Source organism: Vibrio phycocola (assembly GCF_054404255.1).
Genome location: NZ_JBTAMQ010000015.1, coordinates 1 through 57671, shown reverse-complemented (window position 1 = coordinate 57671; position 57671 = coordinate 1). Strand labels below are relative to the sequence as shown.

The following is a 57671-nucleotide window of genomic DNA, read 5'->3' as shown; positions in this document are numbered from 1 at the left end:
AGTGGCTGAAGTTCAACAAAGTATTTCCTCAATCGATGACATCGATCCACTTTGGGTAATAGAGAAACGCGCGATAGAAAATGCCATCGATGTGTGTCATGGCAATATTCCCAAAGCAGCCTCTCAACTTGAAGTCAGCCCTTCTACTCTTTATCGTAAGATCCAATCATGGAATCGTTAGAGAATCAGTTTATGGCCTTAATAAACAAAGATACGCTCGACCAGCTCGCTAATGATATTGGTGAGGAAAGTGTGCCAATGTTGTTGGATATTTTTCTCGGTGAAATAGGGGATTATATCAACACACTGTCTTCAGTCGGCTCCCCCGATGTGATAGTGCAATTGGGTGAGATTAGTCATGCTTTAAAAAGCAGCGCCGCCAGTTTTGGCGCTGATAAGTTATGTAGATTCGCGAATGAAATAGACAGTATGGTGAAGATAAACAAGTCAATTGAGAGTGAAGTACAGCCATTTATCGAATTGCTAAAACAAACTCATACCGCATATTCTACGTTGCGCCAAGAGTCGTAAACTCGCTATTGTCGCGATAATTATCTCTTGCGAGATATCAGTAGCAATTTCGTAAAAACGCATTTCACGAGACTTGAATTATTAATGTTTAGGAGTAGCATTCTTCGATAGATGGGAAATGGTTTTTTTCAAAAGGGCTGTTCTCCTGATAAAATTAGTAGTTAAATAATATTTCGTACATCACCTAGCTCTTGCTAGTGTGGTGCCATAACTCCGAGCTGATGAGGCTAAGTTCACTATGTGTGAATACGCTGAATTAGCCAGTGGTCTATAGACCCAAGGGGAAGAACAGAAATGCTCTTGCCTCCCGTGCTTGGAAAGGTGTTACGTGGCTGAACAATTTAAAGATAACTTACAGCGTAAGTTTCATTACTTACGCCTGTCGGTGACGGATGTATGCAATTTTAAGTGTACATATTGTCTTCCCGATGGCTATCGCTCCAACGGTGAGCGAAATTCCTCATTTCTTTCTCTTGATGAGATCGGTCGAGTTGCCAGTGCCTTTGCGCAGTGTGGCACTTCGAAAGTTCGTCTCACAGGTGGAGAGCCTTCCTTACGTCGAGATTTTAACGACATCATAGCGTCGATATCAGACGTGCCTCAGATCTCGAAACTCGCGATGACCACCAATGGGTACCGCTTAGCTACACATGCGGAGCAATGGCGGCGGTCGGGTCTTACCCAACTTAATATCAGTGTCGATAGCTTGAACTCAAAAATGTTCCACCAAATCACTGGTGAAAACCGGTTTGAGCAGGTTTTGCAAGGCATCGATGTCTCTTTGGCCGCAGGTTACGACCAAGTCAAAATTAATGTGGTATTAATGAAAGAGCATAATGCTGCAGAGCTGCCAGCGTTTCTTGATTGGATTAAAGATAGACCACTACAAGTGCGCTTTATTGAGTTAATGCAAACCGGCAGTATGGATAAATTTTTCCAAGAGCAGCATCTTTCGGGTATGACGATTATGGAATATTTGCTTCAGCGAGGCTGGCAAGAGAAAGGTCGCGGTGTTACTGATGGACCTGCTCGAGTCTTTTCTCATTCTGATTATGTTGGAGAGATAGGGTTAATCATGCCTTATAGTAAAGATTTCTGTCAGACCTGTAATCGTTTAAGAGTCTCTGCTAAAGGCAAACTTCATTTATGTTTATTCGGTGAATCTGGTGTCGAATTACGTGATTTGCTAGCTCGCGATGATCAGCAATCGGAGCTCATTGAAAGAATAGCATTATCCCTACAAAATAAAGAAGCGACTCACTTTCTTCATGAAGGTAATACTGGAATGACACCACATTTAGCATCTATTGGTGGTTAAGTAAGCGGTATTTTCGGTTAAATTTTAGTCCACAAGGATTAGGCCTTTCACTGTCCTTGTATTTTTATGCTACATACTAATAAGAAGTACAAAAATGAACGAACTAACTCATGTTAACTCATCTGGCGAAGCAAACATGGTTGATGTGTCAGCCAAAGATGAAAGTGTCCGAGTCGCTCGAGCGCAAGCGATTGTCGAAGTTTCACAGCAAACGTTAGACTTGATTATTTCAGGCCAACATCACAAAGGCGATGTTTTCGCTACTGCGAGGATTGCAGGAATTCAAGCAGCGAAAAAAACATGGGACTTGATTCCGTTATGTCACCCTCTACTCTTATCCAAAGCAGAAGTGCAACTTGAAGTCGACGAATCGCTCTGTCAGATTCGTATTGAGTCTTTGTGTAAATTAAGTGGGAAAACAGGGGTAGAGATGGAAGCACTCACTGCTGCCTCTGTTGCTGCGCTGACGGTATACGACATGTGCAAAGCGATTCAAAAAGACATCGTAATAAAAGATGTGCGTTTATTGGAAAAGCGTGGTGGTAAATCTGGTGATTTTAAGGTGGAATTATGATTAAAGTCGTTTTCTTTGCTCAAACGCGCGAACTCGTGGGAGTTGGTGAGCTTTCCCTTGATGCGAACTTTTCAAACGTTGAATCACTTCGCCAGCATCTAGCAGAACAGTCAGATAAATGGCAACTTGCCCTTGAGTCAGACCAATTACTTGTTGCTATCAATCAGGAAATCGCCAACTTTGACAGCCAAGTTAATGATGGCGATGAGGTTGCTTTCTTCCCTCCTGTCACTGGAGGTTAAGATGGCGATTACAATTCGTGTTGAGGAGCAAGACTTCTCATTAGCTACTGAATATGAACGAGTGACAGCTTCGACAGACGTTGGCGCTGTTGTTACGTTCGTTGGTAAAGTTCGAGATATGAATCTTGGCGATGGTGTTACTGGCTTAAAACTAGAGCATTATCCTGGTATGACGGAACGAGTTTTAACTCAACTAGCCGAAGAGGCCCAAGCTCGTTGGCAGTTGATGGATATTACTGTCATTCATCGTATTGGTGATTTAGATATTGGTGACCAGATAGTATTAGTGATTGTCACCAGTTTGCACCGTGGTGAAGCATTTGACGCGTGCCATTTTCTGATGGATTTACTCAAAACCAAAGCACCATTTTGGAAAAAAGAACGCACTTTAGATGATGAACGTTGGCTGGAAGCTCGAGATATTGATCACCAAGCAGCTTCAGAATGGCAGTTAAAGAAGTCGTAATTCACACAAATTTATCGTTGATAGTCTACAACAATGAGAGAAATAGATTTAATCCATTGCTCAATTGAGTAAAAATAGTCCACACTGAGTATGTTGGCTTCATTCATTGAAGAAGAGGTATAAAGTATGGAATCGCAAAAAGTTAAAGACTATATGACCAAACAGCCGGTTACATTCACGCCTGATATGTCGCTCGCGACGGCGTTAGAAAAAGTAATTGGCTCAGAGCAATTTGGTGGTCCGGTTATTGATGATTGTAAGCAAGTTATTGGCTTTTTGTCAGAACAGGATTTGATTGATAAATTGGTGAAGGTTAGTTACTACTGTCAGGATAGTTATGTCGTCGGTGATTGCATGTCGACTGAAGTACTATCAGTTGACTCAAATATGCCCATTATTGAACTTGCCTCGCGGATGACAATTGGAAAGCCAAAGGTTTATCCGGTTATTGATGATGGGAAATTGGTTGGACTTATTACTCGTAGGGCTGCGTTAGTTGCTATCGACAACAGCTTAAAAAATTGCTTCAAACATCCAGTTTAAAAGTAGAGCCACATTTGTGGCTCTAGCTTTTTTTAGTCGTTGATTACGCTGCGTTATCAGAGGTTGTGAGTAACTTTGGTAATGGGATATAGAGACTTTCAGTGAGGTCGCTCAGCATTTGGTCATACACATTTGCCACTGTAAGAGATATATCTGCGGTTATTTGATACATTTCTTCTGCATCGAATTCTGTGCTTAAGTCATCGTTAATATCACTTAGAAATTTGATTGCATTTGCACATGTAGGCGATGAAATCATTAATGAGTTGATGAGTGCAAGTTGATTTAACTTACGGCAAATGCTCTCAGAATAGTGGATTAATCGTAAGCGTCCTTCGGAACTATTCATATCCTCAATACACACTCTTAGTTGAGTTAATGCATCCATGGTATCGATGACTTGCTGCCAATTCATATGATACTCATCACTTAAATCGATGCGATTAACATCAACCAACCATGAAAGTACCACTTCATCCATGAGAAACATACAATGGCGGATAGACTTACCGTGAATAATTTGATTATTTGAAACGGAACGTTGGTCCCAGTCTTTGATTAGTGTATTCAATTTTAGCTGTAAAACACGATACATTGGTTTACTGTCAACGTTCGCAGTAGCAATGAGTTGTGCTGTTTTTTCTTGCATCGACTCTTGCAATTGACTTACTTCAGCATTCCGTTCTTCACCAAACATTAAAGTATGATGAGTGGCTCGGCGGTGCTGACGGCAAAGGAATAAAGTTTGACGAAGTCCAATGAGTAACTCATATTTCCGTTGCAGAGTAGAATTGCGTTGTTTTGCTTGATAGAGCATAAGCCCTAATATAGCTAACGATATTAAAATCGAAATGGTAACAAACATACATCACGCCTCCCTCACAAGAATTTATATTAAGTTTAGCATGAATGATGCCATGATTAATATCTAATTAAATCAGTATAATAACCATTAATTATCTATTGCTTTGCACCAACCTAGTTCGTTGTTGGTCAAGGGTGTGATCATGGTTCAATAAATAAAACCCCTGATTGATATCAATCAGGGGTATATGGTTTTACTACAAATAATATGTGTCTACATGACTCTCATACCTGGTTGGGCACCATCATGAGGTTCTAAAATCCATAGCTCATCTCCACCTGGACCTGCTGCGAGAATCATCCCTTCAGACATACCAAATTTCATTTTACGCGGCTTGAGGTTAGCCACCATCACGGTGTATTTTCCGACTAATTCTTCAGGTGAATAAGCCGCTTTAATACCAGAGAACACTTGGCGAGTCTCTCCTCCAATATCTAACTGGAACTTAAGTAGCTTGTTGGCTTTAGGCACTGACTCGCACGAAATAATTTTAGCGATACGCATATCGACTTTTGCAAAATCGTCAAATTCAATTTCTTCGGCAATTGGATCTTTACTCAGCTCGGTTTCGTCTTGAGTTGCACTTTGCGCAGCCGCAACTTCTTGAGCTGCAACTTCTTTTGATGCTTCGATCATCGCGTCGATATGTTTGCTATCGATACGATTAAACAGCGCTTTGAATTTGGTGATTTGATGAGACGTCAGCGGTGTGTCTAATGCCTCCCACGTTAGCTCTTGATTTAAAAATGCTTCAGTGCGCTCGGTCAAAGTAGGCATCACTGGCTTGAGGTAAGTCATTAACACTCGGAATAGGTTTAAGCCAACAGAACATACATCTTGTAGCTCTTTGTCTTTGCCTTCCTGTTTTGCGATGACCCATGGGGCTTTTTCGTCAATATACTGGTTTGCTTTATCAGCCAGCGCCGTGATTTCACGAATAGCGCGAGAAAATTCTCGGTTTTCGTAGCATTCAGCAATTCGCTCTCCTGCATCGACAAACTCTTTATACAGTTCTGGGTCTGCGAAGTCTGCTGACAGTTGACCATCAAAACGTTTGCTAATGAAACCTGCATTACGTGATGCAAGATTTACAATTTTGTTCACAACGTCAGAGTTTACTCGTTGAGTAAAATCATCGAGATTTAAATCGAGGTCGTCAATCCGGTTATTCAGTTTTGCCGCGTAGTAGTAACGTAGGCATTCAGGGTCTAGATGCTCTAAGTAGGTGCTAGCCTTGATGAATGTCCCTTTAGATTTAGACATTTTAGCGCCATTGACAGTGACATACCCATGAACAAATACGTTGTTTGGTTTTCTAAAACCAGAGCCTTCTAGCATCGCAGGCCAAAATAGACTGTGGAAATAGACGATATCCTTACCGATAAAGTGATAGAGCTCGGCACTGCTGTCTTTTTTCCAATACTCATCGAAACTAAGATCAGGGCGTTTATCACATAGGTTTTTGAATGAGCCCATGTATCCAATCGGAGCATCTAACCATACATAGAAAAACTTATTCTCTTCCCCAGGAATTTCGAAACCAAAATAAGGTGCGTCACGAGAAATATCCCACTGCTGTAAGCCAGACTCAAACCACTCTTGCATCTTATTTGCTGTTTCTGTCTGTAATGAACCAGAGCGTGTCCACTCTTTTAGCATGCTTTCAAACTGAGGAAGATCGAAGAAGAAGTGCTCTGAATCTTTCATGATTGGTGTTGCACCCGATACCGCTGACTTTGGATTGATCAAATCGGTTGGGCTATAGGTTTCACCACATGCGTCACAGTTATCACCATACTGATCTTCAGACTTACATTTTGGGCAAGTACCTTTAACGAAACGGTCCGGTAAGAACATCTCTTTTTCTGGGTCGAAGAGTTGAGAAATCGTACGACTTGAAATAAAACCATTGGCTTTGAGCTGAGTATAGATGTGTGCAGAGAGTTCTCGGTTTTCATCACTGTGAGTGCTGTGATAGTTATCAAAACTAATATCAAAGCCTGCAAAATCTTTTTGGTGCTCTTCACTTACTGAAGCAATCATCTCTTCTGGAGTTATACCCATCTGCTGTGCTTTCAGCATTATCGGTGTACCGTGAGCATCATCGGCGCAGATGAAATTGATTGTGTTGCCTCGCAGGCGTTGATAACGCACCCAAATGTCTGCTTGGATATGCTCGAGCATATGACCTAGATGGATTGAACCGTTCGCGTATGGAAGGGCACAAGTGACCAAAATTTTTCTTGGTTGAGTTGCCATACTTTAATTTTCGCTTTGTTTGATGGGTATAAAATGAGAGGGTTAATAGTACCTGATGCAGCTGATTACGCCAAGTCACACAAGCGGTAAAGCTATATTAATTGAAGGCTTTTTCCATAGGTCTAGCAGTGGTAGCATGTAGTCAATGGAGGACGACTATGTCTACGAATACTATACTTGAACAGGCTCGTTCAATTCTGAGCCAATACCAGCACCCTTTACTGATCTCCGACTGGAGCAAAGATCCAAACATTATTATTTTGCAGCAGGGAAAAATTGTCATTGCACTGCCGTTTTCGAGTCACACATTAAGATTGGATCTTGAGCAATGGCTTATAGAACAATCGGTGTCACAAGCATTGGGTTGTGATGTGTCAGTGGTTCAAAAAATTAAGTCATTAAAATCTCACAACCCTAAAAAAATAAACGGGGTTAAGAATATTATTGCGATTACCTCTGCAAAAGGAGGGGTCGGAAAATCAACGACCGCTGCTAACTGTGCTCTTGCACTGGCTAATAGTGGAGCTAAAGTCGGTATTTTGGATGCGGATGTTTATGGTCCATCGTTGCCCTTGATGTTTGGTACTCGTGGGCGTGAACTAGAAGTTCGTGATGGAAAATGGATGCAACCAATAACGGCTCATGGCATTGCAACACACTCCATCGGCTATGTGGTCAGTCAAGATGATGCCGCAATATGGCGTGGTCCAATGGCATCTAAGGCATTGGGTCAATTGTTAAATGAGACTGAGTGGCCAGATCTTGACTATTTGGTGATCGATATGCCACCGGGTACGGGTGATATCCAAATTACGTTATCGCAAGAAATTCCAGTTACCGGTGCGGTGGTGGTTACCACTCCTCAAGATATGGCACTTGCAGACGCTCAAAAAGGTATCGCAATGTTTAATCAGGTTGGCGTCCCTGTGGTCGGTATTGTTGAAAATATGAGTTATCACATTTGTAGTCATTGTGGGAAACACGACGATATTTTCGGTACGGGAGGAGCAGCTAAGGTGGCGGAGCGTCATTCCATTCCTTTATTGGGGCAAATGCCACTCCACCGTCAATTACGTGAAGATATTGATTCTGGCACGCCAACCATGATAGCTCGTCCTGAAAGTGAGTTTGCTGGGTACTATGTCGCGATGTCGGAGCAAATTTCTTCTAGGATGTACTGGTCTGGAAGTGTGGATGCGGAATTAATTATGACTATGGCTGTCTGATAGTTGAACACATGTTCCAAATGATAAGATATTAACTAGTTAATTTTTCGTTTGGGCATGTTGAATAACCAGAATTCAGTCTAGTGACGACTGTTGATACGAGACACTTAATATAGCTATAAGGGTATTTCTTTATGACAGTACGCCAAGTTTTCGTCAGATTTTCGATTGTATCAGTAATATTAATAGCGGCTTTATCATTGTTTTCTCAAGCCTGGCTGTGGCTCTATATAGTCGTAATACCTGTTGTTTTAATTGGCTTTTATGACATGTGTCAACATCGACAATCTATTCGTCGGTTATACCCAGTCTTTGGGCGATTTAGATATTTGTTAGAATCAATTAGACCAGAGATACAACAATATTTTGTTGAGAATGAAACGAGTGGAATGCCTATTCCAAGGGAATTCCGTTCGTTAGTATATCAACGCTCAAAAGGTGCAAGAGATACACGCCCTTTTGGTACCATATTTGATGTAAATCGCGCTGGATATGAGTGGGTTAATCACTCTATGCAACCCAAACACCTTTCTGATCTCGATCCTCGAGTTAAATTTGGCGGCCCAGACTGTCACCAACCTTATATGGCTTCTCCACTCAATATATCAGCAATGAGTTATGGAGCATTAAGCAAAAATGCAATTATGGCATTGAACCGCGGCGCGAAAATTGGTGGTTTTTCTCATAATACCGGAGAGGGAAGTATCAGCCCTTATCACCTAGAGCACGGTGGGGATATTGTTTGGCAAATCGGTACTGGTTACTTTGGTTGTCGAAATGATGAAGGTGGTTTTAATCCTGATACATTTGCAATAAATGCAAAAAAAGAAGTGGTTAAAATGATTGAGATAAAACTTTCTCAAGGCGCGAAGCCCGGCCATGGTGGAATCTTGCCTGCCGCTAAATTAACTCAAGAGATAGCAACGATCCGCCATGTCCCAATGGGAGAAGATGTTGTTTCACCTCCTTCACACAGCGCTTTTTCTACTCCAACAGAGTTATTATACTTTGTTAAGCAATTGCGAGATTTATCGGGTGGTAAACCTGTTGGCTTTAAACTCTGTATTGGCCGACAGGATGAGTTTCTAGCGATATGTAAGGCGATGATCGAGACAGGTATTTTACCCGATTTTATCACCGTTGATGGTGGTGAAGGCGGAACAGGTGCTGCGCCAACCGAAATGACCAACTCTGTCGGAGCACCCATTAGAGATGGATTGATTTTTGTCAATAATGCCTTGATTGGTTTTGGGTTAAGACAACAGATACGTGTTATCGCCTCTGGAAAAATGTTTTCTGCTTTTCATATTCTCAGGGCGATTGCATTAGGTGCTGATACTGTGAACTCTGCTCGCGGTATGATGATGTCTTTGGGGTGTATTCAAGCTCGTACTTGTAATACCGATAACTGCCCAACAGGGATTGCAACTCAGAACCCTTCTCGAAACAAAGCCATTGTCGTGACTGACAAAGCACAGCGAGTAGCTAACTTCCAACGAGAAACCATTAAAAACTTAGTTGAATTGGTTGGAGCGGCAGGCCTCAATGGCATTCATGAACTCAAACCTCAGCATATAAATCGCCGAGTGCAAGGAACCGACGTAAAAAACTATGCTCAACTTTATCCAACAGTGGCAGAAAAATCCTTGTTAGACGAAACAACCATTCCCGAAAGTTGGCGCTATGATATGCAAGAAGCTAATGCTGCATCTTGGTAATCGACAACTGATGTAAAAAAATGACAAAGAGGGCGATTGAGCCCTTTTTGTCATTTTCATATTGGTTAACTGATAGAAAAAGATGGTAACCAGCAACTTGAAACTTTTTTAGCCAGTAACAGTGATAATAGTATGGATTTATGACTATGGTTGACTGGTATCTGTGTAAGCAACTCTTTATAATTCCGCGGCGACAAACATTTAACTTTTGGCTTTGAATTAGGATTGCTTACATGCCTGAAAATCATCAATGTGTCATTATCGGTATCGCTGGGGCGTCAGCTTCTGGAAAGAGCTTGATTGCTAGCACTATTTACAGAGAATTGCTGGCAAAAGTTGGTGATACTCATATCGGAGTGATCACTGAAGATTGCTATTATAAAGATCAAACGCATCTTAGTATGGATCAACGCATTAAAACAAACTATGACCATCCTAGCGCGCTCGATCATAATTTGTTGTGTGAGCATTTAGAACAGTTAATAAATGGGGAAGCAGTAGAGGTACCGGAATACAGCTATTCGGAACATACTCGGACTCAGAATACGAATACAATGACACCAAAACGCGTGATTATCTTAGAAGGTATTTTGCTACTTACTGACCCAAGGCTAAGAAAGTTAATGCATGCCTCAATTTTTATGGATACACCACTCGATATTTGTTTATTGCGACGTCTTGAGCGTGATGTACAAGAGCGAGGAAGAACGATGGAGTCGGTATTATCTCAATATACTGAAACCGTTCGTCCGATGTTCCTTCAATTTATTGAACCATCGAAGCAACATGCTGACATTATCGTCCCTCGTGGCGGTAAAAATCGAATAGCGATTGATGTTTTGAAGGCTCATATTTCTAAATTATTGAAATCTTAACGGTAAAACCACAAATATCCAGTAAATTTTGGGTAAATTAATGGCACGATAATGTGCCATTTTTTGATCTGGGAAATGTATTATGAAGAAGCTACGTATTGGTGTTGTCTTTGTTTTGGTGATCCTAATTACTGCGCTAGTGGCTGTGATATTTTTTATCAACCCCAATCAATTTAAACCACTCATTGTAGAGCAAACCAAAAAAGCGACAGGGCTTGATCTCGTTATCGACGGTGACATTCATTGGCAGTTATTTCCTGCATTGGGCTTCGGCATTGGTCAAACAGCAATGCGAAACCCTGAAGGTTTTGAGGAAACCAATCTATTTCAAGTTAACGCTATTGATGTATCAATAGAACTTATCCCTCTGTTTAAGAAGCAATTGATGGTCGGTCAAGTGGTATTGAAGGGGGCTGATATTCAAATTGAAACCCTATCCGATGGCCGCACAAATCTAGACAGTTTTACGGCGAGTAACAGTGTAAGTGGCGTAACTTCTGATCCAAGTAACGATGGTAATGAAAATTCTACCTCTATATCGGTGAGTCGAGCTGATGATTCCCTAGAAGTCGAAGATACATGGCATATCAGTGTTGCAGGTGTTTCAATTAAAGATTCTAATTTAGTGCTTAATGATCGTAAAACGGGTGTGCAGAGTCTTTTGCAAGTTGCAGATATTAGTGTGACAGAATTCTCTCCTGGAGAATGGAGCCAAATTACATTTGATGTTGCGGGTAAGAGCAACGATAAGACATTTATCACCAATGGTAGTGCGAAATTTACATTATCTCCTGATTTTCAGGAATATGCGTTACGCAGTATTGAGGTAAATGGATCGTTTGATGATGGCTCTAATACCATATCAAAAGTAGACGTTGTACTGGATCAATTTCAATTTGGGGAGCCTACTCAATTGCAGATAGATGTGGAAGGTGTCGTATCTGATCTGGCGTTGTCTTTGGTCGGACAATCGAGCTTAGTTATTGATAAAGCGCTAACGTCTGTCACTGCTTCTCAATTAGACCTGAGTATGCAGATAGAAAGTGAAACACTTCCTCAATCACCATTGAATATTGTTCTTGATTCAAATGTTGTGTTTGATCTGAATAACAGCGAATTAAAGGCGATAATCGACGAGTTGTCTGCAAATGATATTGAGCTTCAAGGAGCAACCGTTGCCACTTTTTCAGATGTAACCCAAATTCGTTTTGAACTGCATGGGTCAGATATTGATATCGACCAATTCCTTGATATCGAAGAGACCAAGCCATCTCAAAGTTCTTCTGATTCTGAAGACAAACCGACTGTATCAACAAGCAATTCGAGCACTGTGGAAGTTGAACCTGATTTATCAGCTCTTAAACATTTAGATGTTGCTGGTATTGTGACCATTGATGAGCTAAAGACGAACAATGTTGAACTGACGGAAACGAAAACCAAGTTTTCAATTAAACGAGGACTGGTCAAGCTAGAAGCATTTGAAGCCAATTTGTATCAAGGTAGCATAAGTGCCAAAGGTCAACTTGATGGTAGGAAAAGTCCTGCAACATATCAGATTAATAACACCCTTACTGGCGTTCAAATCGAGCCGTTGTTGCAGGCTGTTGCAGAGACGGACATCGTCGAGGGTACCGGAAATTTAGTGACTACCATTAATGGTAAAGGTTTAACATCAACCCAGATCAAGAAAAATTTAGCGGGAACGGTAGAGGTAAAGTTTACCGATGGAGCGGTAAAAGGCTTCAATATTGCGCAACAGATTCGCAATGTAAATGCCAAATTGAACGGCGAGAGCGATGGCTTTGATATATCGGCAAAAGAAACAGATTTCAGTGCACTAACAGCAACATTGAAGCTAGCGAATGGAGAGCTTTCTACCAATAATCTAGCAATGCAGTCTCCTTTATTACGAATACATGGCAAAGGTTCAACGAATTATATAAATGAAAAAATAAAGTTTTGGTTGGATACAGCAGTGGTAGGCTCACTTGAAGGTCAAGGCGGAGCGAGTGTTGATGATCTAAAAGATATTACTATCCCAGTTGAAATAAAGGGCAGTTGGAGTAAGCCAGATCTAGATATTCCACTTGATGAAATCCTGAAGCAGCGTGCTAGGAAGAAGATTACCAAAGAAAAGACAAAGCTCGATGAAAAAATTGATGAGGAAGTCGATAGGCTTCAAGAAAAAATCAACAGTAAAATTAAAGATGAGCAGACAAAAGATACGATGAATAAATTGCTGAAAAAAATCCTCTAATCGATCAACCTTTTACTAAAAAAAGGTGAAGAAATAGGGACACTGTTGGTCTGCTGTTACTTAGTGGTTTAGTGCAGTAATACAGTGCCCTTAATCAGCGAGAAAATGATTTACCAATCAATACCCTTGCGAGCTTTAATACCATTCTCAAAGGCGTGTTTTACATTACGTACTTCCGATACCGTATCGGCTAATTCGATTAAATTACGATGAGCACCACGCCCGGTGATAATCACAGATTGCATAGCAGGGCGGTTTGAAATTGCTTCGATAACCTCATCTAACTCGATATACCCGTAATTGGTCATATAGGTCAGTTCGTCAAATAGAACAACATCGATAGAGTCATCTTTCAACATTGCTTTACATTTCTGCCAAACAACTTGTGCTGCGTCGGTATCGGCTTGTTTATCTTGAGTTTCCCAAGTAAAACCGGTGGCCATGACTTCAAACTCGACCCCTAGCTTTTCTAACAGATTCTTCTCGCCGTTATCCCACGTGCCTTTGATAAATTGAGCGACAGCACATTTTTGTCCATGACCATGGGCGCGAGTGATCATGCCAAATCCTGATGTTGATTTGCCTTTGCCATTTCCAGTGATGATTAAAAGAAGGCCTTTTTCATCTTGAGCGGCGGCAATTCTAGCATCAACGTTTTCCTTTACTTTCTGTTGACGCTCTTTATGGCGGTTCTGTGCGTTGTCGTTTGCCATCTTATGTTCCTTTATTGGTGTTTCGCCTCGTAATTTTTATCTTAACCTATCTGTTTTAGAACAAAAACCGTTGAATTCACGCGGGATTTAAGTGATGGTCGTAGTGTGACATGAGCTTTACACGTTAAGGATTTATTATGATGGAACAACTTTTAGCTTACGCCGAGAAAACATGGGGCGTCGATCTTCACCAAGTTAACCAACTTAGTGCTGAGCAACTCTTAGAATTGACAGAGGTTTTCTCTGTTGATCAAAAAACTTGTTTATACGCTTTATTACCATTGGCTGCGAATTATGCTCTAGTGCCTCTTTCTAACTATCACGTCGGTTCAATTGTTGTTGGTTTGTCAGGAAATGCATACTTTGGCGCCAATATGGAGTTTGGAGACCAAAGCTTGAGTCAAACCGTTCATGCTGAACAGGCGGCAATTAATCATGCTTGGTTATGTGGTGAAGAAGGTATTAGCGATATTTATGTCAACCAAAGTCCGTGTGGTCATTGTCGTCAGTTTATGAATGAGCTTTCTACATCGGAGCAGCTCACTATTCATGTGCAAGGGCGTGAGTCTGTCTCGTTAGCTCAACTTCTACCTGATGCGTTCGGCCCAAATGATTTGGGGGTCGCGAATCGATTGATGTCTATACAGACGAGAGTGTCCTCCAGTGAGTCTTCACATTCTTTCGACGAATTGGCATGGAAACGAGTTTATTCGCCATACACTGAAAGTCCTTCGATGTGCTTGATTACATTGGAAGATGGTAAGAGAATTATTGGGTGTTATGCGGAAAATGCAGCCTTTAATCCCAGTTTATCGCCGTTGCAATCTGCGTTGATTATGCTTCGGTTAGCTTTGCGCGACTTTGACAGTATCGTCGATGTCGAGCTAATTGAATCGAAGCAATCACAAGTACTGCAGTATGACGCTACGCTCTCCTTACTAAAGAGCATCGCGCCAAAGGTAGAGTTAAGGTATACCAACCTATCGAATTAAATCCATCCTAAGAGGTTCCACCATAAATAATCGAGTGGCATCAAGATCAACAGTGTAATTACTGCCAACGGTAATGACACCTTAATTAACGAAGATAGCTTCTCCTGTGATAACTGCATTGCGACAATGAGAGGAGCAACTTGATAGGGGAAGATGACCGTCGAAAATCCGATTACTTGCGTCATCAGTACCGCTTCGAGCGAAAAGCCTGTTGAATGCGCAAAGTCGGCTGCCATTGGTGAGAGTACAGTTGGGACGCCAGGAATGGTGGTGATAAGTCCAGTCAGTGTTGAGATAGAACACAAAGACATAAAGTTATAGAAAGTAGAGTCATGGGAGTTTGATAACGCTGAGCTGAATATCTGTCCAACAGAGGTTCCAATTCCCGATAAATTGACCAGAGCACCGAGCCCTAGCGCAGCAGCTACAAAGATAACAGTACCGAAATCAACGGATCGATTAAATGCTTTTGGTTCGACAACACCATACTTAGGAAGAAGCAGGAAAATTGCGGTAACAATGCCGACCCATGCAGGATTAACTCCATGAATGGAATCAGTGATCCAAAATAACAGCGTCATCGTGAGAATGAATAGAACCTTATTCTGTTTCTTTAAATCAAAATGATCATTACGCGCTTGGCTGGACGTTTTGTCATTTATATCAATTTGAGCGGGAAAGATTTTCACGACCACTAAAACTAAAACCGCAGATTTTACGATACCGAGGATAGGGAAGTGCAGAGCAAGGTATTCTAAGTATCCAAATGAAATACCAAACAAATTCTCACTCGCTCCGGTTAAAATCATGTTCGGAATGTTGGATGGAAGAATGGCAAAACTGGGCATGTTGCACGCTAGAGCTAGAGTGACAGCGATGCCAATACGACCAGAACTGCCTTTCGCAAAACCTAGTTGCTCAGCTAACGCCATACCTATTGGAATCAGTACAACAGAGCGACCAACAGATGAAGGCATAACAAAGCCAAGTAGCATTGCTGTCACGACTAGACCAGAGATTAATTTAACGTAACTTGTCGTTAAATAAGGGGCAATAATTAGGGCGAGACGTTTCCCAATTCCAGTGGTTGATATTGCTTCGCCAATAATAAAGCCTGAAATAATCAACCAGACTGCGGAAGATGAAAAGCCAGAAAAAAGAACGTTTGGTTCGATTAAATTAAAAACCGCAACTAAGGCAAAAAAGATTAACCCTGTAAGAAAGGGAGGGATAACGCTCAAACTCCAAAATACTAGTGTAATCAGAATGATTGCTGCGCTGTAAGAGAAGTTATTTGGTTGACCAGCAATCGGTCTCATCGCCAAGTATCCAGCAATAATGACGGCAATGAATACGATAATTGAGCGTATATTGAGGCTGTTTTTCATGTGAGTTCTCTATGTAAATAGCGATATTGTAGGCTTGTGTTTGTTTCGGTTGCCGCTTATATTAGCAGTTCGTGATTGTCGTAATAAGGTGGAAATGTGACAATGGGTATTCCTAATGCGTCATACTTGCCGGCAAGCCATGTCGCTTACACGATTGATCCAAAGCGGCCAGTTTTAACTCAGCGAAGAACCATGAATCCGGAAGAGGCGATAGCACCTCACCGTCATCCTCGTGGACAGTTGTTATGGTCGTCGAAAGGTTTACTCCGAGTGACAACTAACAACGCCGTTTGGGTCGTTCCTTCTTCACACGCAGTGTGGATCCCAGGTAATGCCTTTCATCAGGTTACCTGCCAAACTCAAGCGCAAATACGCAACTTGTACTTTGATCCATCATGCCCGATTCGACATTATGACAGTGAAGTTGTGATGCTGGCTATGAGCCCTTTGCTGCGCGAGATTATTGTCCGCATGACTCGTGAAGATTTACCAGATGAGCCATTTATGCAGCGCTTAGGGTTGGTCGCGTTGGATGAACTTGAGTCTCTTGAACCGTTTTTTCTTCATTTACCGAGTGGTCAAGATCCAAGGTTGCTTCAGGTGATCAATCAGCTCATCCTTCATCCGAAGGAGTCAGTAACGTTGGATATATTGAGTAGAGAGTCAGGGGCAAGCACCCGCACGATTGAACGTCTGTTTAAATCAGAGACTGGATACACTTTCCGACAATGGCGCAGTCGATTTCGTTTAATGAATTCACTTGAAGCGATAAATAAAGGTGAAAATACCAAGACAGTTGCTTATGAACTTGGGTATAAAAGTGTGAGCAGTTTTATCGCTGAATTTAAAAAGCTATATGGGGCAGCGCCCCAGGAATATGCGAGTCAATTCCTGAATCGCTAAGTAGCGGAGTATATTCAGACACTATTGTACTTTTTAAAATCGTACACTCTACTGTACGAGGTATGACTCAAACTCTTTGACTGGCATTGGCTTGCTGTATAAAAACCCCTGATACGATAGACAGCCATGAGTGCCTAAAAAGGTTTTCTGTTGGTCGTTTTCTACCCCTTCTGCAATGACATCGATACCAAGAGAATTGGCCATCAGTATGGTTGTTTTAACGATCGACTGATCATTAATATCAAGTTCAAGCTCTGAAATGAACGAGCGATCTATTTTTAACTCATTGACAGGTAGTCGTTTTAAGTACTGTAATGATGAATACCCTGTGCCGAAATCATCTAGGGAAAATTGAATCCCTAATGCTTTTAATGAATGCATGTGTGATTTTGTTAGATCCAAATCGTCAACAAGCATGGTTTCAGTTAATTCGAGTTTTAGCATTCCAAGACTAATTTCATACTTACTGATCAATTTTGCGACTTTTAGGATGAAATCGGGTTGACGAAACTGACGGTAGCTGACGTTGACAGATATCGTCAAATGTTTGGTCTGTTGACTTATTTCCCATTGTTTTAATTGCAGGCATGCTTGTTCTAAAACCCAGTCACCTATTGGAATAATTAATCCTGTTTCTTCAGACAACGGAATGAAATCATCAGGGTTAATGATGCCATCGGTTGGGTGGTTCCAACGAATAAGAGCTTCTACTCCGGTAGTATTATTGTTGTTATCGACTTGAGGTTGATAATAAAGTTCAAATTGTTTATTTCTAACGGCTTTGTGGAGTTTCTTTTCCAGTGTAAGGCGCTCGGATATCGTTTCTTGCATTAGCGGTTTGTAGAAAAACACGGTGTTTTTCCCTGATTTTTTAGCTTGATACATTGCGATATCTGCTTGCTTCATTAGCTCTGAGCTTGATATGGATGCGTTGTTAAAAAGAGAGATACCCCCACTGGCACTACTAATGAATTGGTGTTTGTTTACCTGGTAAGGATGAGATAGAGCTTGAATGACTTTATGCGCGACAATCTCAGCTTCAGCAGCAGCTTCTAGCTCGTTATTGTCGAGATCAGATAAAATTAGAACAAATTCATCGCCACCAATGCGCGCTAAAGTATCGCTAGCACGAATACAATCTTGGATGCGTTTAGCCGCTTGCTGAAGCACGGCATCACCAAATTCGTGGCCATGTGAATCGTTAATGTTTTTAAAATTGTCTATATCGATAAATATAACCGCATTATAGGCGGTATCTCGGTTGCTCAAAGCTAACGCGTGATTCAGGCGATCAAAGAGTAAACGGCGATTTGGCAAAGAGGTTAACGAGTCATAATAAGCCAGTGAGCTTATTTTTTCTTCGTTCTCTTTACGTTCAGTTATATCCTGAATGAATCCTGTCATTTTTTCAGGGGTGCCGTCACTGGCATAAATCATCTTCCCACGACACTCAATCCAACGGACTGCATTATCACTGGGGCGTACGATTTGATAGTCGATTCTATGTTCCTGACCACAATTAAAGCTGTTTCTTAGTGAATCCATCAGAGAGTGATGAGAGTCATCTACCATTATGTTGCAAAGAAGCTCGATACCCGGAGTTGTATCTGGGTCTAGGCCAAGTAACTCGTACATCTTAGGGGACCAAGTTGTGACTTGATTTGGGTAGGAAACAGACCAACGACCAATTTTTGCATAATGCATGGCCTGAATGAGGCTTTCTTCACTTTCCGCTAATTGAAGGAGTGTTTTTTTACCCGCTTTGATCTCTTGCATAAGGCGAATCGTATTTGCAGAAAGGGTTTGGTAGGCCGTCAAAATAACATTTATGGTTTCTTGAGCCTTTTCATTCATTTGAGCGTTCGCCCACAATGTGGCTTCATCAATTGACTGGCCAGATTTAACCGCTTGAGTCATAAATGCGAGGTGACGATCACTTTCCAAAATGTGAGTGACGAGCCAACTTGTTAAGTAAGACAATAATTCTTCTAGCCACTGCTCTTCTGGCTTTTGATCTTCATTCTTTATTAATTTTTTTATATGTTGAGTAAACTGACTGTGACTTTCTCTATGTTGTTCTGCATAGTCACAGTTAGACAATATGCTTAGCCAGTAGGTCTCTTCGCTGTCAAAGTGATACTCTGCATAATCAATTAATTCGTGAAGTACTTCAGCCAGTTTAATATCTGAATCGTGTTGAGATATATAATTGGCCAGTTGATTTAATAGAGAAATTAATTGCTTATGCTGCTGATCAATTTCTTCAACACCAGTGCTAAAACTATCATTCCAAGGGAATATGTCGACATGGTGCTGGTTCATTTTATAACGAGTCCTTTTGTTTAAAAATGTCATGTGCAATCTAGAGTCATACACTCACGGAAATTGGTTTAATCCGAATCAATCAAAACACCCCAAATGCCTTGCTACTTTAACGACTCTTTCGATGGGTTGATCAACTTATAGCTTAGCTTGATCATCATCTTTTGTCATTATTTGTACCGTGCTTAGTGAGAGGGTAACATTGTCTTTAATGAGAATATCAAACAATAACTTGAGATAAGTGAATTGGGCGTATATTTAAGAGGTTTACAAAATGAAGAATAACGATAAAACCAAGATTCTCGTCGTTTGTATGGGCAATATTTGTCGCTCTCCAACCGGAGAGGCGGTATTGCGGGCAAAAGCTTTAGAGCTAGGCATTGATGTTGAAGTGGATTCCGCAGGTACTATTGGTTATCACCAAGGAAACCCGCCGGATAACCGAGCAAGAGCCGCAGGAGAGCGAAGAGGGTATACGTTTTCTGGTATCAGTGCTCGACAAGTATGTATCGAAGATTTTGCTAAATTTGACCTAATTCTAGCCGCCGATAAGGATAATTTATCTGACTTGTTACAACAGTGTCCTTCTCAATATCAAAGCAAGGTCTCGCTGTTATTAAGCCATGGTGATTCTCGCTACGAAGAAGTACCTGATCCTTATTATGGGGGTGAGAATGGCTTTGAGTTGGTGCTGGATTTAATCGAAGATGCGGCGCTATCGATACTTAATAAGGTTAAGTATCTCGATAATAAATAAGAGAGCAAGAGCTCTCTTATTTATTGCCATTGAATACGTATAGTCTACTTAGAACGTACGGCTGTACTGTAGACCCATCAAGATGGCATCAGCGTGAGTTGTTCCAGAAAGTGATGTAGAGTAAGGTCCGCCAAGCGCTGTTGATTCTTCAACTTCAACGTCTTTGCCTAAAAGGTAAGTAAATCCAAAATCTACCGTTGCTTTTTGACTCAGTTGATAACCGACACCTGCAGAAAACCATTGGCGATCAGAGTCGGGCACAGAGATTGAGGTCACTTTATCTTGTGCACTTTCGTCATACATGTAACCCGCACGCAGTGTCCAGGTGTCATTTAGGAAATAGGTACCGCCAATAGAATAATGGAATGCATCTTTCCATTTATATTCTTTTTCTTCGATACTCGCATTTTCAAAGGTGATTTTGTCAAATGACGACCAACCAATAAATTGAATGCTGTAGTGCACAGCAAATGGGCTGTTTTCAAGTTTATGGAAACCTGAAAATTCGGCCATGTCTGGAAGTGGTAACGTCACCGATTGTGACCCATCTTTTGCTTTTAGTTCAGGGCTGTAATGGTAAGAGAACCCAAAGCGATTATCGGCATCAAGCTCATAGACAGTTCCCACATTGAACCCAACGGCCCATCCAGATGCGGAATCAATATTAAGAGTTTCAGCGCCACCAAAGCCGGGAAGCCCAACGTCTGAGCTCAAGTTACGCTTTAGTGTGCCTTCACCGTAGATAAAGTCGATACCGCCGCCAATACTCCATTGTGGAGACAGTCGGTAAGCTGAAACAACCCCAATATTTAAGCTTGAAATTTCGGTATTTCCACCATATTCAGCCGCAACATAATCACTGTCAAAATTGGTTTTGGTACCAAAATTACTGTAGATCGTCGCGCCTAAAGATAATTTATCATCGATAGGTACAATTAGATGTAAGTTCGGTGCAATAGAAGTATCACCTGCGTTATCATAATTTGCATCATATTCTGTACCAAGAGCGTTGGTATAAGTTGCATCTGATACTTCAATCATTGAGGTGATGCTTTCAAACCCACCAGAAAACGCTATTGAATCAAACAATGTCATTGCGGCAGCATTACGCGCTATAACTGATGCATTGTCTGCGATAACAGCATCACCTGCAAATGCTCGGCCTAAACCAGTAGCTGATTGAGCGTTAAGTTGGAAACCCGCTGCGAACACCTGTTGGGTTGAGAGTGTGAGCGCTACTGCTATCACTGACTTTTGAAACAATCTCGTTTTATTCATTGGTTACTTCCTATGATGAATATGATGGTTGCGGATCTTGGCACCAACAATTAACGTGGCGCGTGATAGTAGTCCTAAGTATAAGTAAGACAAATCCGACCATTGGTAGTTTTGACGATAAAAGTTGAGAACTGGCGGCTAATTGGCATGAAAATGGAGAATTTTTGTTATTATTAGAGTTTTTACTCAGCTGGATGAGCGGGAAACTCTCTATTGTTTGGAGGGATTTTTTCAGCTCGGTGATAATTGATAATAAAAAGGCTTAGTTAACGTAATAATTAGACGTAAATCAACATAAAATTGATCTAATTCAAAATTTAAATTCAGAAAGTCATTATATTAGTTCAGGTCATCTGGTCGGTTCTTGGACTGACACGTTGAGCAAGATGACACTTCCTTTTGAAGGCTGACTTTACTTTCTCCTAATCGGGAAACTGATTATTTCAATTGGCGCAAGTTAATTGCTTTATACATTCCAACCACACAGTTATGTGTGGTTTTTTTTTGTTCATTTTATCTCAATGTTTTATTTAGTCATAGAATAACCTGACTTCCAGAGCTAACGCTTCGCTTTATTTTTAACCACCTTGTAAGCATTATTAAACGTGAACTGATACTGTATTGTTATTGGTTTTGATCATGTTAGGATAAAACTAACGAATGCGATATCTCGTGTAGACATGCAGTTGTTACAACATCAATAGTCATTATAACAAAGGGTTAATCGATGGATGCATTAGAATTACTGTTAACACGTCGCTCTGTTGCGAAGTTATCAGCGCCAGCACCAGAAGGTCGTGCATTAGAAAAAATCATTGAGGCGGGACTGAGAGCCCCTGATCATGGGAATTTAACACCATGGCGCTTCGTGATCGCACAAGGAGATGGCTTACAGAAGTTATCTGATATTTATGTATCTGCAGCACAACAAAATGGTAGCAATGATGAGATAGTTGAAAAACTCAGAAATGCCCCATTTCGTGCTCCAATGGTCATTACCGTGATTGCAAAGGTAACGGAGCACCCTAAAGTTCCAGCTTTTGAACAACATTTATCGGCGGGCTGTGCGGTTCAAGCAATGCAAATGGCGGCCGTTGCGCAAAACTTTCAAGGGGTTTGGCGTTCAGGTTCATGGATGTTTGATCCGAAAGTTAAGCAGGCTTTTTCTCTTGAGGGAGATGATGAAATTGTCGGGTTTCTTTATTTGGGAACCGCGACAATTGAACCGATGAAAGCTCCTCAGCGAGATTTTTCTAAATACGTTGAGTTTCTATAGTTCTCAGTATCAAGCCAAGCGCACCTTTGCTATGAAATAGCCTGCTATTGGTTGGCTAGTTGACGGCTTGGCTTTCATCGATGCTGTAAGAAATCACAAAATCGATAAATAAACGTACTTTATCAGGAAGGTGCTCTTTGTGATTATAGAGCATGTAAATATCACGCGGGTTTGCACTCCAATCCGTTAACACTCGGGTCAAACTGCCATTTTCAATCTGCTCTTTTATCATAGCATTTGGCATTAATGTGATGCCTAACCCCTCAGAGCAGGCTCTTCTAACCACATTCAAAGTGTTCGCTTGAAACTTTCCCTTTTCATTATTGATCACATACTCACCGTCTCGATTGGTCAGTTGCCATTTGAGTAGTGGGTACCCTTTTAATAAAGAGTGTTGGGTTAATTCCTCGGCATGGGTTGGAGCTGGATGTTTTTGAAGATACTCTGGACTTGCAACGAGAATGTCTTCTACCTCATTGATTTTTCGGGCTATTAATGAAGAATCACGTTGAGGGCCAACACGGAAAATGACATCCCATTCAGTTGGATCAAGTTGATCAGAAACATGACTCGTTGTGAGCTCTAAATTGATGTCTGGGAACTGCTTCATAAACGCAATAAACATCGGCATCAACATTCGTTTGGTCAAATTCGCTGGTGAAGATATTCTAATTTGGCCTTTAGCACCTCGGCATTCGTCACTTATCTCATCAGCAGTACAGGCTAGCTTTTGAAGTAATGGTGAGCATTCTTTAAAAAAGCGCTCACCCGCTTCAGTAAGAGAGAGTTTTCTAGCGTGACGATTGAGTAAGCGTAAATCCAAAGAATCTTCTAAAGCTTGAATTCGTCGGGTTATGGTGGCGACTGGAATCAATGTTTTTCTTGATGTTGCTGTATAGCTTCCATTTTCGACAACTAAGCGAAATAGGTTTAAATCATCTAATTTCATAATACCCGACATATGGTTAATCGTATCTTTTGTTAAATCTATACGTTATTTAGTTAAAAATTCTTGAGGCACATCAACATCTTTAGCAAAATTCGTAACTTTTGAAAACTAATCTTGCGCTCATGGTGTCTTAATAACTCTATTGGGATCAATTTTTTGCCATCTCTTTTTGTTGTAGAAATGAGAATTAAGGTCTACTTTAAAAAGGTGTGATAAGAATGATATCAATAACGGGAGCTATTTTTATGAGTATGGTTTGTTTAGCAGAGTTTACACACCGTTATAACGATACTTTGATTCGCATTTTTTCTTAGAGTAGGGCTGTGAGTATGTCTGGTAAGCAATTTTCTGCTCGCGAGGAGCTAGATATAAAAAGTAAGCTTCAAGGTAAGTCTATCCTACTTGTCGATGATGATCCTATTTTTAGAAGCGTTATGCGCAGTTGTTTAGAATCGTACGGTTGCCTCGTTGATGAAGTAGAAAATGGATTAGAAGGATTAGTTCGATTAGATCAACATAGTGTAGATTTGGTGATGTGTGACCTTTCTATGCCCATCTTGACGGGAATTGAATTTGTTGAAGAAGTGAGTCATTCACGCACAGACCTACCCATAATCGTTGTTTCCGGTACCGATGCGATGTCTGATGTCGCACAAGCTTTGAAATATGGAATTAAAGAGTTTATTGCAAAGCCAGTTCGAGATTATGGCCACGTTGTATCAACGGTATCTAATGTTCTCGACGATGCGACTAGGCAAGGTGTTGAACGTGATTTAGCTAGTCAATGGGAGCGACAAGATCCCGAAGATGCTCCTGAAGAAAAAGAACTGCATTTCCATTTAGATTATTTACAGAACAATCCGCCAGCCGCACGTGACTTATTACAAGCATTGATGCCTGATAACGATAATATTCATGGCGATTGGCGCTTTAGTTATCGTTTACTGCAAACAGCAGATGTGATGCCCCTTGTTTTTGATTGTGCTTGGCTTTCTGAAGGTCAGTTTACGTTTTATATTGTTGATTCAGGTTCTCACCAAACAGAAGGGGTGAGTATTAGCTTATTGGTTCGAGCTCTGTTTCATGACTATATTCGCACATTAAAAACAGGATTCGCTGATCTTAAAGATCTTGCACAGCTTATTGAGCATGGAATTCAATGTTCCAGCGAAGAGGGTTCGGTCTCCGCTATGCTAGGTGTTGTCGATACCGTTAGCGGGTCAATGTCTATCTTGCCTGCTGGTCTTAATGGTCAATGGCACGGTGAAAACAACGACTTAAATGTTTCCGGAGGAGTGAACCTTGGCGATAACTGTATGCGCAACTTTGTGACTAAAAATTTGCCCATCGGGCAGAAAAGTAAAGTCATTGTTACAAATACGGGTGTTTGTTCATTTACTTTAGATATAATGAAACAGATCACAACTTGAGTGATTTATAGAGATTTAGTTATAAAAAAGCGATATAAAGCCTTCCTTAGTATTAAGTGAGAATCACTCACATTCATGTTATCACTAAGGAGAAATGTGTTATGTCAGAGAAGGAGTTCAAGGAACCTTTTAATATTTTCTATTTTTTGGGTTTATTGTTGGTTCTATTACTTCCTACCTTGCCGGCAACGTTAACTTGGTTAAGAGTTGCAAATGGCTTTGCCCCTTTCTAGTTTCTTTGTTTTATATTGCTTGCAATCAGAGCGTTTGACCTCATAAATATTCTCTGCTTGTTGCTAACCAATGAGAAAATCACTAGCATTAGTACGAAGTGTGCCCATTCTTCAGAGTGGGCATTGTTTTTTGCCGTGAAAATATTTTTCGCAGAGGCCCAAGCTTACTAATTGACCATAGATCAGTTTAATAAGCTATTAAATATAAGTTACTAACGTTATGACTACAGATACAATTTCATTGATAAAATCAAGCATCAAAAGCATTCCTGACTATCCGCAAAAAGGGATTGTATTTCGTGATATCACCAGCTTAATGGAAGATGCTACGGCGTATCGTGCCACAATTTTTCATTTGCTCGAGAAATACCAAGATATGGGATTTACCAAAGTGGTTGGTACTGAAGCTCGAGGCTTTTTATTCGGAGCGCCGTTAGCATTAGAGCTTGGTATTGGGTTCGTTCCTGTACGTAAACCAGGAAAGTTACCTCGAGAGACCATTGCTCAATCTTATGAGTTGGAATACGGAACAGATACGCTTGAAATTCACCTTGATGCGATTCAACCTGGCGATAAAGTCTTAGTGGTTGATGACCTTTTGGCAACCGGCGGTACGATTGAAGCGACAGCCTCACTCATTCGTCAACTCGGTGGTATTGTGGAACATGCCGCGTTTGTGATAAACCTACCAGAGATTGGTGGTGATAAACGCCTTGAAGCGCTTGGATTAAATGTCTATAGCGTGTGTGAATTTGACGGTCACTAGTGTTTCGCAGGCTTTAGCTTTCGAAAATATGAGCCTTCGAGCATCTTAGTGTTTGTAAAACCTAAGGTTCAGCAAGGCGACATGTTGATAAATGGACATTCGGTAAACTGAATACGGAATTTTAAATGAGTTATCTAGCTTTAGCACGGAAGTGGCGTCCTACTCAGTTTAGCGAAGTGGTAGGTCAAGCCCATGTATTAACCGCATTGGAAAATGCGCTGGCGCAAAATCGTTTGCACCATGCGTATCTTTTCAGTGGTACGCGCGGTGTTGGTAAAACCACAATTGGGCGTCTATTTGCAAAAGGTTTAAATTGTGAAACAGGGGTAACATCGACACCTTGTGGGCAATGTACTTCTTGTCAAGAAATCGATCAGGGTCGGTTTGTTGATTTATTAGAGATCGATGCAGCATCGAGAACGAAAGTAGAAGACACTCGCGAATTACTTGATAACGTTCAATATAAGCCTGCGCGCGGTCGATACAAAGTTTACCTGATCGATGAAGTTCACATGCTTTCTCGTCATAGTTTTAATGCGCTTTTGAAAACGTTGGAAGAACCGCCCGAGTATGTGAAGTTTTTGCTGGCGACGACCGATCCACAAAAGCTACCTGTAACTATATTATCTCGCTGTCTTCAGTTTCATCTAAAGCCGATTAGTATCGAAGGCATTGAACAGCAATTGCGTCATGTTTTAGAGCAAGAAAATGTGAGTTTTGAAGCGAGAGCTTTAGGACTCATCGCTCATGCTGCAGATGGAAGTATGCGCGACGCGCTAAGTTTATCGGATCAAGCTATCGCACTTGGAAACAATCAAGTTGTTACCGATAGCGTATCAACAATGCTCGGCACACTAGATAGCGACCAAGCGTTGCATTTGATTCAGGCCATAAGTAGTAAGCAAGCTCAAACCGTTATCGAATGTATTAATAGCCTAGCGATGAACGGTGTCGAATGGGATGTTTTACTGCAAACACTTGCTAGCCAATTACATCGGATAGCCATGTATCAAATGTTACCTGCTACATTGGATAAATCTCAACCAGATGCAGAAAAAATAGAACTGTTGAGTAAGGCGTTATCTGCTGAAGATGTGCAGCTATTTTACCAGATTGCGATTAAGGGACGAGAATCTCTTCCATTGTCACCGACACCCCGTATTGGTGTAGAAATGACACTATTACGAATGGTGGCATTTCGTCCTCAACAGGTTTCAGCATTCAGTCAATTGAATACCGATTCACAACCTATCCCACAACCGGTGATTCAGCCCGTTGTCAAGGAAACGGTTGAAGCTGTAGCTTCCTCATCGGTACCTTCTGGGCTAAAACAGGCTAAAGAAGCCGTTCAACAGCGTGCCCAGCCACAGGTGCCTGTTGAGCCAATTCAGCAAGCTTCACCGCAAAGTAATTCTCAAGATGACTCTTATAATGAGCTTGCTCAAGAATATGCATCGATGGCAGAAAGTTACGAGATAGAATCAACACAAACTCCACCATCCGATGTCTCACTTCAGCCTCTTAAGGCAGAGCCTGAGCCGAAGTCATCTGTACCGTCCCCAGTTGTTGGGTTACGTCATCAATTGCGCTCTCAGCGTAAAGAGCTTGAACGTGGCAGCGGTAAAAGTGGAAAAAAGTCTGAAGCGGCATCTAGCCAGTCGGAATCTGTATTTGAGCGGTTAGCTCAACGTGCCGACGGTACAGTGGTGTCGCAGGACAGTGAAGAAGGTCAAAGTAAAAAAACAGTCGAGAATGAGCCGTATCAGTGGCGTCCAAGTGTTGATGTAGCGGAAACCGTTGAGCGAAAAATGGTAACTCCGACGAAAGTAAAACAAGCGTTGGAGCATGAGAAAACACCAGAAATGGTCGAAAAGCTCAGTGCTGAAGTGATTGCGCAAGATGAATGGGCCGCGCTGATCAAGCAGCTTACTATTGGCAAACTGGTGGAGCAACTGGCGCTCAACTCGGCGTCTCAATGGCATCAAGACCAGTTGTTGTTGACCTTACGTCCGAATCAGGAGCATTTGAGAAATGATCGTGCGATCGCAGAACTTTGCAAGGCTATATCAAATACGCTAGACCGTGCGATTGATATTGAAATTTCAATCGGTGATGAAGGTTTGACGCCGCTCGAGCGACGTGAGCAGATTTATCAAGGTAAACTTAAGACAGCGATAAAAATTTTAGAAACGGATGCAAATGTACGTTTCTTGCAACAAAGGTTTTCAGCGGAGTTAGATATCGAAAGTGTTCGCCCGCTCTAATTGTTCATGGGGCTTGAATTTTCAACTTTTTGGCCCCAACGTAATATGAAATAGATAAACACAGAGAGATAAATATGTTTGGTAATGGTAAAGGCGGAATGGGCAACTTGATGAAACAAGCCCAGCAAATGCAAGATCGTATGCAAAAGGTTCAAGAAGAAATTGCTCAAATGGAAGTTACTGGAGAATCAGGTGCAGGCCTTGTGAAGATTACGATTACTGGCAATCACAGTGTTCGCCGTGTCGATATTGATGAAAGCTTAATGGCTGATGATAAAGAGATGTTGGAAGATTTAGTTGCCGCTGCTTTTAATGATGCTGCGCGCCGTGCTGAAGAAGCCCAAAAAGAAAAGATGGCGTCAGTAACAGGTGGAATGCAGCTTCCACCTGGTATGAAAATGCCATTTTAATTGAGAACTTTTGATGCGTACCAGTCAATTACTGGAACAATTAATGGAAGCCTTACGTTGTTTGCCTGGCGTAGGCCCTAAGTCAGCCCAACGTATGGCTTTTCAATTGTTGCAGCGAGATAGAAAAGGCGGTTTGTTACTTGCCGATGCGCTGCAAAAAGCGATGACCGAAGTTGGGCATTGCGAAGAATGCAGAACGTTTACAGAAGACGAGACGTGCCATATATGTCGTAGCCCAAAACGCCAAGAAAATGGGTTGTTGTGTGTCGTGGAAAGTCCAGCAGATATTGCGGCACTCGAAGCGACAGGACAATACTCGGGGCGTTATTTTGTATTAATGGGACACTTATCGCCTTTGGATGGTATTGGGCCCAGCGATATTGGGTTAGATATTTTGGATTATCGCCTTCAAGCCGGCAATATCAATGAAGTGATTCTAGCGACAAACCCTACCGTTGAAGGCGAGGCAACAGCGCATTATATTGCTGAGTTGTGTCGTGAGCATGGTGTTCCAGCAAGTCGTATTGCTCATGGTGTACCTGTTGGCGGTGAATTAGAGTTTGTTGATGGCACGACGTTGTCACATTCTTTAATTGGTCGTCAAAAACTGAACTATTGAGTTAACGTTTCGAGCTCGATGAGGTTAGATAGTGCCTCATCGTTCGTTTCTCCACATACACTTGAGCACGCTTTAAATGCCAAGCACACCTTCGGTCGTTCAGGCCTGCCAAACAGTTTACACAGATTATCTTCATTAAGTTGAACGCAACGTTCACCAGTAGCTTTCCCTTCGAGCATTCCAGGAATCGGTGACGAGATACTTGGTGCAATACAGCAGGCTCCGCATCCTAATCGACAATCCATTTCTTATACCTTTGTAACGTGAATTTTAAATACGCGAGATGGTAGCAAATTTCGGGTTCATAATCTTGGTTTACCAGTGTACGAGATGCTAATTAGACAGTTGCCCTAAATACGATAATACAAGTAACTTTCCAAGGTAAAACTTGAACTTTATTAGGCAGAGGGGTATAAATCTTTTCCCTTATCAATCGATCACAAGCGGCGTGCAATGACGACTCCATTTTGGCAACAAAAGACCTTAAATCAAATGAGTGAGGCAGAGTGGGAGTCACTGTGTGATGGGTGTGGTAAGTGTTGTCTACACAAGCTCATGGATGAAGATTCCGATGAAGTGTATTACACCAATGTCGCCTGCAGTTGGTTAATCAGCGATACATGTTCATGTAAGGATTACCCCAATCGTTTTTCCTCGGGCGAGGAATGCCTTAAATTAACACGTGACAATGTGGATGAGTTTCATTGGTTACCGAATACCTGTGCGTATCGTTTATTGGCGGAAGAAAAACCATTACCGCAGTGGCATCCTCTAGTTACCGGTGATAAGTCGGCAATGCACGCAGCTAAAGAAAGTGTTAGAAATACTGTGGTGTATGAAATTGATGTGGTGGATTGGGAAGATCACATTATCAATCATCCAAATCGTCGATAATTCATTAAACAAGAGCTAATGTGACAACTAACGCTTGACTATAACTAAGGTCGGGGTATTATACCCGTGCTCTGCGACTCGGAGTTATTAATGAAGCATAAAGTAAAGTAAAACCTCAGTATTCCTTCGTCATTGTTGTTATTCTCAGTTTTTCCCTTAGCTTAATCGTCACATTCATAATTAAAAGTCACCAGCGCTCGTGTCATTAGCTTACTGCTGATAATACGATAACTCTATGAATTTTAAATATTAAGGGACTCAAATGTCTAACAAATCTACTGGTTTAGTAAAATGGTTTAACGAAGAGAAAGGTTTTGGTTTCATCACTCAAGACGGTGGCGGTGCTGATCTTTTCGTTCACTTCCGTGCTATCGCTTCTGAAGGTTTCAAAACTCTTTCTGAAGGCCAAAAAGTGTCTTTCGAAGTAGAGCAAGGCCCTAAAGGTCTTCAAGCGGCTAACGTAGTAGCGCTATAATTTCGATGCTGGTGCAATGCTAAATTGCACCAGCTTCATTTCTAATTGCCTTATCTAACACGACCTCAGTTAAAAAAGCCATACTGCACCATTCTGCTCGTATCACCTTTCTGTTCGTATATCAAAGCCCTTTAGAATTATCGCTCCATTACTTACGGTATTTTCTACCGAATTATTTAATAAACGTTACTACGATTTTTTTTGTGAAAAATAGAATCAAAACGTTTGTTTTCTTTTGATCTCGTGATCTATGATCAACTTATAGGAGGACGACGATGGCTAAGTCCAACGGTCGTAAACGTTTTTGGTATCACCAATCACGTTCCAAACTTTAGTTACCAATTCAATAACCTATTGAATGTCGAATATTCAGTAGCCTCGTAGAATACTTCTAATTCTTATGTCTATGTTCTAGCTAAATTATTTTTGTAACAAATGGAAAATATCGAAAGGTAAATCTATACTCAAGATATAATAGATAAAAGAGTAATTTGCAGTGTGCGTAACTAATTATAAATTGACTAGGTTCAAGCTAAGCAGGGGATTATCCATGCTATTAGCTATTGCGCCTTGTTATACGATAGCTGGGATAACCGAAGACCTAACTGTTTCTGGATTTGGCAATATTACCGCTGGCTATCTGGATACAGACCAGGCTAATTTCAAAGGATATTCCGATGAAGTTAACCTTGAGCCAGATAGTTTAATTGGTCTTCAACTTGCCTACGAAATTACTCCTTCTCTTAGTGCGACTGTTCAAGCGATATTGCATGCTGATAACGACGAGAATGATTCGATTATTAACTGGGCATATGCCACTTGGCAACCTGCGGACAATTTATTGATTAAAGCGGGTCGTCAGCGTACACCGTTCTTTGCATTAAGTGATGTGGTTGATGTTGGGTATGCATACCCTTGGATTACCGCACCGACTCAAGTATACAGTTCATGGTTATTTCCAACCTTTGATGGCGTTGATTTAGCTTGGGGGTATTCGACTGGAGAAGTAGATACTACCTTTGAAGGCTATGTTGGACGGTACAAAGGAGAAGTAGAACTGAGTGATTATAATACCGAATACGATATAGATATTTTCGGTGGGCTAATTGCCAAGGTTAATTGGAATTCTTTTCAAGTTCGCGGTTCCTTTCATAGAGGCAGGGTCGATATCGGTTTAACGGAATTGAATGCGTTAAAAGATACACTGCAATTTTATGGGTTTACTGATAGTGCCAATTTTTTATCTCGCGATGGCTGGGTTCAAGCAAAGCAACTATCGGTGAGTTACGATAATCTTGACTATTTTGCTCAAGCCGAATGGATGCTGATCGACTCAGACATGCCTATCGTTCCACAACTTGAAAGCTATTACGTAATGGGTGGATACAACTTCTATCCATTTTCCGTTCATCTAACGTACGCTGAAAGTAGGGTTGACTATCCAACGTTTCCTAACGAGATCCCATCAAATTATACTTTTCTATATAAGCCCTGGAATGAAATACTCGATCGCTTAAGTGACGACTCACTGCGGTCATGGACATTAGGTACGCGATGGGATGTGTTACCCAAAGTCGCTCTCAAAGCTGAGCTGACTTTACTCGATGGTGATAGTGATGCGAATTCATTCTTCGATTCAATTGAAGAGGGTTTCGATCGCGATGCCAGCTTATATAAATTAAGCGTGGAGTGGGTATTCTAATGATGAATTTATTAAATGTAATAACTCGCAGCGCTCTTTTTACTTTCTTTTTATTGAGTGTGTGTCACGCATCGGTTGCCCAAAGTAATGATGTAATGGTCGTTGTAAACTCAACATCTGCGCTCGATTCACTGTCTCGTAGTGAAATTCGCCAAGTGTTTATGGGGGGAACGTTAAGTCGTAAGTATATTCCCGTTGGCCTATCGGTAGGAGATAGAACTCGCATTCAATTTAACACTAAGGTGATAGGTTTAACGGAAAGTCGTATTCAATCTTATTGGGCACAGTTGCTGTTCTCTGGTCGAAGCAAGCCACCTAGGGTGTTCTCTGAAATAGATGATGTACTCAACTATGTGGCGAGTGTCGATAATGCCGTGGGGTACGTGCCTGCTGGGACTGTTATCCCAAGTAATTTAATCGTGGTTTATCAGCGTTAGGCGTAAAGAAAGGGCATGTGCTCTTTCTTGGTCAGTGGAGCCTTAGTGTTACGTTCATTTAAAACATTATTTACTGGAGTACGAGGTAAATTCCTTTTGATTAGTACATTATCGATTGTGATATGTGCTATGGCGGTTTTCTTCGTTTCTTTAGAAGAGCATGAACAAATTTATCTCGATTCGGTTGAAGACAATATTGAAGCATTGTCGGCAAATGTGGCTGACGACCTTTTGTTATATCTTGTTGATCAGCCGGATAGTTTCGAACTCAAGAATCAACTTCTGATCTTTGAAAGGTACGATCACATTATCTCTGCCACTATATACGATGAAGAGTGGCAAGTTATCGAGAGGTATATTAGTCCGAAGCTCAATCCGGTGTTATTGAAAGAATACATGTCCTCTAAAGAAACCACACCTAAAGAACTTTCAATCGGGGTTAGTCGAATTGAAGATCACCTAGTTGCGGTATATCCGATCGGTGATGCGGTTGACCCGATAGGTTTTTTACAAGTTGTGCATGATTTTAAAACCCCCATCGTTAAAAGTCGTGATGCCCTCTTTGTCACTACAATGCCCTTGGTGATTCTTGTCTTACTGATTTCCCTTTCACTTACTTGGTATTTGTTTCAGCACTTATTTTCTCCTCTAATTGATTTATCAGAATTTACACGGTTAATCGGGCGTACTCGCGATTACACTTTACGTTTTAAAACGAAAGGTAACGACGAAGTCTCTAATTTAAGCAGAGATGTCAATTCGATGCTTGAAACGATTAACAAGGAAAATAAGTTAAACAAAGAGCAGAATGCCATCCTACGTACACAGCAAGACTCTATGTATCAGCTTGCTAATTTTGATCAACTTACCGACCTACCAAATCGCCGCAATATTATTGAATTTTTAGATCTTCATCTGGAAACCGCCAAAGTTCAAGGCAATGAAGTTGCAATTTTGTATTTTGACGTCGATAGCTTTAAAGCGGTAAATGATAGGTTGGGCCATGAAACAGGCGATAAACTGCTGATAAAAATTAGTGAAGAAGTAAAGTCTTGCATGAGGCCAAATGATATCTTAGCTCGATTAGCGGGGGATGAATTTTTAGTTGTCTTAATTGATGAGATTGATGTCAGTTTGGCTGGAACAATCGCGGATCGTATTATTGAACAATTCAAAGCGCCAGTAAAGGTCGGGAAATGGGAGATCCATACTGGTGTTAGTATTGGTATTTCGTTGGGTAGCCAAGCAAATTATAACGTGGATTCATTGATATCAAATGCAGACATCGCAATGTATGTGTCAAAGAACCAGGGACGAGGACTGTCTACTGTTTTTGACCCTAAAATGTTACATGAGAATAGTCGTAAGCTCCAGATCGTAAATCTAATTCCACAAGCACTTGAAAATGAAGAGTTTAGCTTACGTTATCAGCCGAAGGTTTCCAGTGCAGGGAATATAAATTCGGTGGAAGCGCTTATTCGTTGGGAAAGTCCGGATCTTGGTTTCATATCTCCAGGCGAATTTATACCGATTGCCGAAAGTGGTGGGCGTATTGGGGATATTACTCACTGGGTTATATCTAATGTTGCTCAAGATTTGAATCAGATATTGGAAATTTGTGGTGCTGACACGGTTGTGTCATTGAACATTTCCTCGAAAGACTTGTTGATACCAAATTTAGAGCAGCACATTCTGTCTTCGTTACAACTAAATGGGCAAAGTATTCGGTCACTACAATTTGAGATAACAGAATCAAGTTTTCTTGAAGAGTTTGATATTGCCAATGACTTCTTTTCACGAATACGCTCATTAGGTGGTTCGATTGCGTTGGATGACTTTGGTACGGGGTATTCATCGTTGAGTTACCTGACACGTATCGAAATTGATACGTTAAAGATTGACCGGCAATTTGTCTTTAATGCGTTGAATAGTGAAAAAGACGCAATGGTACTGAATTCTATTATCGAGTTGTCGAATAAAATGGACTTGTTCAGTTGTTGCGAAGGTATTGAAACAGCAGAGCATGCGATTTATTTGATCGATCTAGGGTGCAATAGCTTACAGGGATATTATTTTGCTCATCCGGTCACTATTGATCAGTTAGATCATGCGGTATCAGCGGCCAAGATGAATTATCGAGATTTGTATCCTATAGAATCTCATATACACAGTGTAAGTTAACGAAAGTAAAGCCAAGTGATTCAACTTGGCTTTATTTTTAATAATGGGTGTCGTTACGTAATTATCTAGGCAAGTGCAAGTAAGATGGTTCCAATTGTTGCTGCACCTGAGAGGTATTGACCAGCTGAATACGAATCATCTTTTTCTTCTTCCAGCTTTTTCGGATGCTCCATACCTAGTGCACCATAAGTAAAGGATTCAACTTTATCACCGACAGTTTTATCTTTTGCGTTCGTTTTGACTTCATTACTTTCAATGTCTTGAAGCGCGGAAAGTAGCGCCTTTCCTTCTTCGGATAAAGTAACTTTGTTTGCTTCTACCTTGGTTACAGATTCTAATAGCGTTGCCTTATCTGGTGTCTCTGGAGAGACCTTCGGCTTTAATATCGAAGGTGTATTCGCTATTGTATTATCTGCTTTTGCTACATCCATAACATACTCCCACCAGTTTCCTCATGACTATATCGGCGTGTAAAGCAAAATATTGAGCACTAATTCATCATTATGTTCTGGGGTGCTCATTTTATCGCCTACTAGTTGTTAGCATAGCAAGTATTACGCCAACCTGATCGAGTTACGCAGATGGTGAGACTTTTTGGTAGATTCGAATCATAAAGTGGGCGTCGCATTCAAATATTGATTGCCGCTCTAGGTTACGTTTTACGTTTTCTGACGCTTTCCAAGCGAAAGGGGTCATCTGGAGTAAGTTACAAGCTTCTTCGCCAGATAAAGACATTGTGTATTGTAATGCTTGCTCAGTAATTAAAGAGAAATTAGGAATGCATTCAGGAGTCTCATCATGCAGTCTTACATCTTTATAGATTCGAGACTTGAGTTGAAATAGGTGATGTGCTGCAGGCGTCACTGTGATGATTAGCCCTTTTTCTTTCACTACGCGTGTCAATTCATCCTCGTTACACGGAGCGTAAATGCGAACTACTGCATCAAGGCTGTTATCCGTAAATGGGAGTCGTTGACTTGATGCAACACAAAAGTGGCTATCAGGGTAGGACTTAGCTGCATAGCGAATGGCTATTTTTGATATATCAAGGCCATAAACGGAGTTTTGATTGCTTGTTCCAGTTAATTGGCGACGAAAGTAATCGGTGTAATAGCCTTCTCCACACCCGATATCGAGAAGAGAAGACACCTGATTATCTAGCAATAAAATACCAATGGCCTCACGAAGAGGGTGATAGTGCTCAGTGGCAAGAAATTGCCGACGTGCTTGCATCATCTCCTTGTTATCACCGGGATCTTTAGAACGTTTATGTTGCACCGGCATAAGATTCACGTACCCTTCCTTTGCGATATCAAATTGGTGGTGCTGTTCACAGCGATAACTGCCACTATTTTGTTTTAATGTGGTTTGACATAGCGGGCACTGGTAAAGCATAAATCACTCATTTATCAAAGGTTAAGGATAGCCAAAAGAAAAGGGTGAACTCGTCACCCTACGTAATAGTAACCTTATAACGAGTGATAGCCAATATGAGTCGTCAAGGTATGCTTTTCTTTCGGTTGAAGTGTTATTCCAGACGAAAGGCAAGGAGCATGGATGGTTGACTCAACACAAAGCATGGTGAGATAGGCATCGTCCTGCATGTCTCCCATAGAGTGAGAGCCTGCTGCCCAAGGGTTCCATAGCACTGCTGAGTTATGGCCACTGTTCTCGACCAACGTTTGACGTTTCAATACCGGATCAGTCACCGTGATTTTGTCTTCTGGTTGGGTGTAAACTCGGTCAATAGTGTCAGTCAATTGAAGCACGTCACCACCTTGGCAAATTTTGCTGTCAAGTAACTTATCGATATACTCAGCGCCCATCCCAGTGGTTGTAACTTGCTCGATATCACCGACGTTTAAATAAGAGTGTAGTGCGCCCGAGAAGGTCCAGGCTTTGGCATCGGTATTGATTATTTCAAGTTGTACATCCAAAGTATCGGAAATCGCAACATGGAGTAAGAGTGAAAACTCATACGGCCAGATAGCACGAGTCTCATCATTTGCGGATAACCCTAGAGTGACAACCACTCCTTCGTCGCTTTCTCGATGTTCGACCAATGACCACTCTTGAATCCGAGCGAAGCCATGTGCTGGGTTTGCGATACGACCAAACCATGGCCAGCAGAGTGGTATACCACCACGAATTGCGGTCTTACCGTCTAACTTAGACTCTTGACTCATCCAAATGAGATCGTCTTGACCATTTGGTGCAAAAGAGACGACATGTCCACCAAATAAAGAGATAGCGGCAGTGGCTTTCTCATGCAAGACTCGAATCAGCTTTAATTGCTGGTATTCTACAATTGAAATGTTATTTGATAGTGCCGTTAAGGCTGGAAGAGTTGAAAGATCCATAACATCAATTCCTTTTTGTTTTCTGCGAACAACAGGCACACGGAATGTAAGTAATTTTTAATGAGAAGTGTGGATGATCACAGAGTGAGTGTAGTGAATTTATGCAAATAAAAAGGCGACCAAAGGTCGCCTTTATAAACAAGTATTGCTAAACGCTACTCTTATTTAGAGATGTGTGCGATTAGGTCAAGAACTTTGTTTGAGTAACCGATTTCGTTGTCGTACCAAGATACAACTTTAACGAATTTTTCGTTAAGAGCGATACCAGCAGCAGCATCGAATACAGAAGTACAAGTTTCACCGATGAAATCTTGAGAAACAACAGCGTCTTCAGTGTAACCAAGAACACCAGCCATTTCGCCTTCAGAAGCTTCTTTCATTGCTGCACAGATAGCTTCGTAAGAAGCACCTTCTTTAAGGTTAACAGTAAGGTCAACAACAGAAACGTTAGCAGTTGGTACACGGAAAGCCATACCAGTTAGAAGACCGTTTACTTCAGGAAGTACAACGCCTACAGCTTTAGCAGCACCTGTTGAAGATGGGATGATGTTCTGAGAAGCACCACGACCACCGCGCCAATCTTTAGCAGATGGACCGTCAACAGTTTTTTGAGTTGCTGTAGTAGCGTGAACTGTAGTCATAAGACCAGACTCGATACCGAACTTGTCGTTAAGTACTTTAGCGATAGGCGCTAGACAGTTAGTAGTACAAGAAGCGTTAGAAACGATATCTTGACCAGCGTAAGTGTCGAAGTTTACACCGTTAACGAACATTGGAGTTGCGTCTTTAGATGGACCAGTAAGAACTACTTTCTTCGCACCAGCAGTGATGTGCTGACGTGCAGTTTCGTCAGTTAGGAAGATACCAGTTGCTTCAGCTACAACGTCAACACCGATTTCATCCCATTTAAGGTCTGTAGGGTTACGTTCAGCAGTAACACGTACAACGTTACCGTTTACTACTAGGTTACCGTCTTTTACTTCAACAGTACCGTTAAAACGACCGTGAGTTGAGTCGTACTTAAGCATGTATGCCATGTATTCTACGTCGATAAGGTCATTAATACCTACAACGTCGATGTCATTGCGCTCTACAGAAGCACGGAATACGAAACGACCGATACGGCCAAAACCGTTGATACCTACTTTAATAGTCATTATTAGTTGCTCCACAACTTAATTTATGATGAAAGATAAACTGGTAGTAAAATTACAGAAACCAGTAACAATTCGCAACCGATAATCGGACTTAACTTGTTTAATGTCAAAAAAAAACTTAGCTTTTTTTTGCTATCGGGTGCGAGAGATTATATTTTTTACTTGCTGTTAAACCGTTCTTAGTTAGTTATGAGTACATAATCAACATTTCATTAGTACTGTTAAACATATCAATGAATATTGTTAAGTCTAGGAAGTATGTGCTACAACATGTGATCAGTGCAAGTATTTCAGTTAAAAATTACAGTTTATTGATACAACCATAAGGATAAATCGGTAGTGGATGATGTGTTTAATCAGGTGAAAAAGTCGGACGAATATTGGCGTCAACACCTTACTGAGGAAGAGTTCGACGTTTGTCGATTGCGTGGGACTGAAGCGCCATTTAGCGGAAAACTTCTCCATAATAAAAGTACTGGATTATATCATTGTACCTGTTGTTCAACAGAGTTATTTCGCTCAGAGAATAAATATGATTCAGGGTGTGGTTGGCCTAGTTTTGATCAGCCAATAACTGATTCTTCAGTACGTTATATCGTTGATAATAGCCATGGAATGGTGCGTAAGGAAATACGCTGTGCATCTTGCGATAGTCATTTGGGCCATGTGTTCGATGATGGCCCTGACACCACTGGTATGCGGTATTGCGTTAACTCGGTGTCATTAATTTTCAAAAATGATGATACAAATTGATCAAATGTTGTGCTTTGTTGTTAAATAGCGTGAGCGTTGTCTAACTATAGATCTATTCAATATAATCGGGAATGATATCAGAACGATATTTTCCTTGGTTGATCGCGCTTGTTACATCTGATGCGATGTCGTCGAGTTGGTCTAGTTTGTTATCGTCAAAATTGTAGAGTAAATCTAATTGATCCTGTTCAACGATGGGCACGCCAAACTCTTTTGCAACCATGGCCCATACGTACGATAACTCTTTACGTTCTATTAGCTGATTGATACTCGCGAGTGATTGTAGAATTTCGGTATTCAACTCCTTTGGGCCAGTCGTGAGTTCGAGAGCACGATTCAGTAATTTAACGGTTTTGTGGGGGTCTATATCAATATAGAAAGTCGCAAGCGCATACTGTAGTCGCGCTGTCTGTAGGCTGGGAGATCTCTCCATTTGAAGAAATTCTCTACGTGCTTCCTTATCGTTATTTTGACTCCAAAGAAAATAGAGAGCTTCTGGTGTTTGGAATTGGTGGAGCTCATTCGTTAATTTGTCGAGGTTTTTGCTCGCATTAACTAATGCCTCAAAACGCCGTTGTTTTAGAAGTGGTTTATCGATAGGTTGAAGTTGGGCTGCAACTTCTAAACAAACGCGGTACTGCTGGGTTAATTGATATTCTTTGATTTTGTTAATGTCACTAGGATCGCGTAACACGGCTCTGCGATGCCAAATCAAATCGGTTCGGGTGATTCGACACTGACCATCATTAATGTTGAGTTCGTCACAGCGAAGCTCAGGAGTGGCTGCACACAACTGCTTGGTATCACGTTTATTTTCAAAACACCCTGATAAGAGAACGGATAATATGACAATTAGGCAGAGTTTAAGTTGTGCATTAATCATAGGCTTGTGATCTATCACTCCGATTTATTTTTCTCAACTTGACGCAGGAAATATAGCGGCTATGTTGGTAAAAAACTTAAGAGAAATTTGTTATGAATGTTCAACAATTGGTCGATACAATCACTCCTGAAGCATTTCAACGCATTGTCTATGCCGTTGAAACAGGTAAATGGCCTGAAGGCAACGTTTTGTCACCGGAGCAAAGAGAATCTTGTATTCAAGCAATGATGCTTTACCAATCTAAGCATAATAAACAACCTGAACATATGACAGTTGCCGCGGGCGGAGAATTGCACATTAAGTCCAAAAATGAGTTCAAACAGTCATTTTCTCGTTCAGAGGATGACATCTTGCGTGTCAATCCTAACGATTCCGAATAAGCTTTACCAAACAAAGGTAACAGGTGAACCAGGCCAGGATGTGAGGTTTTAGTATTACAATGACATTTCACCACGTAACACAAGTTGCATTTGTCGCTTCACTTCTTCATAGCCGAGCTCTTTACTTAATAAGTAATGCAGTTTGGCTAACGCCGCTTCTGGGGTCATGTCGTAGCCACTAATTACGCCAGCATCAGCAAGAGAACATCCTGTTGCGTAGCCTCCCATATTTACTTTTCCCGCCAGACACTGAGTTAAGTTGATCACAATGACACCGCGATCGGACGCTTCCTTTAGTTGAGCTAGTAACTGCGGGTTTTGAGGGGCGTTTCCGACCCCAAAGGTAAGTAAAATCATCGCATTAACAGGTTGTTGCAGTGTATTTCGAATAACCTCATGCGATATTCCAGGATACATCGTAATCACTCCAATAGGCTGAGGGATTATTCGACTAACCTTAAACGGTGCGGGGGCGGGTTCGTTTAGCTGCACACCGCTGCTGAGTTTAATGTTGATTCCTGCTTCGAGTAGCGCCGGTAGATTAGGCGATGTAAAAGCGCTGAAGCCATCCGCATGGGACTTGGTACTTCGATTTCCCCTCATTAATTGGTTATTAAAAAACAGAGTCACCTCATTGATGGGGTAGTTCGCAGCAATATGTAAGGCGTTAAGTAAATTGGCTTGACCGTCTGAACGTAGCTGCGCAAGCGGAATTTGAGAACCTGTCACGATTAGTGGCTTGCCGAGATTTTCTAACATAAAAGACAATGCGGATGCGGTGAAAGCCATAGTGTCGGTACCATGGAGGATCACAAAACCATCATACTTTTCATAATTGTCACGAATGTCATCTGCAATTTGCTGCCAATCTTTAGGGCTCATATCTGATGAGTCGATAAGTGGGTCATACTCATGAATGGTGTAGTGGGGCATTTCTGAACGGTGAAATTCAGGCATGCTTTCAAGCTGTTTTTTCATGTAGCCCGCAACAGGAACAAAGCCATGATCTGACTTTTGCATACCGATAGTGCCGCCTGTATAGGCAATGTAAATGTGTTTTCTTGTCATGAAAAGATCGACGATTTAATTGAGGGGGGTGAGTGGATTATAGCGAATTATACTGCAATAAAAAGAGGAACCTCAAAAGCCATATCTGGTACGGATTTAGAATTTGAAGTTCCTTCTCTAGAATAAATTTAAACGTTATTCTGTCTGGCAGGTTAAGCAAAATGCGTACTGCCCGTAAGGGTCATTAAACTGGTTTAGGAGAGAAACATCTGCGAGTACTTGATTCGAAACGCCTTTTAGTGCTGGAGGAATAATGCTCTCAAGTTGAATACTTATATGACTTTGAGCACCAGAAAGTAGCTCATTTAGGACCTGTTCAGCCATTGACTCAGGCTCTTTTAGCCATTGCAGCTTATAGTCACTAATGTCTGCGAGTGTTGCTGCAGCACTGACAGCATCATCAAAATCGCCTAATTGGTCAACCAAACCAAGGTTTAACGCATCTTTTCCGGTCCATACACGGCCTTGAGCAATCTTATCAACTTCCGCAAGTCCAATATCTCGGTTTTCTGATACAAGAGAAATAAAGGTCTGATAACCATTCTCTATGGCAAGTTGCATCGTTTGTTGAGCGCTACGAGATAAGCCTTTTGTTACGCTTTCACCTGAGAATAACGTTGTACCCACACCATCAGTGGAAACTCCCAGTTTTTCCATAGCTTTTTCAAACGTAGGGATTACTGAAAAAATACCTATTGAGCCGGTGAGTGTCGTCGGTGAGGCGACAATTTTATCCGCACTCATTGCAATCCAATATCCTCCTGAGGCCGCTAGGCTAGACATTGATACGACTACCGGTTTGTTTACGGCTCTCAATTCTTCGATCTCGTTACGAATAACTTCGGATGCAAATGCACTGCCACCCGGGCTATCTACTCGCAATACCACAGCTCTAACGTTTCTGTTTATCCGCGCATTGTGCAGTTGGGCGGCAATATCGTCGCCACCTAATCGACCCGCTGGTTGATGCCCATCCATAATGGCACCACTGGCGACGATAACGGCGATTTGATCGGAGGAACGCGATTGAGAGAAATTAATCGTCGATAAATAGTTGTACAAACTAACGCGTTGATAACTACCATCATGGTCGCTACCAAATATGTCAGAAAGTTCTTTTCTAATCATTGGTCGAGTAGCTAACTCATCAACCAAACCTAAATTGAGAGCCAATGTTGCCATATTGCCATTAGCTTGCTTGAATTGATTGATAAATTGTTTTTCGGTTAATTTTAAAGATTGAGGCTCAATTTTACGGTTGGTGCTAACACTCTCTAGATAATGATCCCATAGTTGATTTAACCACACGAGGTTAGCTTGTTTGGCATCAGCGGACATTCCGTCGCGAATAAAGGGTTCGACCGCCGATTTATATGTTCCAACACGAAAAACGTGAGTTGTCACATCCATCTTTTCTAGCAGGCGGCGGTAATACATCGGATAACTACTGTACCCTTTTAGTAGAACACCTCCATTTGGGGAGAGGAATACTTTGTCGGCATAGCTTGCAAGGTAGTACTGACTTTGGCTATAAAAGTCGCCAGAGGCATAAATAGGCTTTCCAGCCGTTTTAAACTCTTGCAGTGCTTTCGCAATGTAATCAAGTTTTGTGATACTCGTATTTGCCATATTGCCGAGGCTGAGCACGATTCCAGTAATATTATCATCACTTTTTGCAGCGCGAATGGCGTCGACAATATCAAACAGGACGTTTTCTTGAGGTAGGGATTGTCCTAGCACCGAATTGCCTAGTGAATCGATAGCACTAACACGAGTGCTTTTCTCAACAATCGGGCCACTAATATTCAAGACTAATGCAGAAGGCTCAATAATAGACTGCTGTGTCTCAGTCTTTTGATTGAACGAGACAAATATTAGGGCGATGATTGCAATGAAAATGAAATTAGCAAGTGCGACTCGAGTAAAGGTGATCCCTTTCCAAATTGTTTTTATTATCCAACCGAGGTTTTTCAACAGCATATTTTTTTTATTCTCCGCTAATTGTTCTCTAATTGAGATATTAGCTTGGTATGTTTTTGAGTTGATAGTCATCAATCCTACGTGATTCAGTATAATAGAACAAATGTGCTGCTAGTACTGATTGAGGATCATATCGATGGTATTAATAAAATGTAGTCAAAAAAAGCGAGATAATCAGAGATTATCTCGCTTTATTTTATTTTTCGATGTTTTATAAGATAACCGTTTTATTCCCGTGGACGAACACATGGTCGTTTAGAACTTTACTAAGAGCACGGCTTAATACGTTTTTCTCGACATCACGACCTGCTTGTGCCATATCTTTCGCACTGAAGGAGTGATCGACCGGAATAACGTCTTGTTTAATAATTGGACCTTCATCTAAGTCATTGGTAACAAAGTGCGCTGTTGCACCAATAATTTTCACACCACGTTGAAATGCTTGAAGGTACGGCTTAGCACCTATGAAAGCAGGCAAGAAACTGTGATGAATATTTACAATTCGCTTATCGTACTTCTCGACAAAGTTCGGAGTAAGTATGCGAATATACTTTGCGAGAACCAAATAATCGGCTTGATATGGGTCGATAACTGCACTTAGCTTTTCTTCGTGCTCTACGCGGCTGAGGCCCTCATGAGAAACATAGTGGTAAGGGATATCAAAACGTTCAGTCAGTGAGTGAAGTGTATCGTGGTTACCCACTACGGCGGCAATTTCAACATCTAAGCTGCCATCGTAGCTTTTCATCAAAATATCACCTAAACAGTGCGCTTCTTTTGTTACAAGAATAACGATTTTCTTTCGACCAGAGCTCACTAATCTGTGCTCAGCGCCGTCAGGGAGGGCATGAGATAGATCAGCGAGTAACGTACGATCATTAAAGTATCCTTCAAGCTCGGTACGCATAAAGAAATGGTTGGTTGAATTATCAACAAATTCATTATTGTGAACGATGTTAAGTTCATGTTTGTAACAAATATTCGTGATCTTAGAGATAAGACCCGGTGCATCATTACAATGTGTAAGGAGCGTTTTCTTTTCCATTAATAGGGGTTCCGGCGACATTTTTTAGCTTCAATTGTTGAATAGGAGTGTGGTAAGCGACGAGTCGCTTCTCACTATAGGCGCTATAATTAATCTATTCTACCGAGACTTTCAACTGAATACCCAAACTAATTTACCTTGTCTTGATTTAACCAATCATTGTGGTCGTCATTTTTGTTGTCAATTTTTTATGATAAGACCTGACATTAAGTGAAGAACAACGAGTATTCGTAGGTCTATTTTAAAGTGATAATTGAGTTCGCGCAGTTGGTTTAAACCTGCCATAATCCCTGTATTGATGACAGACGCTTTCTACTATGATTACCAAAGCATTCTCTTCCCAAGGCGCATTGGGCAAAGCCATTCACGGATTTCAACCGCGACAAGCTCAGATTGATATGGCGGTTGCGGTTGAACAAGCGATTCAGCAACAAAGTCAACTTGTGGTTGAAGCCGGAACGGGGACAGGAAAAACCTTTGCCTACTTAGTACCCGCCTTATTGAGCAATCAAAAAGTCATTATCAGTACGGGTTCAAAAAACCTTCAAGAGCAGTTGTTTCACAGAGACTTGCCTCTGATTAAGGAAGCATTGGGCTTTACAGGTAATGTTGCCTTACTAAAAGGACGGTCGAATTATCTGTGTCACGATCGTTTAAGTCGACAAATTGTCGAAACACACCAACCCGATGTTGACTCACACTCACTTGGACAACTGGTAAAAGTGCGCAGTTGGTCGTCAGAAACGAAAACGGGTGATTTGGGAGATTGTGATGCCATTGCCGAAGATAGCCCTATCATTTCTAGTATTACCTCAACAAATGATAACTGCTTAGGAAAAGAGTGCCCTAGCTTTAGCGATTGTTTTGTATCTAAAGCACGCCGTAAAGCGATGGAAGCCGATGTCGTCGTGGTAAACCACCATCTATTTCTAGCAGATTTAGCAATCAAGGAAACTGGCTTTGGGGAGCTTATACCTGAAGCGAGTGTCTTTATCTTCGATGAGGCCCACCAATTACCTGATATTGCCAGCCAATACTTTGGTCAGTCGTTGTCGACTCGGCAACTTCAAGAACTCGCAAAAGATATTGAAATTGGCTACCGCACTGAAGCGCGCGATATGCGTCAGTTGCAAAAAGTCGCGCAAAAAGTACAGCAAACAGGAGCAGATTTGCGAATTGTACTTGGTGATTCGAACTTTCGTGGCAATTGGCGTGAGGCCTTAGAGAAAGTTGAAGTGCAGCAAGCCATTGAACGTTTGAATGAGTCTCTAGATTTTGCATTGGAAGTACTTAAATTAGCACTGGGAAGAAGTCAGTTATTGGATACCGCATTTGAGCGAGCGTCCAACATTAAAGGGCGACTGGAACGTGTTTGTGACGTCAGTATTCCCGGGTATTCTTACTGGTTTGATACCACTCCGCGTCACGCTTCTTTAAATATCACTCCGCTTTCTGTTGCGGATAAATTTCATGAGCAAATGGGTTTACAACCCGGGGCATGGGTATTTACTTCAGCAACACTGGCAGTAAATAATGACTTTGGCCATTTTGCCAATCGTTTAGGACTTACGCCCAAGCAGCAGTTTTCGTTGCCCAGTCCATTTGATTATGCGACTCAGGCGCGTTTGTGTGTGCCACGCTACTTGCCAGAACCAAATAGTCCAGATATGGCTGAAAAGCTAGTCGAATATCTTTCTCCAGTTATTGAGAGTAATCAAGGGCGTTGTTTTTTCTTGTGCACATCTCACAGCATGATGCGTGATTTGGGTGAGCGGTTTCGAGAGCGTCTCGACTTACCGGTATTACTGCAAGGTGAAACCACAAAGCAAAAAACGTTAGCGGAATTTATGACATTGGGCAATGCACTCTTAGTCGCGACAGGTGCATTTTGGGAAGGGATTGATGTTAGAGGAGATACACTGAGCTGTGTTATTATCGACAAATTGCCTTTTACTGCTCCTGATGATCCATTGCTGAAAGCAAGGATTGAAGATTGTCGGATACAAGGGGGCGATCCTTTTGCACAAGTTCAATTACCCGATGCCGTTATTGCTTTAAAGCAAGGTGTTGGGCGCTTAATACGCGATACCTCTGACCGTGGAGCTTTAATTATTTGTGATAATCGTTTGGTTACTAGACAATATGGGGCGCTTTTTTTGAAAAGTTTACCGCCTATACCTCGCACAAGAGATTTGAATATCATTGCACAATTTCTTACGCAGTCAGAGTGCAAATAGCCTAAATATAGAACCGTATAAATAGAGAACAATATAAGCATGAAAATTCTAGCAATTGATACTTCCACGGAAAACTGTTCCGTCGCTTTGGTGAACGATGAGTCGTATTTCGTCCGCCGAGAAGTAGCGCCACGTGACCATACAAAGAAAGTACTACCTATGGTGGATGAAGTATTAAAAGAGGCTGGAGTCGTACTTTCTGAGCTTGATGCGTTGGCTTTTGGTCGGGGCCCAGGGAGTTTTACTGGCGTGCGAATTGGTATCGGTATCGCCCAAGGACTGGCTTTTGGCGCTGAGTTGCCAATGATTCCTGTGTCTACGCTTGCTGCAATGGCGCAGGGGAGTTATCGAGAATCCGGGAGCGATTGTGTTGCGAGTGCCATTGATGCGCGTATGTCAGAAGTGTATTGGGCAAGGTATGAGCGTCAGTCAGACGGCGATTGGGCATGTGTCGGTGAGGAAGTGGTGATTCCACCTCAGCATTTAGTTGAGTTAACAAATGACGATAAAGTATGGACGCAGGCGGGCACAGGATGGAATGCCTACCACGACGCATTATCTGAGCTACAATTAAAGACGATATCAGGAAACGTACTGTATCCCGACGCCGAAGATATTGCTTTTTTGGCTAGATTTGCTTTCGCCAAAGGAGAAAGCGTAACGGTCGAGGAGTCGAGTCCTGTGTATTTACGAGATAAAGTAGCGTGGAAAAAATTGCCGGGGCGCGAGTAGCATAACGGCAGGGGAATAGTATGGTTTCGATTAACAATTCAACTAACTTTGTGTTGCTCAATAATAGCACTAACCTTAACTCGACTAACTCGAATCAAGGGCAGGGTGTTGTTCGCAATACGATGGCGAACGCTAACGTTAGTGGAAGCAACTCGACATCTTCAATTCAGTCTACGGAGAAAAGCCACACTACCCAGTCGGCTCAATCCGTACCGAGTGCAGATAACCGATCAGTTGCTACGTCACCAAGCTCAAAAAATGCCGTTGCTAGTGCCGTTGCTTTATCGGTCAAGGCAATGAAAAGCGATGACTATCAACAAAGCCAAGTGCAATATGATCTTCCAGAAGGAAAATCGCGTAAAGCAATGCAACAGTATTTTGACGTTATGTCGCACAACAAGAGAGAAGAGTTATCTCAAATGTTGGGTGTCGACATGTATGTTTAGCCTCTTTAGGTGTTGGTTACTTTCCTTTCAATTTAGAACTTCATCATGACATTTCAAACATCATTGCGCGCCTTTTATGTCGACGTAGAACCCATCAAAATTGCCTGTGTTGAGTACGGAACCCCTTCAGCCGACAAACCCAGTATTGTCTATCTTCATGGTTGGCTTGATAACGCAGCTAGTTTTTATTCGGTGATGGAGCACGTCGCATTAACCGAGCCAAACACTCACCAAGTGGCATTTGATCTTGTCGGTCACGGTCACTCAAGTCACAAAGATTTGAGCAATTTTTATCCTTTTCACGACTATATCGATGATCTTCATCAGCTTTTACGTAAATTATCTCTCAAAAGTTGCGTTTTGGTGGGTCACTCACTTGGTGGATTAATAGCGAGTTGCTATAGTGCCGCCTTTCCTGAGCAAGTGCTCGGCCTAATTCAGATTGATGGTATTGGCCCTTTAGGCGAAGAGTCTCATAATGCGGTCGATCGACTGCGTAACGGGGTGATTAGTCGCCATCGTGTTCGAAGTAAGCCGCGTAAAGGATACGCCAGTTTTGATGCTGCGTTAGCGCACAAAGTGAAGACGACGCAGTTAGATCAATCGTTGGTTTATGCTCTTGTTGAGCGAGGTGTTGAATGCTCGGATCAACAGTGGCGATGGAGAGCAGACAGTAAATTAAGCGCCCAGTCGCTTTATCGAATGTCATGTGAACAAGTTGAACATTATTTAGCGCAGATAGAAGTGCCATTCGACATTGTCGTGGCTGAGAATGGTTTGGTGACGCAACGTAACGATCTATCGCGTTGGCGGCCCGATCATGTACAGATACACCATTTCTCTGGTGGCCACTATTGTCATTTAGAGCATCCGAAACGTTTAGCGCAACTCGTTTGTTTACATTGGAACTCAATATCATTTCAACAATAAAAATAATCGGCAACCATGCCAATATTTAGGAGTATCGACGTGGAAAAGCCATGGTTAAAACGTTATCCCGATGGGGTACCGGAAACGATTAACCCTGATGAGTATTCATCGTTAATCGAAGTATTCGAACAGGCCGTAGCTAAGTACGGTGAGCAAACCGCATTTATTAATATGGGCGCGACGATGAGTTTTCGCCAACTTGAGGAACGTAGCCGTGCTTTTGCTGCGTACCTTCAAAATGATCTCAAGTTGGAAAAGGGCGATCGTGTTGCCCTGATGATGCCTAATCTATTGCAATATCCGGTCGCATTATTTGGGATTTTGCGCGCTGGTATGGTGGTGGTAAATGTGAATCCACTCTACACACCTCGAGAGTTAGAACATCAGTTAAATGATGCTCAAGTGAGCGCGATTGTTATCGTGTCTAATTTTGCCAACTCCTTGCAGCAAGTGATAAAGCGCACTTCCGTTAAACACGTCATCATAACCAATCTTGGTCAAATGTTGCCTCGTGTCAAAGGCACCGTGGTGAATTTCGTGGTGAAGTACGTTAAGCGTATGGTACCAAAATACTATATGCCGGGTGCGATTTCGATGCGAAAGGCGGTGCGAAAAGGTCGTGATCTTCCGTATACCAAGCCAGAGATAAGTAGCTCCGATACGGCGTTTTTACAATACACCGGTGGCACCACTGGTGGTTCGAAAGGTGCGGTATTAAGTCACCGAAATATGGTGGCTAACTTGATGCAGACGAGAGCGGCTTATGGTGCGGCTTTGACATCTGGAAAAGAGTTAGTGGTAACCGCATTACCGATGTATCACATCTATGCATTGAGTGTGAATTGCCTACTGTTTTTGGAAATGGGTGGCTGCAATCTATTGATTACCAACCCACGTGATATTCCGTCTTTTATCAAGGAACTAAAAGCTCACAATGTGACAGCTATGACTGGCGTCAACACGTTATTCAATGCATTGGTTAACAATAAGGAATTTGCTGAAGTTAACTTTGATCATCTTCATCTATGTGTGGGTGGTGGTATGTCGGTACAGCGCGCGGTGGCCGAAAAATGGAAAGAGATCACTGGGCTTCATCTTCTCGAAGGATATGGCTTAACCGAATGCTCTCCATTGGTGGCGGGAAACCCTTATGACACTAAAGACTACACTGGATCGATTGGCGTACCCGTACCTTCAACCGAGGTTCGTTTAGTCAATGAACATGGCGATGTGGTTGGCTTTGATCAGGTTGGCGAGCTACAAGTTCGAGGCCCGCAAGTGATGGCGCAGTATTGGAACCGACCGGAGGACACGAAAGAAGTCCTGGATGATGAAGGTTGGGTAAGTACTGGCGATATCGTACGTATGGATGAGCAAGGGCTGATTTATATTGTCGATCGCAAAAAAGACATGATTTTGGTCTCGGGTTTTAATGTTTACCCTAATGAGATCGAAGAAGTCGTTGCCATGCACCCTAGCGTAATCGAAGTGGCTGCGATCGGCCAACCTCACGAAGTGTCGGGAGAAGTGGTGAAGCTGTATGTGGTCAGAAAAGATCTCAAGCTCAGTGTCGACGATATTATTGCTCATTGCCGTAAGAACTTAACCGGTTATAAAGTTCCTAAGTTAATCGAATTTCGTCAAGAATTGCCGAAATCGAGTGTTGGGAAGATATTACGCCGCGCACTCCGTGAAGAAAATAATGCTAAATAAGTGACTTCACTAGATCAATCCGTAATAATGCCGACACAACGTCGGCATTATGCATTTATAAGCCACACATCAAATAAGAGAAGCAATTAGGTGAGTTATCAAATAATTACCCACTACGAGGATCTAGTGAAAACCTGTCAGGCTGCCAGATTGGCAGACACTGTGATGCTTGATACCGAATTTGTTCGAATTAGAACTTACCATCCCCGCTTGGGATTGATTCAATTATTTGATGGAACGACTACATCATTGATCGACCCCGTTGCGATTTCAGACTTAACTCCGTTAGCAGAATTGCTGCAAGACACCTCAGTACTCAAAGTACTGCATGCTTGTGGTGAAGATATTGAAGTGTTTCAACATGCGTTAGGTTGTGTGCCAACCCCAATGATTGATACCCAGATTCTTGCTGCGTTTCTAGGTTATGGCGTCTCTACTGGGTTTGCAGCATTAGTGAAAGAGTATGTGGGTGTTGAGTTGGATAAAAGCGAATCTCGAGCCGATTGGATTGCGCGCCCTTTAACGGTAAAACAGCTCGATTACGCTGCGGCAGACGTGATTTATTTGGCCCCGCTATACACTGCCTTATTGGAAAAAGTGCAAGAAAAAGGGTGGTGGGAGTCTGCACTGCAAGAGTCTCAGTTACAAATCGATAAACGCTTACAAACAACCCCAGACGAGTTAGCGTACGTTGATATCAAAGGGGCGTGGAGCCTGAAACCCAGAGCATTGGCAACCTTACAACTTCTTGCCAAGTGGCGTCTCCATGAAGCACAAAGGCGAGATCTTGCGCTCAACTTTGTTATCCGAGAAAACGATCTTCTGCAAATTGCTCGTTTGGAATTATCCAGTGAACAGAGTATGGCGCAAGAAGGTATCGATCAGATGGCGTTAAAGCGTCATGGTCGAAAACTCATCCAGTTGGTTAAGCAAAGTGGTGATGTGGCCGAAGCAGACTATCCTGCTGCGATTGTTCCATTGAATGATTATCCCGGTTATAAACAGCTATTTAAGACCCTTAAAGACAAAGTGAAAAAAGCGTCGGAGCAAAGTGGATTATCGCCAGAATTTATTGCTTCTCGTAAGCAAATCAATCAGCTCATTAGCCATCAGTGGAAAGCCGAAGGCAAACGAAGTGAGCAACTACCCGATTTGATGAAAGGATGGCGCAAAGAGCTTGTGGGGCTAGTGCTGCAAGAACTTATCCCAACTGCACCCAAGATGTAAACGTTAACTGTGTATTTGATGATGTCGAAGAATTAACACAGGTAAAGATGCGAAAGTAATAATAAAAAAGGGAATCGATTGATTCCCTTTTTTGGTTTTTGAACCTGAACTACTTCACTTCATCTGGAAGCTTGACGTTGAGCTCAAGAACGGAAATATCGTCATCTTTTGAATCAAAAGAGAGATCAACCATATTGGGATCAATGTCGACGTATTTTGCAATCACTTCAAGAATGTCTTTCTTCAACTGCGGAAGATAGCTTGGCGCTGGATCTTCCTGACTTCTGCGTTCTGCAACAATGATTTGCAAACGTTCTTTAGCAACATTCGCGGTGGCTTTTTGCTTAGGACGAAAAAACGAAAGTAATGACATATCGCTTAACCTCCGAATAGTCGTTTGAAGATGCCTTTTTTCTGTTCAGTCAGAAAACGGAATTTCACTTCATTACCTAACAGGCGCTCAACGGCATCGCCATAGGCTTGGCCAGCACTAGACTCTTCGTCAAAGATGACAGGTACGCCACTGTTTGATGCATTCAGTACCGCTTGGCTTTCTGGAATAACACCTAGCAATGGAATGTGAAGAATTTCTTCCACATCTTCTACGCTTAACATTTCACCTGTCGTCACTCGAGCTGGGTTGTAGCGAGTAATCAATAAGTGTTGTTTAACAGGCTCTTCTGCTTGTTCAGCACGCATCGATTTTGAATCTAATATGCCAAGGATACGGTCTGAGTCACGAACAGAAGAGACTTCAGGGTTGGTGGTGATGATAGCTTCATCGGCGTAGTAAAGTGCCATCAATGCACCTTGTTCGATCCCTGCAGGTGAATCACAGATAACGAAATCAAAGTCCATTTCACTGAGTTCATTAAGAATGCGCTGAACGCCTTCTTTGTTAAGTGCGTCTTTATCACGTGTTTGTGATGCAGGAAGAATAAATAGGTTCTCTGAACGCTTATCTTTAATTAGCGCTTGATTAAGCGTTGCTTCACCGTTGATAACGTTAACGAAGTCATAGACGACGCGACGCTCACAACCCATGATCAAATCGAGGTTACGCAGACCGATATCGAAATCGATCACAACCGTTTTTTTGTCTCGTAATGCCAGTCCAGCGGCAATCGCTGCACTTGACGTTGTTTTTCCTACACCACCTTTACCTGATGTAACAACAATAATGCGTGCCATTTGTTTTCCTTATTTATTCTTATACTGTGAGAAGATCGACATTTAAGGTATCGGTCGTTGTGGTAACGACGACATGCTTTTGCCAAAGTTCTTCACCAATTTGATCACTAACCCAGTAATTTCCAGCGATGGAAATCAGTTCTGCTTGCAGGTCGCTACAAATAATTGTGGCGTCTTTATGACCTTTTGCTCCGGCAATCGCGCGTCCACGCAATGTGCCATAGATATGGATAGAACCGTCCGCGATAACTTCTGCGCCTGCGCCTACGTTATTAAAAATCATTAAATCACAATTCTTAGCGTAGATTTGCTGACCAGAACGTATTGGCGTGCGGATAATCTTCGTCGGAATCATTTCTGGTTCCGACGCTTGAACAGGTGCCGCCTCAACTTGAGCGCGAGGCACCGGTTTCTCGGCTGGTTCCTCAATCGCAACTTTTGGTGTTTTGCTTGCTTTTAATACGGCAAGGCCGGCATTTGTCGCTTCTTCCTGAATTCGTTTATCTTTGAATCCAGTGATGCCGACAGGGATTAACCCAGCTTGAGATATGCCATCTTTTAGCGCGTGATAATCGATGTCTTCTTCCACTTGAGAGATATCAATCACAATTGGAGCTGAAGAGAAAAAAGCAGGAGCTTGTGCTACTTTCTCCTTTAGGAAATCGACGACATTGGTAATTTCGTTATCTGCCAAGTGGAGTACTGACAACGTAAAACTACTGCCTTTTAGGTCAGGAGATGTAGACATTAAAAATATAGACCTCAACCAGTGAAACAATTCAGAAAGGAACTTGCCTGAAACTAGACTTGCCATGTTATATTCACTGTATGAATTCAGCAAGTTATCTGACTTTTAATTGACTCAAATTCACACAAAATAGCAAATGAATTCTATTTTGCGACATCACTTCAAGTAAACTGATTAAAAACTAGGAAAGTTACGCCATGCTCTGCACTATTTACAAAGGTTCCAAGAAGGAAGGTGCTTACCTTTATATTCTAAAGAAAGATGATTTCTCTGCTGTACCTGAGCCATTGATGACTATGTTCGGTAAACCGACACTCGTAATGACAATGCTTCTTGATGGGAAAACACTTGCCCGTGTGGATGTGGATAAGGTGACCGAATCGCTCACCAATGACGGTTATTTTTTGCAAATGCCACCGCCACCAGAAAACCTTTTAGAAGAACATAAATTACGCAAGAAAGAACAAAATAAAAGCTGACAGATAACAAGGAGAAATAATGAGATTGAGTTGGTCAGTTGGATTAGGCATGTTGCTCAGCCTACCATTAAGCGCAAATGAAGTTCCGTTCGATACCTACATTGAAGGGCTAAAACAACAAGCGCAACAGGAAGGGATCAGTCAAAATATCATCGATCAGGCATTTGAAGGCGTAACCCATCGACCTAGAGCGGTTAAGGCAGACAAAAGCCAGCCTGAGAAAAAACTGACATTGGATCAATATATCCCACGTGCGGTACCGCAATGGAAAGTGGACCAAGCTCGCGAACTCTATGACAAGCATTATAAAGATTTGCAGCGCATTGGTGATGAATATGGCGTTCAACCGCGTTTCATTGTTGCCTTGTGGGGGGTGGAAAGTAATTTTGGTCGCTTTACCGGCGGGTACAAAGTTATCGATGCGTTGGCAACGATGTCGTACGACGGTCGCCGAGAAGAATTCTTCCGCAAAGAAACCATGGCTGCACTGAAGATCCTTGAGGAAGGGCACATTTCTATCGCAAACATGAAAGGCTCATGGGCCGGAGCGATGGGACAATGTCAATTTATGCCAAGCTCATTTTTGAACTTTGCAGCCGATGGTAATGGCGATGGTAAGAAAGATATCTGGACCACTGAATTGGATGTCTTCGCGTCTGCCGCAAATTATCTAAAACAATCAGGTTGGGATGATGATTATACTTGGGGTCGTGAGGTAAAAGTACCAAAAGGAGTGAGCCGCGATTTAGAAGGTCGTACCAAAGACAAAGCTAAATACCTCCAGCAATGGGGTGAATTAGGCGTTACTCGTCTCAATGGCAATCCACTGCCCAAGTTAGATGAAGATATTCATGCGTGGTTAATTCGTCCTGATGATGTAAATGGACGTTCGTATCTCATCTACAACAACTACAATGTGTTAATGAAATGGAATCGATCGTATTACTTTGGTGTTGCTGTGAGTACGTTGGCGGATCGAATCGTTCGTCGCTAAATTAGTGTTTTACTCTGTTCTAATATTCTCTAGAGATCAAATAGCCCCAATCGTTGTGAAACGGTTGGGGCTATGTGTATTTTAAGGCGTTCTTTGATGCTTTAGTTACAGCACTTTATTTGGTGTGGAACTGCTCACAGGCCAATAAGGTATTTTCAATCAAACTTGCCACTGTCATTGGGCCAACACCCCCAGGAACTGGGGTAATAAAACTGGCTTTGGTTTTTGCAACGTCGTACTCAACATCGCCCGCTAATTTTCCAGATTCGAGTCGGTTAATGCCGACATCGACTACAACGGCGCCTTCTTTGACCCAATCACCGGGAATGAAGTTCGGTTTTCCGACGGCAACAACAAGTAGGTCGGCCTGTCTAACGTGACCTTCAAGATCTTTGGTAAAACGATGGCAAGTTGTTGTGGTACAACCCGATAACAGAAGTTCCAGTGTCATTGGGCGACCAACGATATTTGATGCACCAACGATCACGGCATGTTTACCACGAAGCTCAATGTTGTAGCGCTCTAAAAGGGTGACGATACCTTTAGGCGTACAAGAGCGAAGCTTTGGCATACGTTGTGCGAGTCGGCCAACGTTATAAGGGTGAAAACCATCGACATCTTTTTCGGGAATAATACGCTCAAGAACTTGAGTGGACTCTAAGCCAGCAGGAAGAGGGAGTTGAACCAAAATACCATCAATCTCAGGGTCGTCATTCAGTTGATCAACAACTGCAAGCAACTCTTCTTGCGTGGTTGTCACCGGTAAATCATACGATTTTGAAACAAACCCAACTTCTTCACAGGCACGACGTTTGCTACCTACGTAAACCTGAGAAGCCGCATCTTCTCCGACTAATACCACCGCGAGGCCAGGAGCTCGTAGTCCTGCTTCAACACGCGCTTTAACGCGAGCCGCCACTTCCGAGCGTACCGTTTTAGATATTAGTGTTCCATCGATGTTTTGAGCTGTCATGGTTTTCCTTTCACATTTTTTCGCAAAAAAATTTGAGCGCATTGTCGCAGATTATAGCGTGATATTCCACAGGCAAACGTTTGCTAATGGTGCGTATTTCGCGTTAAATTTTTGGATGTGCTAACTTTTTAGGCACTTAGGTGAGAATATCTGATAAAGCGATTGATTTACGCTTCGTTACTCGTATAATTCCCTCCATCAGCGCGCCCTTAGCTCAGCTGGATAGAGCACCTGCCTTCTAAGCAGGTGGTCACAGGTTCGAATCCTGTAGGGCGTGCCATTTATTCCATAAAACCCCGATAGCTCAATGAGTTATCGGGGTTTTGTCATTCAGGAGGAACCTCGGTGACGCCTGCGCTCAATAAAGACGCTTTTCCTTTCAGTATTTCCGCTTAATTATTGTCGAGGCTAAATACTGACGCCTAATTGCTTGTTAATAGTTTCACCTTTTGATGTTATCTTAACGTTGTGCACTTGCCAGACCCCCAGAGTTTTCAGAAACGCAACTTTCAATAGAGCGAACCTTCCGTTATCTTTTTCAATAATGTAGCTTTCTTCGATTATAAAATCACCAAGAGCTTTGCTTTGAACTGGATGTACTGCAAAGATTTTTGTAGAACCAATAATCTGATCAAACAACCCACCTACCACTGAAGGGAGTTTCTTACGTAGTTTCTTATTTTTTGTAAATTTAAGTAGACTCTCTATTAAACAGTTTTCCCCTTGCACACCACCAGGCAAACAGGAAGTAATCAAATCTTCAAATTGTCTGGGCGCAAGAGGTTGATCTGCACGAGCAGAAACGCTCAATAAACAAAGTAGTATTAGGGTGGCAACTAACTTCATTGTGTTTCCTCAGTGTGTGAATGTCAGTGAATATTCGATCATGTAAGAATAATCTAACTAGCCATTGTACACGTTGCTAACTATATGGTTTTGCGGAGGATCAACTTACCACAATGCGAACAGAGCATATACTGCGAGTGAATGGGACGTTATAAAACCTATGGAAAGTACAGTTGTAGAAATTCGAGAAATAACAATCTCTGATTACCATGAGATGATTAGCCTGTGGAATCAATCGGAAGAAATAACTCTTCGAGATGCTAATATCCGTGGATTACTTATCTGTCAAAAAGTAGCGCCTACCTTACATCATCCGTTGTGACATCTGTCTTCAGTCTATGTACGTGGTTCAATATCGTAAAACGGTATTGCCATCTTAACGCCGTCGGTGGTTGTGCTACGTTCGATGCTTGTGTAACCACTTCCTAAATTAGGTGTATCGCATAGCTATCTAGGCACCTGTTGAGTAATACAATGGATATTGCCGCCACCTAATAAAATTTCACGTGCTTTAATACCAACAACGTCATGGCCGGGAAAGGCAGTTTCTAGTATCGTTTTTGCGGCATCGTCAAACTTGTCGTCTAGATTAGGGAAAATAACTTGACCGTTACTGATTAAAAAGTTGGCATATGATGCCGCGAGACGTTCTCCTGATTTGCGCTC

58 protein-coding genes, 1 tRNA gene and 1 riboswitch (1 of these 60 running past the window's edge) are annotated in these 57671 nt (G+C 41.9%); of the genes, 37 read left to right on the top strand and 22 right to left on the bottom strand.

Features of this window, described 5'->3' with window-relative positions:
- The 7 genes from luxO to ACXJY6_RS16945 all read left to right on the top strand — a co-directional run.
- Window positions 1-181 carry the end of a quorum-sensing sigma-54 dependent transcriptional regulator LuxO gene (gene luxO, locus ACXJY6_RS16975; RefSeq protein ID WP_458769065.1) on the top strand. Its footprint begins 1214 nt before the window's first position, so only the last 181 of its 1395 coding nucleotides appear in the window; the start codon falls outside the window, past its left edge; the stop codon is at window positions 179-181.
- Window positions 169-531 (top strand): Hpt domain-containing protein, encoded by a 363-nt coding sequence (locus ACXJY6_RS16970; protein ID WP_458769064.1) that lies wholly within the window; start codon window positions 169-171, stop codon window positions 529-531. The genes luxO and ACXJY6_RS16970 overlap by 13 nt, the downstream gene beginning before the upstream one ends.
- 199 nt (window positions 532-730) lie before the next feature.
- Window positions 731-871, top strand: a riboswitch (molybdenum cofactor riboswitch).
- A complete protein-coding gene (gene moaA / locus ACXJY6_RS16965; protein WP_458769063.1) occupies window positions 860-1849 on the top strand; it encodes a GTP 3',8-cyclase MoaA in 990 nt (329 codons plus the stop codon). (Overlaps the previous riboswitch by 12 nt.)
- Before the next feature lie 94 nt (window positions 1850-1943).
- Window positions 1944-2423 (top strand): cyclic pyranopterin monophosphate synthase MoaC, encoded by a 480-nt coding sequence (gene moaC, locus ACXJY6_RS16960; RefSeq protein WP_456052556.1) that lies wholly within the window; start codon window positions 1944-1946, stop codon window positions 2421-2423.
- Complete coding sequence (gene moaD, locus ACXJY6_RS16955) at window positions 2420-2665, top strand: molybdopterin synthase sulfur carrier subunit (protein WP_456052555.1); 246 nt, start codon at window positions 2420-2422, stop codon at window positions 2663-2665. Before moaC ends, moaD begins: the two co-directional genes overlap by 4 nt.
- Window position 2666: 1 nt before the next feature.
- The gene (gene moaE / locus ACXJY6_RS16950) at window positions 2667-3131 is read left to right on the top strand and encodes a molybdopterin synthase catalytic subunit MoaE (protein WP_458769062.1); all 465 of its coding nucleotides are present in this window, start codon (window positions 2667-2669) and stop codon (window positions 3129-3131) included.
- A gap of 126 nt (window positions 3132-3257) precedes the next feature.
- Window positions 3258-3674, top strand: coding sequence for a CBS domain-containing protein (locus tag ACXJY6_RS16945; protein WP_456052553.1), 417 nt, complete (start codon window positions 3258-3260; stop codon window positions 3672-3674).
- A 43-nt stretch (window positions 3675-3717) separates the two neighbouring features.
- On the opposite strand, the gene ACXJY6_RS16940 is transcribed toward ACXJY6_RS16945, so the two are convergent.
- The gene (locus tag ACXJY6_RS16940; protein WP_456052552.1) at window positions 3718-4539 is read right to left on the bottom strand and encodes a hypothetical protein; all 822 of its coding nucleotides are present in this window, start codon (window positions 4537-4539) and stop codon (window positions 3718-3720) included.
- 213 nt (window positions 4540-4752) lie between these two features.
- Window positions 4753-6798, bottom strand: a complete 2046-nt coding sequence (metG, locus tag ACXJY6_RS16935) for a methionine--tRNA ligase (protein ID WP_458769061.1) — start codon at window positions 6796-6798, stop codon at window positions 4753-4755.
- Window positions 6799-6956: 158 nt separating this feature from the next.
- Here metG and apbC point away from each other — a divergent pair, with 158 nt between their 5' ends.
- The 4 genes from apbC to ACXJY6_RS16915 all read left to right on the top strand — a co-directional run bounded on the left by apbC (window position 6957) and on the right by ACXJY6_RS16915 (window position 12874).
- Window positions 6957-8024, top strand: a complete 1068-nt coding sequence (gene apbC, locus ACXJY6_RS16930; RefSeq protein WP_458769060.1) for an iron-sulfur cluster carrier protein ApbC — start codon at window positions 6957-6959, stop codon at window positions 8022-8024.
- A gap of 134 nt (window positions 8025-8158) precedes the next feature.
- A complete protein-coding gene (locus ACXJY6_RS16925) occupies window positions 8159-9742 on the top strand; it encodes an FMN-binding glutamate synthase family protein (protein WP_458769059.1) in 1584 nt (527 codons plus the stop codon).
- Between the two features lie 233 nt (window positions 9743-9975).
- Entirely contained in the window at window positions 9976-10617 is a 642-nt protein-coding gene (udk, locus tag ACXJY6_RS16920; RefSeq protein ID WP_456052548.1) for a uridine kinase, read from the top strand.
- 82 nt (window positions 10618-10699) lie between these two features.
- Entirely contained in the window at window positions 10700-12874 is a 2175-nt protein-coding gene (locus tag ACXJY6_RS16915; RefSeq protein WP_458769058.1) for an AsmA family protein, read from the top strand.
- Window positions 12875-12984: 110 nt separating this feature from the next.
- Here ACXJY6_RS16915 and cobO read toward each other — a convergent pair whose 3' ends face one another.
- A complete protein-coding gene (gene cobO, locus ACXJY6_RS16910; RefSeq protein WP_456052546.1) occupies window positions 12985-13587 on the bottom strand; it encodes a cob(I)yrinic acid a,c-diamide adenosyltransferase in 603 nt (200 codons plus the stop codon).
- 137 nt (window positions 13588-13724) lie between these two features.
- Between cobO and cdd the strand changes: the two genes are divergently transcribed.
- Window positions 13725-14579 (top strand): cytidine deaminase, encoded by an 855-nt coding sequence (cdd, locus tag ACXJY6_RS16905; protein ID WP_458769057.1) that lies wholly within the window; start codon window positions 13725-13727, stop codon window positions 14577-14579.
- Here cdd and ACXJY6_RS16900 read toward each other — a convergent pair.
- Window positions 14576-15967 (bottom strand): SLC13 family permease, encoded by a 1392-nt coding sequence (locus tag ACXJY6_RS16900; RefSeq protein ID WP_458769056.1) that lies wholly within the window; start codon window positions 15965-15967, stop codon window positions 14576-14578. The two genes, cdd and ACXJY6_RS16900, sit on opposite strands and share 4 nt — an antisense overlap.
- Window positions 15968-16069: 102 nt before the next feature.
- Between ACXJY6_RS16900 and ACXJY6_RS16895 the strand changes: the two genes are divergently transcribed.
- Entirely contained in the window at window positions 16070-16870 is an 801-nt protein-coding gene (locus ACXJY6_RS16895) for an AraC family transcriptional regulator (protein ID WP_458769102.1), read from the top strand.
- A 48-nt stretch (window positions 16871-16918) separates the two neighbouring features.
- On the opposite strand, the gene ACXJY6_RS16890 is transcribed toward ACXJY6_RS16895, so the two are convergent.
- Window positions 16919-19192, bottom strand: coding sequence for a bacteriohemerythrin (locus tag ACXJY6_RS16890; protein WP_458769055.1), 2274 nt, complete (start codon window positions 19190-19192; stop codon window positions 16919-16921).
- Between the two features lie 274 nt (window positions 19193-19466).
- On the opposite strand from ACXJY6_RS16890, the gene ACXJY6_RS16885 reads away from it, so the two are divergent.
- Entirely contained in the window at window positions 19467-19949 is a 483-nt protein-coding gene (locus ACXJY6_RS16885; RefSeq protein WP_458769054.1) for a low molecular weight protein-tyrosine-phosphatase, read from the top strand.
- A gap of 48 nt (window positions 19950-19997) precedes the next feature.
- On the opposite strand, the gene ACXJY6_RS16880 is transcribed toward ACXJY6_RS16885, so the two are convergent.
- Window positions 19998-21227, bottom strand: a complete 1230-nt coding sequence (locus tag ACXJY6_RS16880) for an outer membrane protein transport protein (protein WP_456052541.1) — start codon at window positions 21225-21227, stop codon at window positions 19998-20000.
- 727 nt (window positions 21228-21954) lie between these two features.
- Here ACXJY6_RS16880 and ACXJY6_RS16875 point away from each other — a divergent pair.
- A complete protein-coding gene (locus ACXJY6_RS16875) occupies window positions 21955-22503 on the top strand; it encodes an NAD(P)H nitroreductase (RefSeq protein ID WP_456052540.1) in 549 nt (182 codons plus the stop codon).
- A gap of 55 nt (window positions 22504-22558) precedes the next feature.
- Here ACXJY6_RS16875 and ACXJY6_RS16870 read toward each other — a convergent pair whose 3' ends face one another.
- The gene (locus tag ACXJY6_RS16870; RefSeq protein ID WP_456052565.1) at window positions 22559-23452 is read right to left on the bottom strand and encodes a LysR family transcriptional regulator; all 894 of its coding nucleotides are present in this window, start codon (window positions 23450-23452) and stop codon (window positions 22559-22561) included.
- 329 nt (window positions 23453-23781) lie between these two features.
- Here ACXJY6_RS16870 and ACXJY6_RS16865 point away from each other — a divergent pair, with 329 nt between their 5' ends.
- The 6 genes from ACXJY6_RS16865 (at window position 23782) to recR (ending at window position 29174) form a co-directional block, all read left to right on the top strand.
- Window positions 23782-24882: a response regulator gene (locus ACXJY6_RS16865; protein WP_458769053.1), complete on the top strand. Its 1101-nt coding sequence runs from the start codon at window positions 23782-23784 to the stop codon at window positions 24880-24882.
- Window positions 24883-24983: 101 nt separating this feature from the next.
- Window positions 24984-25115: a hypothetical protein gene (locus ACXJY6_RS16860; protein WP_458769052.1), complete on the top strand. Its 132-nt coding sequence runs from the start codon at window positions 24984-24986 to the stop codon at window positions 25113-25115.
- A 220-nt stretch (window positions 25116-25335) separates the two neighbouring features.
- Entirely contained in the window at window positions 25336-25881 is a 546-nt protein-coding gene (apt, locus tag ACXJY6_RS16855) for an adenine phosphoribosyltransferase (RefSeq protein ID WP_458769051.1), read from the top strand.
- A 125-nt stretch (window positions 25882-26006) separates the two neighbouring features.
- Window positions 26007-28145, top strand: coding sequence for a DNA polymerase III subunit gamma/tau (dnaX, locus tag ACXJY6_RS16850; RefSeq protein ID WP_458769050.1), 2139 nt, complete (start codon window positions 26007-26009; stop codon window positions 28143-28145).
- Window positions 28146-28219: 74 nt separating this feature from the next.
- A complete protein-coding gene (locus ACXJY6_RS16845; protein ID WP_458769049.1) occupies window positions 28220-28555 on the top strand; it encodes a YbaB/EbfC family nucleoid-associated protein in 336 nt (111 codons plus the stop codon).
- A 13-nt stretch (window positions 28556-28568) separates the two neighbouring features.
- Window positions 28569-29174, top strand: coding sequence for a recombination mediator RecR (gene recR / locus ACXJY6_RS16840; RefSeq protein ID WP_458769048.1), 606 nt, complete (start codon window positions 28569-28571; stop codon window positions 29172-29174).
- Here the strand turns inward: recR and ACXJY6_RS16835 are convergent.
- A complete protein-coding gene (locus tag ACXJY6_RS16835) occupies window positions 29168-29419 on the bottom strand; it encodes a YkgJ family cysteine cluster protein (protein ID WP_458769047.1) in 252 nt (83 codons plus the stop codon). The two genes, recR and ACXJY6_RS16835, sit on opposite strands and share 7 nt — an antisense overlap.
- A 208-nt stretch (window positions 29420-29627) precedes the next feature.
- Between ACXJY6_RS16835 and ACXJY6_RS16830 the strand changes: the two genes are divergently transcribed.
- From ACXJY6_RS16830 to ACXJY6_RS16810, 5 genes are all read left to right on the top strand, one after another.
- On the top strand, window positions 29628-30068 hold the full coding sequence (locus ACXJY6_RS16830) for a YcgN family cysteine cluster protein (protein WP_458769046.1): 441 nt from the start codon (window positions 29628-29630) through the stop codon (window positions 30066-30068).
- A gap of 262 nt (window positions 30069-30330) precedes the next feature.
- Window positions 30331-30543, top strand: coding sequence for a transcription antiterminator/RNA stability regulator CspE (cspE, locus tag ACXJY6_RS16825; RefSeq protein ID WP_456052529.1), 213 nt, complete (start codon window positions 30331-30333; stop codon window positions 30541-30543).
- A 550-nt stretch (window positions 30544-31093) separates the two neighbouring features.
- Window positions 31094-32245, top strand: a complete 1152-nt coding sequence (locus ACXJY6_RS16820) for a hypothetical protein (protein ID WP_458769045.1) — start codon at window positions 31094-31096, stop codon at window positions 32243-32245.
- Entirely contained in the window at window positions 32245-32682 is a 438-nt protein-coding gene (locus tag ACXJY6_RS16815) for a hypothetical protein (protein WP_458769044.1), read from the top strand. Before ACXJY6_RS16820 ends, ACXJY6_RS16815 begins: the two co-directional genes overlap by 1 nt.
- A gap of 45 nt (window positions 32683-32727) precedes the next feature.
- Entirely contained in the window at window positions 32728-34863 is a 2136-nt protein-coding gene (locus ACXJY6_RS16810; RefSeq protein WP_458769043.1) for a putative bifunctional diguanylate cyclase/phosphodiesterase, read from the top strand.
- A gap of 65 nt (window positions 34864-34928) precedes the next feature.
- Here ACXJY6_RS16810 and ACXJY6_RS16805 read toward each other — a convergent pair whose 3' ends face one another.
- The 4 genes from ACXJY6_RS16805 to gap all read right to left on the bottom strand — a co-directional run bounded on the left by ACXJY6_RS16805 (window position 34929) and on the right by gap (window position 38380).
- Window positions 34929-35294, bottom strand: a complete 366-nt coding sequence (locus ACXJY6_RS16805; RefSeq protein ID WP_458769042.1) for a hypothetical protein — start codon at window positions 35292-35294, stop codon at window positions 34929-34931.
- Window positions 35295-35436: 142 nt separating this feature from the next.
- The gene (gene rlmA / locus ACXJY6_RS16800) at window positions 35437-36258 is read right to left on the bottom strand and encodes a 23S rRNA (guanine(745)-N(1))-methyltransferase (protein ID WP_458769041.1); all 822 of its coding nucleotides are present in this window, start codon (window positions 36256-36258) and stop codon (window positions 35437-35439) included.
- Window positions 36259-36332: 74 nt separating this feature from the next.
- The gene (locus ACXJY6_RS16795) at window positions 36333-37223 is read right to left on the bottom strand and encodes a D-hexose-6-phosphate mutarotase (protein ID WP_458769040.1); all 891 of its coding nucleotides are present in this window, start codon (window positions 37221-37223) and stop codon (window positions 36333-36335) included.
- 161 nt (window positions 37224-37384) lie between these two features.
- Window positions 37385-38380, bottom strand: coding sequence for a type I glyceraldehyde-3-phosphate dehydrogenase (gap, locus tag ACXJY6_RS16790; protein WP_458769039.1), 996 nt, complete (start codon window positions 38378-38380; stop codon window positions 37385-37387).
- Window positions 38381-38719: 339 nt separating this feature from the next.
- Here gap and msrB point away from each other — a divergent pair, with 339 nt between their 5' ends.
- Complete coding sequence (gene msrB / locus ACXJY6_RS16785; RefSeq protein ID WP_458769038.1) at window positions 38720-39133, top strand: peptide-methionine (R)-S-oxide reductase MsrB; 414 nt, start codon at window positions 38720-38722, stop codon at window positions 39131-39133.
- Between the two features lie 52 nt (window positions 39134-39185).
- Here msrB and ACXJY6_RS16780 read toward each other — a convergent pair whose 3' ends face one another.
- Entirely contained in the window at window positions 39186-40016 is an 831-nt protein-coding gene (locus ACXJY6_RS16780) for a DUF2989 domain-containing protein (protein WP_458769037.1), read from the bottom strand.
- Between the two features lie 92 nt (window positions 40017-40108).
- Here ACXJY6_RS16780 and ACXJY6_RS16775 point away from each other — a divergent pair, with 92 nt between their 5' ends.
- Window positions 40109-40396 (top strand): YeaC family protein, encoded by a 288-nt coding sequence (locus ACXJY6_RS16775; RefSeq protein WP_458769036.1) that lies wholly within the window; start codon window positions 40109-40111, stop codon window positions 40394-40396.
- 54 nt (window positions 40397-40450) lie between these two features.
- Here the strand turns inward: ACXJY6_RS16775 and ansA are convergent, their stop codons facing one another.
- The 3 genes from ansA to purU all read right to left on the bottom strand — a co-directional run bounded on the left by ansA (window position 40451) and on the right by purU (window position 44489).
- Window positions 40451-41464: an asparaginase gene (gene ansA, locus ACXJY6_RS16770; RefSeq protein WP_458769035.1), complete on the bottom strand. Its 1014-nt coding sequence runs from the start codon at window positions 41462-41464 to the stop codon at window positions 40451-40453.
- A gap of 135 nt (window positions 41465-41599) precedes the next feature.
- Window positions 41600-43444, bottom strand: coding sequence for a signal peptide peptidase SppA (gene sppA / locus ACXJY6_RS16765; RefSeq protein ID WP_458769034.1), 1845 nt, complete (start codon window positions 43442-43444; stop codon window positions 41600-41602).
- A 211-nt stretch (window positions 43445-43655) separates the two neighbouring features.
- A complete protein-coding gene (purU, locus tag ACXJY6_RS16760; protein WP_458769033.1) occupies window positions 43656-44489 on the bottom strand; it encodes a formyltetrahydrofolate deformylase in 834 nt (277 codons plus the stop codon).
- Between the two features lie 317 nt (window positions 44490-44806).
- On the opposite strand from purU, the gene ACXJY6_RS16755 reads away from it, so the two are divergent.
- The 6 genes from ACXJY6_RS16755 (at window position 44807) to rnd (ending at window position 51774) form a co-directional block, all read left to right on the top strand.
- A complete protein-coding gene (locus ACXJY6_RS16755; RefSeq protein ID WP_458769032.1) occupies window positions 44807-46726 on the top strand; it encodes a DNA repair helicase YoaA in 1920 nt (639 codons plus the stop codon).
- Between the two features lie 33 nt (window positions 46727-46759).
- Window positions 46760-47458: a tRNA (adenosine(37)-N6)-threonylcarbamoyltransferase complex dimerization subunit type 1 TsaB gene (gene tsaB, locus ACXJY6_RS16750; RefSeq protein ID WP_458769101.1), complete on the top strand. Its 699-nt coding sequence runs from the start codon at window positions 46760-46762 to the stop codon at window positions 47456-47458.
- Between the two features lie 20 nt (window positions 47459-47478).
- Entirely contained in the window at window positions 47479-47904 is a 426-nt protein-coding gene (locus tag ACXJY6_RS16745; RefSeq protein WP_458769031.1) for a chromosome partitioning protein ParA, read from the top strand.
- A 45-nt stretch (window positions 47905-47949) separates the two neighbouring features.
- On the top strand, window positions 47950-48834 hold the full coding sequence (locus ACXJY6_RS16740; RefSeq protein ID WP_458769030.1) for an alpha/beta fold hydrolase: 885 nt from the start codon (window positions 47950-47952) through the stop codon (window positions 48832-48834).
- 39 nt (window positions 48835-48873) lie between these two features.
- On the top strand, window positions 48874-50547 hold the full coding sequence (gene fadD / locus ACXJY6_RS16735) for a long-chain-fatty-acid--CoA ligase FadD (protein ID WP_456052512.1): 1674 nt from the start codon (window positions 48874-48876) through the stop codon (window positions 50545-50547).
- A gap of 90 nt (window positions 50548-50637) precedes the next feature.
- A complete protein-coding gene (gene rnd, locus ACXJY6_RS16730; RefSeq protein ID WP_458769029.1) occupies window positions 50638-51774 on the top strand; it encodes a ribonuclease D in 1137 nt (378 codons plus the stop codon).
- Between the two features lie 109 nt (window positions 51775-51883).
- On the opposite strand, the gene minE is transcribed toward rnd, so the two are convergent.
- Genes minE through minC form a run of 3 tightly spaced genes read right to left on the bottom strand, consistent with a single transcriptional unit; the run spans window position 51884 to window position 53713 of the window.
- A complete protein-coding gene (gene minE, locus ACXJY6_RS16725) occupies window positions 51884-52147 on the bottom strand; it encodes a cell division topological specificity factor MinE (protein ID WP_456052510.1) in 264 nt (87 codons plus the stop codon).
- 5 nt (window positions 52148-52152) lie between these two features.
- Window positions 52153-52965: a septum site-determining protein MinD gene (gene minD / locus ACXJY6_RS16720; RefSeq protein ID WP_456052509.1), complete on the bottom strand. Its 813-nt coding sequence runs from the start codon at window positions 52963-52965 to the stop codon at window positions 52153-52155.
- A gap of 19 nt (window positions 52966-52984) precedes the next feature.
- A complete protein-coding gene (gene minC, locus ACXJY6_RS16715) occupies window positions 52985-53713 on the bottom strand; it encodes a septum site-determining protein MinC (RefSeq protein WP_456052508.1) in 729 nt (242 codons plus the stop codon).
- Between the two features lie 197 nt (window positions 53714-53910).
- Here minC and ACXJY6_RS16710 point away from each other — a divergent pair, with 197 nt between their 5' ends.
- Both ACXJY6_RS16710 and ACXJY6_RS16705 read left to right on the top strand, forming a co-directional pair.
- Window positions 53911-54192: a YcgL domain-containing protein gene (locus tag ACXJY6_RS16710; protein WP_456052507.1), complete on the top strand. Its 282-nt coding sequence runs from the start codon at window positions 53911-53913 to the stop codon at window positions 54190-54192.
- A gap of 19 nt (window positions 54193-54211) precedes the next feature.
- Window positions 54212-55186, top strand: coding sequence for a lytic murein transglycosylase (locus tag ACXJY6_RS16705; protein ID WP_458769028.1), 975 nt, complete (start codon window positions 54212-54214; stop codon window positions 55184-55186).
- A 115-nt stretch (window positions 55187-55301) separates the two neighbouring features.
- Here ACXJY6_RS16705 and folD read toward each other — a convergent pair whose 3' ends face one another.
- Entirely contained in the window at window positions 55302-56159 is an 858-nt protein-coding gene (folD, locus tag ACXJY6_RS16700) for a bifunctional methylenetetrahydrofolate dehydrogenase/methenyltetrahydrofolate cyclohydrolase FolD (protein WP_456052505.1), read from the bottom strand.
- A gap of 203 nt (window positions 56160-56362) precedes the next feature.
- Between folD and ACXJY6_RS16695 the strand changes: the two genes are divergently transcribed.
- Window positions 56363-56439: transfer RNA gene (locus ACXJY6_RS16695), tRNA-Arg, on the top strand.
- Window positions 56440-56567: 128 nt separating this feature from the next.
- Here ACXJY6_RS16695 and ACXJY6_RS16690 read toward each other — a convergent pair.
- Both ACXJY6_RS16690 and ACXJY6_RS16685 read right to left on the bottom strand, forming a co-directional pair.
- Entirely contained in the window at window positions 56568-57005 is a 438-nt protein-coding gene (locus ACXJY6_RS16690) for a hypothetical protein (protein ID WP_458769027.1), read from the bottom strand.
- Between the two features lie 447 nt (window positions 57006-57452).
- A partial coding sequence (locus tag ACXJY6_RS16685; RefSeq protein ID WP_458769026.1) for an agmatine deiminase family protein occupies window positions 57453-57671 on the bottom strand: 219 nt, incomplete at its 5' end.

What these genes read in the sequence shown, in the direction of transcription:
- ACXJY6_RS16970 (WP_458769064.1), top strand. Translation starts at nt 169, where the DNA reads ATGGAATCGTTAGAGAATCAGTTTATGGCCTTAATAAACAAAGATACG.
- moaC (WP_456052556.1), top strand. Translation starts at nt 1,944, where the DNA reads ATGAACGAACTAACTCATGTTAACTCATCTGGCGAAGCAAACATGGTT.
- moaD (WP_456052555.1), top strand. Translation starts at nt 2,420, where the DNA reads ATGATTAAAGTCGTTTTCTTTGCTCAAACGCGCGAACTCGTGGGAGTT.
- moaE (WP_458769062.1), top strand. Translation starts at nt 2,667, where the DNA reads ATGGCGATTACAATTCGTGTTGAGGAGCAAGACTTCTCATTAGCTACT.
- ACXJY6_RS16945 (WP_456052553.1), top strand. Translation starts at nt 3,258, where the DNA reads ATGGAATCGCAAAAAGTTAAAGACTATATGACCAAACAGCCGGTTACA.
- ACXJY6_RS16940 (WP_456052552.1), bottom strand. Translation starts at nt 4,539, where the DNA reads ATGTTTGTTACCATTTCGATTTTAATATCGTTAGCTATATTAGGGCTT.
- metG (WP_458769061.1), bottom strand. Translation starts at nt 6,798, where the DNA reads ATGGCAACTCAACCAAGAAAAATTTTGGTCACTTGTGCCCTTCCATAC.
- apbC (WP_458769060.1), top strand. Translation starts at nt 6,957, where the DNA reads ATGTCTACGAATACTATACTTGAACAGGCTCGTTCAATTCTGAGCCAA.
- ACXJY6_RS16925 (WP_458769059.1), top strand. Translation starts at nt 8,159, where the DNA reads ATGACAGTACGCCAAGTTTTCGTCAGATTTTCGATTGTATCAGTAATA.
- udk (WP_456052548.1), top strand. Translation starts at nt 9,976, where the DNA reads ATGCCTGAAAATCATCAATGTGTCATTATCGGTATCGCTGGGGCGTCA.
- ACXJY6_RS16915 (WP_458769058.1), top strand. Translation starts at nt 10,700, where the DNA reads ATGAAGAAGCTACGTATTGGTGTTGTCTTTGTTTTGGTGATCCTAATT.
- cobO (WP_456052546.1), bottom strand. Translation starts at nt 13,587, where the DNA reads ATGGCAAACGACAACGCACAGAACCGCCATAAAGAGCGTCAACAGAAA.
- cdd (WP_458769057.1), top strand. Translation starts at nt 13,725, where the DNA reads ATGATGGAACAACTTTTAGCTTACGCCGAGAAAACATGGGGCGTCGAT.
- ACXJY6_RS16900 (WP_458769056.1), bottom strand. Translation starts at nt 15,967, where the DNA reads ATGAAAAACAGCCTCAATATACGCTCAATTATCGTATTCATTGCCGTC.
- ACXJY6_RS16895 (WP_458769102.1), top strand. Translation starts at nt 16,070, where the DNA reads ATGGGTATTCCTAATGCGTCATACTTGCCGGCAAGCCATGTCGCTTAC.
- ACXJY6_RS16890 (WP_458769055.1), bottom strand. Translation starts at nt 19,192, where the DNA reads ATGAACCAGCACCATGTCGACATATTCCCTTGGAATGATAGTTTTAGC.
- ACXJY6_RS16885 (WP_458769054.1), top strand. Translation starts at nt 19,467, where the DNA reads ATGAAGAATAACGATAAAACCAAGATTCTCGTCGTTTGTATGGGCAAT.
- ACXJY6_RS16880 (WP_456052541.1), bottom strand. Translation starts at nt 21,227, where the DNA reads ATGAATAAAACGAGATTGTTTCAAAAGTCAGTGATAGCAGTAGCGCTC.
- ACXJY6_RS16875 (WP_456052540.1), top strand. Translation starts at nt 21,955, where the DNA reads ATGGATGCATTAGAATTACTGTTAACACGTCGCTCTGTTGCGAAGTTA.
- ACXJY6_RS16870 (WP_456052565.1), bottom strand. Translation starts at nt 23,452, where the DNA reads ATGAAATTAGATGATTTAAACCTATTTCGCTTAGTTGTCGAAAATGGA.
- ACXJY6_RS16865 (WP_458769053.1), top strand. Translation starts at nt 23,782, where the DNA reads ATGTCTGGTAAGCAATTTTCTGCTCGCGAGGAGCTAGATATAAAAAGT.
- ACXJY6_RS16860 (WP_458769052.1), top strand. Translation starts at nt 24,984, where the DNA reads ATGTCAGAGAAGGAGTTCAAGGAACCTTTTAATATTTTCTATTTTTTG.
- apt (WP_458769051.1), top strand. Translation starts at nt 25,336, where the DNA reads ATGACTACAGATACAATTTCATTGATAAAATCAAGCATCAAAAGCATT.
- dnaX (WP_458769050.1), top strand. Translation starts at nt 26,007, where the DNA reads ATGAGTTATCTAGCTTTAGCACGGAAGTGGCGTCCTACTCAGTTTAGC.
- ACXJY6_RS16845 (WP_458769049.1), top strand. Translation starts at nt 28,220, where the DNA reads ATGTTTGGTAATGGTAAAGGCGGAATGGGCAACTTGATGAAACAAGCC.
- recR (WP_458769048.1), top strand. Translation starts at nt 28,569, where the DNA reads ATGCGTACCAGTCAATTACTGGAACAATTAATGGAAGCCTTACGTTGT.
- ACXJY6_RS16835 (WP_458769047.1), bottom strand. Translation starts at nt 29,419, where the DNA reads ATGGATTGTCGATTAGGATGCGGAGCCTGCTGTATTGCACCAAGTATC.
- ACXJY6_RS16830 (WP_458769046.1), top strand. Translation starts at nt 29,628, where the DNA reads ATGACGACTCCATTTTGGCAACAAAAGACCTTAAATCAAATGAGTGAG.
- cspE (WP_456052529.1), top strand. Translation starts at nt 30,331, where the DNA reads ATGTCTAACAAATCTACTGGTTTAGTAAAATGGTTTAACGAAGAGAAA.
- ACXJY6_RS16820 (WP_458769045.1), top strand. Translation starts at nt 31,094, where the DNA reads ATGCTATTAGCTATTGCGCCTTGTTATACGATAGCTGGGATAACCGAA.
- ACXJY6_RS16815 (WP_458769044.1), top strand. Translation starts at nt 32,245, where the DNA reads ATGATGAATTTATTAAATGTAATAACTCGCAGCGCTCTTTTTACTTTC.
- ACXJY6_RS16805 (WP_458769042.1), bottom strand. Translation starts at nt 35,294, where the DNA reads ATGGATGTAGCAAAAGCAGATAATACAATAGCGAATACACCTTCGATA.
- rlmA (WP_458769041.1), bottom strand. Translation starts at nt 36,258, where the DNA reads ATGCTTTACCAGTGCCCGCTATGTCAAACCACATTAAAACAAAATAGT.
- ACXJY6_RS16795 (WP_458769040.1), bottom strand. Translation starts at nt 37,223, where the DNA reads ATGGATCTTTCAACTCTTCCAGCCTTAACGGCACTATCAAATAACATT.
- gap (WP_458769039.1), bottom strand. Translation starts at nt 38,380, where the DNA reads ATGACTATTAAAGTAGGTATCAACGGTTTTGGCCGTATCGGTCGTTTC.
- ACXJY6_RS16780 (WP_458769037.1), bottom strand. Translation starts at nt 40,016, where the DNA reads ATGATTAATGCACAACTTAAACTCTGCCTAATTGTCATATTATCCGTT.
- ACXJY6_RS16775 (WP_458769036.1), top strand. Translation starts at nt 40,109, where the DNA reads ATGAATGTTCAACAATTGGTCGATACAATCACTCCTGAAGCATTTCAA.
- ansA (WP_458769035.1), bottom strand. Translation starts at nt 41,464, where the DNA reads ATGACAAGAAAACACATTTACATTGCCTATACAGGCGGCACTATCGGT.
- sppA (WP_458769034.1), bottom strand. Translation starts at nt 43,444, where the DNA reads ATGCTGTTGAAAAACCTCGGTTGGATAATAAAAACAATTTGGAAAGGG.
- purU (WP_458769033.1), bottom strand. Translation starts at nt 44,489, where the DNA reads ATGGAAAAGAAAACGCTCCTTACACATTGTAATGATGCACCGGGTCTT.
- ACXJY6_RS16755 (WP_458769032.1), top strand. Translation starts at nt 44,807, where the DNA reads ATGATTACCAAAGCATTCTCTTCCCAAGGCGCATTGGGCAAAGCCATT.
- ACXJY6_RS16745 (WP_458769031.1), top strand. Translation starts at nt 47,479, where the DNA reads ATGGTTTCGATTAACAATTCAACTAACTTTGTGTTGCTCAATAATAGC.
- ACXJY6_RS16740 (WP_458769030.1), top strand. Translation starts at nt 47,950, where the DNA reads ATGACATTTCAAACATCATTGCGCGCCTTTTATGTCGACGTAGAACCC.
- minE (WP_456052510.1), bottom strand. Translation starts at nt 52,147, where the DNA reads ATGTCATTACTTTCGTTTTTTCGTCCTAAGCAAAAAGCCACCGCGAAT.
- minD (WP_456052509.1), bottom strand. Translation starts at nt 52,965, where the DNA reads ATGGCACGCATTATTGTTGTTACATCAGGTAAAGGTGGTGTAGGAAAA.
- minC (WP_456052508.1), bottom strand. Translation starts at nt 53,713, where the DNA reads ATGTCTACATCTCCTGACCTAAAAGGCAGTAGTTTTACGTTGTCAGTA.
- ACXJY6_RS16710 (WP_456052507.1), top strand. Translation starts at nt 53,911, where the DNA reads ATGCTCTGCACTATTTACAAAGGTTCCAAGAAGGAAGGTGCTTACCTT.
- ACXJY6_RS16705 (WP_458769028.1), top strand. Translation starts at nt 54,212, where the DNA reads ATGAGATTGAGTTGGTCAGTTGGATTAGGCATGTTGCTCAGCCTACCA.
- folD (WP_456052505.1), bottom strand. Translation starts at nt 56,159, where the DNA reads ATGACAGCTCAAAACATCGATGGAACACTAATATCTAAAACGGTACGC.
- ACXJY6_RS16690 (WP_458769027.1), bottom strand. Translation starts at nt 57,005, where the DNA reads ATGAAGTTAGTTGCCACCCTAATACTACTTTGTTTATTGAGCGTTTCT.